Origin of the sequence: Rhizocola hellebori (genome assembly GCF_016862955.1) — a bacterium.
Taxonomy (GTDB): Bacteria; Actinomycetota; Actinomycetes; order Mycobacteriales; family Micromonosporaceae; genus Rhizocola; species Rhizocola hellebori.
Map to the genome: position 1 here is coordinate 1 of NZ_BONY01000073.1, position 47,315 is coordinate 47,315.

Genomic DNA, 47,315 nt, shown 5'->3' on the forward strand with positions numbered 1-47,315 from the left:
CCCGCCGCAGGGCGGCGGATACGGCGGCCCGCCGCAATCCGGCGGCGGCTACGGCCAGCCCGGTTATGGTCAGCCCGGTTACGACCAAGGCGGATATGGCGGCCCGCCGCAGTCCGGTGGCGGCTACGGCCAGCCTGGTTACGGCGGCGGACAGTACGACGAGACGACCCACTACGCGGGGCCGACGTCGGGCTCGGGTGGCTACGGTCAGCAGGCGGCCTATGGCCAGTCCAGCTATGGGCAGGGCGGCGGCTACGACCAGAACGGCTACGCGCCACCCCAGGGCGGCTACGCCCAGGCAGACGGCTACGGCGATGCCTACGGCGGCCAGCAGGGCTACGGTCAAGATCCATATGGCGGCCAGCCGCAGCAACCGGGCTATGACGACCGGCGCAATCGTGGCGATCGAAGGCTGGACTGGCTGGACGACTGACCAGACAATGGTCGAGTGACCACCATAGAGGGCATGAGGGGGATTTCCCACATGCCCTCTTACGTTGTCATGCAGCCGACGACACTGTGCAATCTGGACTGTCGCTACTGCTACCTCCCATTTCGGGCTGAAGATCGGCGGATGCCGGTCGAGGTGGCGCAGGCCGTGGCCGCCGATGTGAACCGCTGGGCCGCGCTGGGCCGCTTCTCCGTGGTGTGGCATGGGGGCGAGCCGATGGCGGCCGGCCGCGAGCATCTGGGCGCGCTTATGGCGCCCTTCTCGGCCGACGTGGAGCACCATGTTCAGACCAACGCCACGCTCATCGACGACCGATGGTGCGACTTCTTCGCCGAGCGTCAGATCCGCGTGAGCGTGAGCGTCGACGGGCCACCGGAGCGCAACGGCGACCGGGTCGACCGGGCCGGGCGGGCTGGGTACCCGAAAATAATGAAGGGGATCTCAGCGCTGAAACGGCACGGGTTGCCTTTCGCCGCGCTGTGCGTGGTGACAGATCCCAAGGCGGGACAGGCCGCCGGCCTCTACCACTTCTTCGTCGACCTGGGCTGCGACGTGCTCGGCATCAACATCGAGGAGAAGGAGGGGGTCAACGACCGGGAAAACAGCTATCGCTCGGCCGATGTGCGCGCCTTCTGGCAGGAGCTGACCGAGGTGTGGCGGAAAGCGCCGCAGATTCACCTTCGCGAGATCGAGTGGACCCTGCGCTACGTGCAGGCGGTCCTCGACGGGCAGGAGGGCGAGCTGCTGCCGCGACAGCTCGATCCGATCCCGACGGTGGGACATGACGGATCGGTGCTGCTGCTCTCGCCCGAGCTGGCCGGCTTCACCGCCCCCGGCTACGGCGACTTCAGCAGCGGCAATGTCCTGCACGCGCCGCTGTCGCGGCTCCTGACCGACCCGCTGGGCACGCCCTGGGTGGCCGAGTTCGTGCAAGGCGTGGAGGCGTGCCGATCCCGCTGTCCCTACTTCGGGTTCTGTGGGGGTGGGCACGCCGCCAACCGCTTCTTTGAGCACGGCCGGTTCGACGGGACAGAGACGGAGCACTGCCGCAACAGCAAAATAAGCCTATTGGAGGGAGTGCTCGACCATGCCCGAAGAGCTTGACCGTGTGACCGTGCGCATTCGCAGCGCACGCGTAGAACTCACCGCTCTCCTTGACGAAGCCCGCACAGCGCGAGCAGGACGAGCCGAAGCGCCAAGCGCAGACAACACAGCCGTCTGCGCCTGGAACCACTTCGAGAACATCCCGACGTTCTTCAACTGGAACAACCGGCCCCGGTAAGAGGTCGGCTGTCGTTGCCCAGCGCCGAATTACTTGCGCTGCGCCCAGGAAGCGTCGTCGTCGTCATCATCGGAGGAGTAGCTCGCGTACTTGTCGTACACCTCGTCGATCTCCTCATCGGGAGTCACCGAGTTGCCACTGCCTCCAAGCTCTCGCTGCAAGGCATCAAGGTCGGTGTTCGGGGAGTGGTACTTCAACTCCCGGGCAACCTTCGTCTGCTTGGCCTTAGCTCGGCCGCGCCCCATGGCCGACCCCCTCGCACATGAATGACGGGGCTGCCCGAAGGCGGGCCCCGATTGACTCAGACATCTCTCGTGGGTCATACGGTACATGCCCCAGGGCCGGTTCGGCATCCCGGGTTACCGGGTGTGGCGAGCGACTGTCGGATTTGCGGCAGTAAGGGTTGGATGCCAGACGCGGTCGTGACCGATTCCGCACCCAACCTCGCACCGTTCACAACCGGATCGTGCGGAGCCTTCCCACCTCGGACATGCGCTGCTCGGCTAGCCTGTCTGCCGCCGTGGCAGGGGAAATGCCCTCGGCATCGGCAAGCTCAAGAATACGCTTCGTGGTGTCGTAGATCTTGGTCGCGCGCAACTTGGCCCGATCGAAGTTGAAGCCCTCGATTTCGTCGGCCACCTGGATGACCCCGCCGGAGTTCACGCAGTAGTCGGGGGCGTAGAGGATCCCCCGGTCCATCAGCAGTTTCTCCACCCCGGGATGGGCCAGCTGGTTGTTCGCCGCGCCGGCGATGACCTGAGCCTTGAGCGCGGGAACGGTTTCGTCGTTGAGCGCGAAACCCAGCGCACACGGCGCGTAAATGTCGATGTCGCTTGTTATTAGGGCAGCATTGTCCGGTACCAAGGAAACCTGGGGGTAGGTCTTGGCGGCCCACTGCAGCGCCTTGGGACTTACGTCACTGGCGACCACCTCGGCACCGTCTTCGATCAGGTGGCCGGTGAGATATTTCCCAACCTTGCCCAGACCCGAGATGCCGACTCGGCGTCCGCTCAGCGACGGCGTGCCCCAGCGGTGCTCGGCGGCGGCGCGCATGCCCTGGAAGACGCCCCAGGCGGTCAGAATCGACGAGTCGCCGGCGCCGCCATGCTCGACGCTGCGGCCGGTCACAAAACGCGTCTCGCGGGCTACGAAGTCCATGTCCCAGGTGTAGGTGCCCACATCGCAGGCGGTGTAGTAACGGCCGTTGAGGGACTGCACGAAGCGACCGTAGGCGCGCAGCAGCTGCTCGCTCTTGATCTGCTCCGGGTCACCCCAGATGACCGCCTTGCCGCCGCCCAGGTCCAGCCCGGCCAGCGCGTTCTTGTAGGCCATCCCGCGGGACAGCTCCAGAACATCGTGCAGAGCCTCCTCTTCGGAGGCGTAGGGGTAGAAACGCGTGCCGCCCAGTGCGGGCCCCAGTGCGGTCGAGTAGATCCCGATGATCGCTTTTAGGCCGCTGGCCCTGTCTTGGCAGAAGACGATTTGCTCGTGGCTGCCTTCACTGAATACGCCCACTTTGTGGCTCCAACTTCGTTGTCGGCCCTTGTGGGGCCATTCTCCCAGTCCTGGACGCGAGACGCACCGCGGTGGCGGGCGGCTCCCGTATAGAGGGTAATCGGGACTTCGTGCTCATTAACCACGCCGCCTTGGACGTGGTGCCGGTGTTACGGTCGGCCTAATCGTGCGAGGATCGCGAAGTGCCGACACAGTTCGCCGCTTATCTTCGCGTGTACGAGCCGCTGACCGCGTTTGCGCCGGAGCGGCAGCGATTCTGGCGAAAGTACGTGGCGGAGGGGCGTGCCATCGGTTCCTACGACGGGCCGGGGCGGCAGCGCACAGTGGTGCTGGAAGCGCTCGGCCCCGCCTGGTCGAAGCTGCCCGATCTGCCCGATGAGGCCTACGTGCTGGGTGTCGAGGAGGCGGTCCTCGTGTGTCCCTGGAACCTGCGTAAACGGGTCGCGGAGGCGGCGCTGCAGGCCCGCGACGGGGTTCCCCAGGTGCTCGCGGACGCGTTCGTCCCGCCGACCCTGGTCGGCCTGGCGCAAACGGTGGTGGACGAGACCCGGGGCGAGGAACGCGTACACGAACAGGTGGCCACGTGGGGGGTGCCCCTTCGCTGGTTCGTGCTCTTCGCGGCCGCCGATCGCCAGCTCGAGCTCGACGCACGGCGTGTGCTGATGTTCCGTACCGAGATCGGCAAGGCTCGCCAACGCGCCCACAAGGGGCTTCGCGTCCTGAGGCGCGCGCTCGGGGATGTGCCAATCACCGAATCGCTTCGGGAAACAGCCCGATGGCTGGAGCTTTTTCATCCCGGTTCGGTGGTTGAGTTGGACTACGGCGGTCTCACGGCGTTGTTGTCGGATGAAGCACTCAAGGACGATGACTCAGTGGAGTTGGTCGCCGAAGGGCTACTGGGACTGTCGCAAGACGATGGAGCCGGCGCAACCGCTGCTTATGAGCGTTTGGTTCAGCGTTGGCGCGAAATTCAGCTGCTGGAACGTAGTAACTAGCTAACTACGTTGGGTAACCTGAAGTCGGCAAAAGGCATGGTGTAAAGCCAAAAAAGCGACATGTCGTTCTTTCGTCATCCGTCCATCCACGGACCTCCACCCGTTCGGCCCATGTCGGACATCGGGGACTAGCCGGACTATGGGTAACGCGTCGGCCGGCGGGACCCCGGCCTTCGTTTGTAAGGTACTTGTGGAGGAGTGACCATGGCGTCGCGTACGCACGAACCAGAGCCGCTGCTCACCCCGGCAGAGGTCGCGTCGATGTTCCGCGTCGACCCGAAGACTGTCACTCGGTGGGCAAAGGCGGGAAAACTCAGCGCCATTCGGACGCTGGGCGGCCACCGTCGCTACCGGGAGTCGGAGGTGCGTGCTCTGCTTCAGGGTCAGATCCCGCACCAACGCCAGGGCGACTAATAGCAGCAAGCATCAAAGAGGAGGCCTCCCCCCAGAGGCCTCCTCTTTGTATGCAGATATTTATATGATGTAATTTTGGCGAATTCCCTTATGGCTCAACGAGGGCGCCGTCGCGCAGGACCAGGACTCGGTCGGCGAGGTCGATCAGGGCGGCGTCGTGGGTGGCGACCAGGGCGGTCATGCCTCGGGCGTGCACGATGGCGCGCAACAGATCCATGATGGAGCGGCCGGTCTCGGAGTCGAGTTGGCCGGTGGGCTCGTCGGCGATCAGCAGCTTCGGGTCGTTGGCCAAGGCGCGGGCCACCGCGACCCGCTGCTGCTGCCCGCCGGAAAGCTCGTAGGGGCGCTGCTTGGCGTGGGCCCCTAGGCCGACCAGCTCCAACAGGACAGCGACCTGCTGCTCGCGTTCGGCCGCGCCGACTTTGGCCAAGCGAAGTGGGACGCCGACGTTCTCGGCGGCCGACAGGATCGGGACCAGGCCGAAGGACTGGAACACGAAACCGATCGAGCGCCGGCGCAAAGTCACCAGCTCCGACTCGCCCGCGTGACTGACATCGACTCCATCGACGAAAACCTTGCCCGAGGTGGGTTTGTCCAGACCGCCGACGATGTTGAGCAGGGTGGTCTTGCCCGCGCCCGAGCGGCCCCGTACGGCGACAAGCTCACCCTGGCTGGCCATGAAGGAGACGTCCCGCACGGCGTGAACCACGTTCGTGCCCTTGCCGAAGTCGCGCGAGACGTGCTCCACGCGGATGAGCTCACCCACGGCGTACCTCCACATGATCTGGTTCCAGGTTGAGCTTGACGCGGTCCTTGAGCTCCAGCGCCTCCACAAACGGGGCGGGCAGCTGCATCCGGCCGGAGCGGTCGAGCACCGCGTACTCCTCGGCCACCAGCTCGGTGCCGCCGTCGAGGGTCTGCCGTGCGGTGCGCCGCACCTCGGTGGCCAGGCGTCCATCGCGCATGGCGACCGTCCGGCGCACCTGTCCGGAGACGTTGTGGTCGTGGGTCACCACGACCACGGTCACGCCGAGCTCCGCGTTGATGGTGCGCAGCGCCCCGAAGACCTCGGTCGCCGTGGACTCGTCCAGCTCGCCGGTGGGCTCGTCGGCGAAGAGCACCTCGGGGTCGTTGGCGACGGCGAGCGCGACAGCGCACCGCTGCTGCTCGCCACCGGACATCTGGTCGGGCCGGCGGCCGGCGCAGTAGCCGACCCCGACCATGTCGAGCAGCTCGCGCGCGCGACGTCTGGCGGCGCGGCCGGAACGGGTCCCGGCCAGGCGCATCGGGATGGCGACATTTTCCTGAGCGGTCAGATAGGGCAACAGGTTGCGGCCGGTCTGCTGCCACACGAAGCCCACCATGTGGCGGCGGTACTTGAGCCGCCTGCGGGCCGACATGGTCAGCAGGTCGTAGTCGCCGACGCGGGCGATGCCGGCGGTCGGGACGTCGAGCCCGGAGAGAATATTGAGCAACGTCGACTTGCCGGAGCCGGAGGCGCCGACGATGGCGAGCAGCTCACCGCGGTCCACCACCAGGTCCAGGCCTTGCAGGGCCACCACTTCGACGCCTTCGGTTTTGTAGATGCGAACCAGGCCATCGCAGACCAGATGCCCGCGCAACCTATCCGCACCACCGGCCCGATCGGCGGCGCGCTGTGCCGCCCGAGCCTGCAACGTGGCGAGGTCCGGTGGGTTCAATTCCACTGTGGACATTCCCCGCACTCCTATTCCGCGGATCCGAGCCGCAGCACCTCACCGAGGCGCAGTCGACGATTGAAGATGGTCTCAACCAGTAGCGCCGTCCCCAGTCCCGCGATGATCAGGCCGAGTGAACCGCCGATCACCGCCGGGTCCAGCTGCAGGCCGGCGTCGTAGCCATCGGTGAAGCTGGTGAGGTTCAGGGCCGGGGCGATCAAGCGGGGCAACGCCAGCCCGACCACACCCCCGGTGAGCACGGCGACGGTGACCACCGGGCCCAGCTCGAGGATGAGCAGCCGCCGGCCCTGTCTTCGGGTCAGGCCCATAGTGCGCAGCCGGGAGAGGATCTTGCCGCGGGTACGGGCCCCGGCCAGGACGGCGAAGCCGACCGCGAGCAGAGCCATGAGCACGCCGCCGATGGCGCCGATGCTGAAAGCGAAGGTGAGCACGCTGTTGACCCCGGTGCTTTCCAGCTGCGCGCGCCGATCCGCCCAGGCGACCACCTTGGTGGTGGGCTTGTAGCCGGGCCGTGGATCCGCGATGGAGGAGATCCAGCGCAGCTGACCGGCGTCACCGGCGGCCTGGAGCTGGGCGGAGTCGGCGTCACCGGCGACAAGGAACCCGGTCGGATGGATGGCGCCACCGACCCCGCTCACCAGCGGCAGCGCCTGCCACGGCAGGACCACGAACTGGTTCGCCGTGCGGGCGATGACCGGGTAGGTGTCCACCACCCCGGCCACCTGGAAGCTGAAGGTGCGGCCCTGCAGGTCGAGTGCGGCGCTTTGCTTGCCCCCCAAGCGTTCCGCCAGCCCGGACGAGATCAGCGCGGGAGGGGTCTCGGAGCGCTGCGCGTTGACGATGGTGTCGCTCAGGTCGGCCACCCGGCCGGAAGCGCGGGCCACCTCGGCGAAGCGCGGGCCATCGACGAGCAGGAGGAAGACCTGGCCCACGTCCTTGGCGTCCAGGTCCGCGGAGGTGCGCACATGCGTCGTGGGAAGGCCCGCGAAGCGGGCGACCGCGGTGACCCCGGGCACGCGGCTCAGCTCGTCGGCGGTGTCGTCGGCGAAGAAGTAGCCCTGCACCACCGTGTCCGCGGGCAGGTCGTGGTCGGCGGCCCGGTCGCGCCCGGCGTCGACGGTGCCCGCGATGGCGAGGCTGAAAACGGTGGTACAGACAGCCACCACGAGTACGGCGATCGGCCCGACCGTGGCCGGTGCGGATCGCCCGGCCCGCGCGAAGCCGAGGAAGCCGACCGCGCCGCGCGCCCGCGAAGCGAGGCGGCTGACCCAGCCCAGCGGTGCCGGAACCACGCGCAGGGTAAGGATTGCGGCACCGGTGGCCAGCAGCACAGGAACAGTGATCAGGTAGAAGTCGATGCCCGCGGACAACCCTCGCCGCCGCAACAGCACGACACCAAGCGCCGCCACCGCCAGCAGGCTCAGCTCGGCGGTGCGCCGCTTGAGCCCGATCCGGGCACTGGCGAGGTCGTCGCGCTCCTCGCTGAAGGACATGGTGCGCAGGGTGCCCATCGCCATCACCGGCAGGGCGAGCAGCGCGACAAACGCGAACCCGGCCAGGATCAGCTCGGTCGCGGCGGGCCGGCCCGGTGCCATCCGGCCCAGGTAGTAGCCGGCGACTATCGCGAACGGCACCACACACAGGGTTTCGGCGATGGTCTGACCGCCGATCGCGCGTAGGGAAGCCCCGCGCGCCCGCAACAGCACGAATTCGGGCCGGCGGCGGATGGCGCCCAGCCGGGAGGCGAGCAGCACCAGACCACCAAGCGTGGCAAGGGTTCCCGCCTGCACCACGGCGAACAGCGCCTGCGCCGATCGGGCCCCGTCGGCGAACCGGGCCAGCGCCGTGTCCAGGCCGGTGACCGCCGATGTTCCGCCCACTCCGAGCTTGCGGGACTCCAGGACGGCCTTGATGACGTCCGGCGCGGTCACCATGTCCAAAGTGGACAGGCCGAGATGGTATCGCCACGCGTAGTCGACCCGGATGTTGTGCTGCGCCACGAGATCCATGCCCGCCACGTCGGTCAGCATCACGTTGAGGTAGGACTCGTTGTCGTCCTGGGGTATGTAGCTGTTGAGCAGATATGGCTCGGTGTCCCAGATCGCGTCCTGTGGATCCTGCGCCGCGAAAATGCCGACGACCCGCATCTTCAGCGGGGGCAGCGGGCGTTCGGAACTGGTGATGGCGTAATCGGTACCCACCTTGAAATTAAGGATTTGGGCACTCAGCTCGGAGACGACCACTTCGATGCGGGGCAGGCCGGGCCCGTTCTGTGGCCATCGGCCGTCGACGAGCCGGGTCCGCTGCTGGTACTCGTTGCCGGTGCGCACCCCGAACCGGGCCCGCCCGGTCAGGCCGTGGTCCAGGGCGAGGGTGGTCTGCGCGGGCGCGGTCACCGTGTAAAGAGAGCTGTCTATCCGGCTGGTGAGGGCGGGCCCGAGCCTATCCCGTTGCTGGCGCAGCCGATCGGCGGCGTGATGGGGCAGGAAGCCGCCGGCCAGGTTGTCTGCCGAATAGGTGAGATCCTTCACTTGGTACGGAAGGCTTTCGATCCGCTGACGCAATGCCTGATCGGTTAGGTCGTTGGCCACCCGCGGAGCGCCGGTCAGCAGCACCCCGGCCACGACCGTCAGCGCGGCGAGCAATGCCAGCTGTCCGGCCGAAGCCCTCAGCCGGGCCAGCAGAGAACGTGTCATCGGTCCATGCCTATCCGGAGCTGGGCCGCGGCAAGGCGTTGCCGCATCGTCAGGGCCACCACGGCCGCCATGGCCATGGCGAGAAAGAGCAACAGCAATGCGGTGCCGACCACCGGCGTCCACTGCAAATGCAGGATCGGCTCCGGGATCGGCCGGGCGGCGGTGGGAGTGAGGATCACCAGCGGCGCCATGGTGGCGGCGACGCCTATCCCGACCGCGAGACCCACCAGCACCCCGAGACCGGCGAGGAATCCCTGCTCGATCACGAGCGCGCGGGCGAGCAGCCGCGGCGATGCGCCCAGCGTGTGCAACACGGCGAACTCGCCGGTGCGCCTGCGGGCGGTGGCCCGGACGTCGACCGCGATGCCCACCAACGCCAGCGCTATCGCGCCCAGCGCGGCGATGAACAGCGCCAGCCGGGCCCCGATTCCGTAGGGATCGTTGCCCGCCCGGTTCGCCAGCTCATAGCGGTCGTGCACCTCGACGTTGGGCAATACGTTGACCGCTGCGGCAACCGCATCGTGCTGAGCGGGATCGATCGCGATCCACCATTCCTGAACGCTCTGCACCTGGCTGTGACGGTGCAGGTAGACGTTGCTCAACGAGGGCAGATCGAGCAGCAGCGCGGCTTCGCCATCGGTGCCCGGAAGCGTTGGGGCGCTTCCCACGAACAGCACCGGGACGTCGGCTGCGCCCAGTCCCAGGCGGGCGGTGTCGCCCACCGACTTGTGCAACGCCTCGAGCGCCTTGGCGCTGGCGATCACCGGAACCGGTGCGGTGGCGTCGATCGGACGTCCCACCGCGAACTGGAAGCGCGGCGCGTCGCCGCGGAAGAACGCCCCGCGGTCCGGGGATTGGCGGTAGAGCGCCACCAGCCCGCCGCCGACGGCCTGGGGGTCGCGTTGCTCGTCGTCGCCACCGGTGACCGTGCGCCACTCGGTGTTCAGCGCGACCGGCTGCTCCCCGGCCGGCGACACCGCGGTGAGCTTGAGCAACTCCCAGGTGATCTGCTCGGTGGGGAAAGCGGCCCCGTCCACCACGAATCCGGCAAGCGACAGGTTAGCCGGCAGCATGTCCAGCTTCACCTGGAAGTCGGACGGGTTCCCAAACGGCTGGACGTCGGAAAGCCGTTGCCTGTACTGCCCGCCGCCCGAGTCCATGAAGATGGCGTTTGTGCTCACTGAACTCATCCGCGGGTTCGCTTCATTGGCACGATGCAAGGTGACGCGGATGGTGCCGCGCAGTTCGGTCACGCCCTGCGGCAGGGCGATGCTCGGTGCGCTGACCCGCTTGGCCGCCATGTCGTTGAGCAGCCGGCCGGAGTCACCGAGGTCTGGACGCAGCTTCACCAGGTCGACCGCCTGCTGCGCGTCAAAAGCCATGACCGTGGTCCGGGTCGACCGCTCGCCCAGCGCCAGCGAGGTCCGCCAGGCCGGGAGAACCGTTTGTATCCCGGCAATCTCGGCGATCGCCTTGGCTCTGCTGTTGGGCGCGAAGCCGGAGGTCTCGGTGAGGCGGATGTCAGCGCCGGCGGCGTGGTCGGCCTGATCCACCAGCGAGCGTTCGGCCGTCCCGGCCAGCGCCCAAGCCAGGGTGCTCACGGCCACCGAGAGCGCGAGCAGCAGGACCGGCCCCGCGTGTGGCCGCCTGCCCGCCTGCCACATCCCGAGCATGGTGGCGAACCACGAACGGCGATCGATGACCTTTTCGGCGAGCCGGGTCAGCGGCGGCAGCAGGCGAAGCGCCAGAACGGATCCCGCGAGCACACCGATCGGCGCGGCCGCCGCGAGCAGCGGATCTATCCCGAGCTGGCCGCCGACCCCGGCCAGCGGCGACGAGTACTGGCGCAGCTGGAACCAGGCGAGCACCGCGAAAGCGATGAGGGCCAGGTCGACACCGGCGCGCTGAACCGCGGTGGCCCGGCTGGGCCGGGAGCGGGCGGCGAGGTCTTCCACGTAGGTCGCTCCCCCGCGCAGCGCGGGGGCGAGCATGGCCAGCACGCACCCGACTCCCGCCGCGGCCGCCACCGCCCATGTCACCGCGTCCAGCGAGCCCTGGGGGTGCAGGTTGGCGTCGGCCAGTACGGAAAGCCGGTCGCTGCGGCTGAGTAACTGGGAGACCAGAAGCGGGGCAAGGACCGCGGCGGGGACGGCGATGAGCATCGCCTCGCGCGCGGCGAGCCCGGCGAGCTGACCACGAGCCGCACCGCGGGCCCGCAGCAGGGCCGTCTCCGGGCGCCTCTGTTCGGTCAGCAGACCGGCCAGCAGCAGCAGCGCGTATCCGCCGAGCACCACGATGAGCAGCAGCGGTGTCAGCAGGGCTGAGCGGCCCACCAGATCGGCACGCTTGAGCCTGTCTGTCAGCTGGTCCAGGGAGGTCACCGCCTGCCCGCTGGAGCCCATCTGCAGCGCCTGCGAGAGCTTGGCGGGCATGGTCTTGGCGGCGGCGCCGACCGAGAGCAGCTTGGCCAGATCGCCGCCGGCCAGCTGCGGCTCGATGACCCAGCCGGCGCTCCCGTTGCTCGCCCACCCGGCGCTGAAGAAATCGGCTTGGTCGAAGACGAAGGGGCCGTAGGTCGCCCCGCCCGGGATCAGTCCCCGGCTCACCTCGGGGGTCAGCAGCCAGTACGGGTCATCGAGGCTCTGCGGGACGAAGACGCCGCTGACCACGACCTGGGCGACCTTTTCGGTTCGGCGGTCGAGGATCGGTACCACGCTGCCGCTGGCCAACCCGAGGATCTTCGAGACCGGCTCGGCGATCACGACCTGGGTGGGGCTGGCTCCCGGCGTCGCCCAAGCGCCCGAAACCAGGCGCGCCTTCTCCGGCAAGCCTTCGAGGAACATGGCGCTGGCGAAGACGAGGCCATTCGAGTCGCCGATCGCGGCACCGGTCGGCCCCACGAGCTGGCGGCCGCTGGCGTAGCCGGCGCTGGACACCTCGACCCGCGCCCCGCCCATTCCGTCGGTGAACTGCCGGCGCAGCGCCGAGTCGGCATTCTTGAAGCCGTTGACGTCGGCGGCCGGCCCCTGCATGAGCACGGCTCGTTCCTGGGGCGGGGCCGCCGCGACCGCTGACTGCCCCCCGGCCACGATCACCGAGCGGTTGTAATCGGTGAGTCCGGCCAGCAACACGGTGGCAATCAAAGCGGCGGCCGCGGCCGCCGCTAGAAGACTCCGTGCGCTATTGGCGCGCCGCCAAACGAGCATGTCCGGAAGAGCGTTTTGCCCACCCGTCTGGTTGGCATCATTTGATCACGATTTGGTGACGACGCCTGCTGGGCAACCGTAGGGCCTTGTCGATATGCCAGTAATGGCCGACTATGTCCCGCTACCGTTTCAAGCATGGTGGTCCATCGATGGTGGCGGAACCTGGCCGGCGCGTTGTCGGTGCTGGGCGCCCTGTTGATCGTCGTGTTTGGACTGCCCGCGCTCGATCGGGCGGTCCCGGTCAACCCTGACGCGGCGGCCGCGCAACGGCGCGAGGTCGCGGGCGGCGTCACCGTGGTGCCGCCCTCCGGCGCGCTCATCGCGAAGACGTCGAGATCCGGACCGCGTGAGGGGTCGATCCTGTTCCTGATCGGCCCGGCGCGCTTTGTCATGGCGGTGGCGCCCTTCAAGGGCGATCTGCCCACCGCTTACAGCGGGTTGAAGACCAAGATTCAAAGCATGCGGGGGTACCAGGTGACCGCCGACGAGGCGCGGATCGTCACCAAGAGCGGCCTGCACGGGCTGACCGCAAGCTTCACCGCTCCGGGGCGCACCGGCCGCTTCGCCGTGTTTCTCGCCCCCGGCCTGGCCATCGAGGTGACCGTGACCGGTTCGGAAGCCGATCTCGCGCAGGCGCTGCTGCGGATCGATGAAAGCATCGCGACCATCGCCTACGGGAATTAGCCGTGACCACCTCAGCTCCGGCCGGGGGCCGGCCATGGCGCTTTTCCGTGCGGCCCACACCACGGGCCACCCGGGCGCTCAGCTCTCTTCAGCTGCCCGCCTTCTGGATCCTTGCCGGGATCCTCTTCTTCAGCGGCATGCGCCTGCTTGACTTGCTCAGCTCGCCGTTTGCCCGCTTTCCCGCGGCCACCACCACGGCGATCATCCTGTTCGCGCTCTACGCCGTGCCGTTCTGGTTGTTCATCGCCTCGATGGACTTCCTGGAACGCGAGCCGCCCCTGCTGATGGCCACCGCCTTCGCCTGGGGCGCGCTGGTGGCCACCACGACCGCGATGCCCGGCAACCGGGCCATGCTGGCGCTGTTGGCCAAGACGGTGTCACCGGACTATGCCGTGGCCTGGGGGCCGGCCGTGGTCAGCCCGATCATCGAGGAGCTGCTCAAGGCGCTCGGCCTGGTGATGATCGTCCTGGTGGCCCGCAAACAGATCAACAGCGTGCTCGACGGCATGGTCTACGGCGCCCTGATCGGCCTCGGCTTCCAGGTGGTGGAGAACGTCTTCTACGCGCTCAACGCGGTGGAGATGGCCAACTCCGGCGACAAGGTCGGCCCGGTGGTCGCCACCTTCTTCCTGCGCGGCTTCCTGGCCGGGCTCTGGAGCCACACCCTGTTCAGCGCCGTCGCCGGGGCCGGCATCGCCTGGTTCATCGTGCGGACGGAAAAGTCCTTGCTGATCCGATCACTCGGGCTCGCGGTCGGGCTCTTCCTCGCCTGGGCGGTCCACTTCATCTGGAACTCGCCCCTGCTCGCGGACGGGCTGGGCCGGGGCGGCTGGGGTGTGCTGACCGGTCTGCTGCTCAAGGGGATCCCGGCGCTGGCCATGGTGATGGCCCTGCTCTGGGTGGCCCGCCACCGCGAGGCGAATTACTACATTTCCTATCTGGTACAGCTGCGAGATCCGAAGGTCGCCACCGAGCGCGAGCTGCACACACTCGGCCACGGCCACCTGCGCGCCGACGCGCGCCGGTACGCCAAGGACAGGGCGGGCAAACCCGGCAAGAAGGCTGTCCGCGGCCTGCAGATGGCCCAGGCCCACCTGGCCGTCGAGCTAAGCCGGGCCCCGTTTGGGCTGACCGCAGGTGACGCCGTGCTCCTACACGCCCGAGACGATGTGCTGATCCGGCGCTCACGGATGCTCAAACTCGGCCTCACCGAGGCCATCGCCTCACCGCTACGCCCAGCCGTGCCACGAGTGGTAGTGCTGGGAATCGGCGCCGCCCTTTTCCTATGCGGCCTCATCTGGTTCGGCATCTCATCGATGAACGCAGCTTGAACAAGTTACAGCCGCCCCGCCTGGGGGCGGAGCGGCTGTGGTGGGACAAGGGTTTTCAGTTGGGGGCGTGGCCGCCGTCGCCGCTGACGACCTCGTCGGGGTTGCCGTCCTGGTCGAGGTCGACCATGGTCACGTCAACCTTGCCGTCGCCGTCGGTGTCGAACTGGAACAGGTCGGCTTTGCCGTCCCCGTCCGTGTCGGAAACCCAGAGGTCGGCTTTGCCGTCGCGGTTGGTGTCGCCCACGATCAGGTCGGTGCGCTCGTCACCGCGGGTCTCCACGTTCTCGCCCATCGCGTCTCCTTGGTTAGTGTCGGATCTGTAGTTGCCCCGCTGCCAGAGCCTTAATCATCTCGGCAGACTCGGAGGTGCCGACGATCAGGACCCCGTCCGGCTTGTTGGCCACCACCTGCGTGGCGATCGTGGACAGCTGGTTGGGATCTTTCACCTTGTCGCCCTCGATGTCGAACTTCACCGTCGTGATCGAGGCGGCGTTCATGCCCGCGGCCAGCAGCTCCTTCTGGACGCCTTCGACGAGGCCAGTGCCGTAGGCGTCGTTCTTGCCGATCAACGTTACCTTGCGCACCCCGTCCCGCATGATCATGTCGGCAAGGGCTCTGGCTTGTAGAACGTCGGACGGGGCCGTCCGGAAATAGAGGCCCTTGTCGTCGATGGTGCTCAGCGAGGCCGCCGTGGCAGATGGGGAGATCATGACCATTCCTGCGTTGATCACGTCACCCATCACGGCCGTGCTCACCCCGGAGCCACTCGTGCCGATCAGCACGTGAACGCCCTGAGATTTGTGGGTGGCGATCTGCGCCTTCGCAGTTGCCGCCGCCGCGCCGTCGGAGCCTTCGAACCACTTCACCGGCTGGCCGAGCACGCCGCCGGCCAGGGAGTTGATGTCCTTGAACGCGAGCCGGGCCCCGGCGAAGCGGGCCTGGCTGGTGACCGAGGTGGCGGTCGGGGCAGTCATGAGCAGACCGAAGACCAGGGGCGCGCCCGTCTTTGAGCCAGGAGTCCCCCTAGCCGGCTCCTGGGTGGCGACATTGGACTCGCTGCCCGCGCGAAGGTACTCGGTCTTGCCCTGATCGAGCTGATTGGTCGGTCCGAAGTGGACCGTGCCGTAGCTCGTCGTCGACGGCTCACCGGCCTGGGTGAATCCAGACCGGACGGTGATCCCGCGGTAGGCCACGTCCTGGCCGGTTCGGGCCTTGTCCATGCAGGCGGCGATGCTGGTGCACGGGTCGTTGCCGATGGTGACGCCCACCATCTGGGCGGCGATCGATTTTGGATCGGTTGTCCCGGCGACCTGCGCCGCGAGTGCCGCAATCATGACAGCGTCATACGCCTCACCGGCGTAGTTGAAGTCGGGCATCTGCCTGCCCTCGCTGGCTTGCAGCTTCGCTTTGAAGTCGTCGCTGATCGGGGTCATCGGGCGAGTGCCCTTCATCCCAGCCAGCAGCCCAGGTTGCTTTTCGAACAAGGCCCCGAAGGGGTTGCTCATGTTTCCGTCGGCGCCATAGAGATAAGCGCCGGGATAGTTACCTTGAGATTCATCTGTAGTGGGTTCACCACATCCAGTGACTGCCGTGAGTAGAAAGACGCAGCTTACGAGCGCGACAGCGCGCGAAATTCGCATAGGGGTGCCTCCGTGGCCAGGCGTGCAAGAGGCACCTTAGCGCCGAAGGGCGGATTGAGGGAATTGTTGTGCGCGCCGGATAGGCTCCGAACGTGGCATCAGAACCCGACCAGGCATTCGAAGACGCGGCGCTAGTGCTAGATCAAGCACTCGCCGGTGACAGTGCTGCGGTCGCGCACACCCTCGACTCTGTCGTGAAACGTGCAGGTGGCGAGGGTGCCTACCAGGTTGCCATCTGCTTGGCCGGGGCCATGGCGGGCGACGGTCTCCCGGTTGGCGGATGGAGCCTCGACTTTCCGGACATCGACGAAGCGGGTTATGACACGCGCTGGGTGGCTCGATTCGTCAGTGCTTATGTCAACCACGATGAACCGACCGGTGAAGCGCTTTTCGGCGCGGCGATCGCCGACGGGAAGCTCCCCGAGTGCCTGATGACACTCGCTGGTTCCACCGCGGCCACGCTGCGTCACCGCGACCGCTAGGTCTGCTTACTCATTGTCCAAAAAGCTGTCGGCCATCTCGCGCGCCCACTTCGACACCTCGCGCAGCTTCGCGTCATCGCTCGCGTCGAGCTCGTCGAGGATGACCCGGGCGCGGTCGGTGTCCAGCGACATCACGTCGATGATCGTGGACTGCAGGGTGTCCTGGTCATCGCCGAGGTCGTAGGTGGAGACCTTCAGCAGGGCCGGCAGCGCCTCGATGCCCTGAACGGCGGCCAGCGCGTCGGCCAGGATGTCACGACCGTAGAAGTTCTGAGTCTTGAGAAAGTTCCACAGCGCCATCTTGAGCTCGGGCACCAGCGCCTGGTCGGCTTCGCTCAGCTCGGCCACCAGGTCGTAGGCGGGCGTGCTGTCATCTTCCGGATCGCCGATCTGGGCAAGCAGTGCTTCGACTTTGGTCACCGACGCAGAATAGTGGAGGAGGACGGGGCCACGTCCTCCTCCACTGGTAGATCTACTGATACACGCGGACGTAGTCGATCATCATTCGTTGCGGCAGAACGGTGCTGCCGTTCGGGGCGCCCGGCCAGTCACCGCCGACCGCGTTGTTGAGAATGATGAAGAACGGGTGGTCGTAGACCCATGGTCCACGCGTGGTCTCGATGGTGGCCTTGTTCTGGGTCAGGAAGACGTTGCCGTCCACCGAGAACGCGATGCGGTCGGAGTTCCAGTCGATGGCGAACACGTGGAAGTCGTTCATGAAATCGCCGGCGATGGTGTAGGGACCGCCCGCTCCGCCGCCACCGAAGTAGGCCGGCGCGTGCAGGGTGCCGTAGGTGTTCTGGGGCTCCTTGCCGACGTGCTCCATGATGTCGATCTCGCCGCAGGACGGCCAGCCGATCGACGGGAAATCCGCTCCCAGCAGCCAGAAAGCGGGCCACAGCCCCTGGGTACCAGAAACCTTGATCCTTGCTTCGACATGTCCGTAGGTGAAGGTGTAGGTCGCGGCGGTATTGAGCCGGCCGGAGGTGTACTGGCACGGCCCGCCCGGGCAAGCCGATCCGGGTGTGACCTCGCGACGCGCCTCGATCACCAGGTTGCCCGCGCCGTCCATGTTCGCGTTGTTGTTGTTCGTGTAGTACTGCAGCTCGTTGTTCTGGCCGGAGCCGGTCTCCGGCCGCCACTTGGCCGCGTCGGGCTTGGTACCCGCAGCAGTGTTGAACTCATCGCTGAACACCAGCCGTCCCGGCACGGCCGGGTTCGGCGGAAGCGGTGGTGGCGCAGTAGGTGCCCCACCCGTGCCGTATACCTGGAACTCCCAAAGCGAGTAGCCGTAGCCGTTGGAGCGGGCCGTGCCGTACATCCGCACGTAGCGGCCGGTCCCGTTGACGACCAGATTTTCCCGGAAGCCGCGCCCGGTGGTGGTCGAGTAGATGGTTGTCCACGTGCTGGCATTGGCCGACACCTGGATCTGATAGGCGGTGGCGAAGGCTGGATCCCATTGCAGGACAACGCGATGGATGTTCGCGGTGGCGCCGAGGTCGACGTAGATCCAACCCGGATCGACCCATCCGTTGACGCTGCTGGTCGCCCAGCGGGTCGCCGGATGCATGTCGAATGCCTTGGCCGCGGTGCAGCCGACGCACGCACCCTCGTTCTGGAACGTCGACGCGACACCGGGCTTGTTGTAGGACAACAGAACATCGCCGGGCGGGTTGCTTGGCGTGGGCGACGGGGTCGGCGACGCCGTGGGTGAGGCGGTCGGCGACGTGGTCGGGGGCGGGGTCGGCCCGAATCCGGTGCGCACCACGAACTCGAAGAGCGAGTAGCCGTACTGGGTGGCCCGCTGGGTCGCGTAAAGCCGGACGTAGCGGCCGGTGGCCGTCACGTTGATGGTCTGGGTGCCACCTGTCCCGGTTGTTGTCGAGTAGACGGTGGTCCAGACCGTGGTGTTGGTGGAGACCTGGATCTGGAACGCGGTCGCGTAGGCGGGCTCCCACGTGATGACGATCTGGCAGATCTGTTGCGTTGAGCCGAGATCCACCATCCACCACTGCGGGTCGGAGAACGCGCTCGACCAGCGGGTGTTGGCGTTGCCGTCGTTACCGGCCGATGCTGGGGTGCCGGCGTTCTCGACCGAGGAGGCGCTGGCCGGTCTGCCGAGCGCGGCATTGCTTGTGCCGCAGCCGCTGCCGGTGCCGATGGTGCCGATCACCTGGAACTCCCACAGCGAGTAGCCGTATCCGGTGGCCCGGATCGTGCCGTAGACGCGCACGTAGCGCCCGCTTCCGGTGACGTTGAGGGTCTGCACCCCACCGGTTCCAGTGGTGGTCGAGTAGATGTTGGTCCACGTGGTCGCGTTGCTGGAGACCTGTACCTGGAAGGAGCGTGCGAAGGCGCCCTCCCACTGGAGCACCACCTGGGTGATCGCGGCGGTGTCGCCGAGGTCCACCTGAATCCACTGTGGATCGCTGAAGGCGCTGGACCATCTGGTACCGGCGTTTCCATCGACGGCGGCGGACGCCGGTGTCCCCGCGTTTTCGGTGGATGAGGCGGTCGCCGGTTTGCCCTGGCTGAGCAGGACCGGGTCGGCGCTGGCCGGGTGGGCCAGGCTGATGATGGCCGCGGCCGCCAGGGTGGCGAGCGCTGAGACGGCTGCGGCGAGCTTTGCCCTAGGGACGGATCTGGACATGAGTCCTGCTTCCTCACGGTTAAGCGGACATAGGGATACCTGTTGCTGCCGCCGAGGAGAGACTCTTGGGAGAGCGCTCTCCAATAGAGGGTGGTCTCTGCGCGCGCCGCTGTCAAGAGAGCGCTCTCGGGCATGGGGGCCTTGCTGCGCGATCCGGGGCGGTGCGGGAGAATCGTCAGGCGAAGCCAGAATCTGCGGAAATGCCACCTTTGTGGAATGGAGAGTCCTGATGGACGTGATCATTGCCGGGGGCGGGCCGACAGGCTTGATGCTGGCCAGCGAGTTGCGGCTGCATGGCGTGCAGGTGCTCGTGCTGGAGCGCGAGCTGGCGCCAACGTCATACGTCCGCTCGCTCGGCCTGCACGTGCGCAGCATCGAGGTGATGGACCAGCGCGGTCTGCTCGACCGGTTCCTCGCGCACGGCCAAAAGCACCCGCTCGGCAGTTTCTTCGCCGGGATCATCAAGCCCGCGCCCGACCGGCTGGACACCGCCCACCCCTACGTTCTGGGCATCCCGCAGACCGTCACCGATCGCCTGCTGGCCGAACGCGCCCTGGAGCTGGGCGCTGAGATCCGGCGCGGCTGCGAGCTGGTCGGGCTGAGCCAGGACGAGCAGGGGGTGACCGTGGAGCTGGCCGACGGCGAGCAGCTCCACTCCCGCTACCTCGTCGGCTGCGACGGCGGCCGCAGCACCGTGCGCAGGCTGCTCGGCGTCGGCTTCCCCGGTGAGCCGTCCCAGGCCGACACGCTGCTGGGCGAAATGGAGGTGACCGCGTCACCGGAGACGGTGGCCGCCGTGGTGGCGAAGGTCCGCGAGACCCAGAAGCGGTTCGGCCTGGGAAAGCTTGGTGGGGAAGAGGTGTACCGCGTGGTCGTGCCCGCGCAAGGGGTGGCCGAGGACCGTTCGGCCCCACCCACCCTCGCCGAGTTCAAGCAACAGCTGCAGGCGGTCGCCGGCACGGATTTCGGGGTGCACTCGCCCCGCTGGCTGTCCCGCTTCGGCGACGCCACCCGGCTGGCCGACCGCTATCGGGTGGGCCGGGTGCTGCTGGCCGGCGATGCGGCGCACATCCATCCGCCGATGGGCGGGCAGGGGCTCAACCTCGGCGTACAGGACGCGTTCAACCTCGGCTGGAAACTTGCCGCCGAGATCGCCGGCTGGGCACCGGAAGGGCTGCTGGACACCTACTTCACCGAACGCCACCCGGTGGCCGCCGACGTGCTCAACAACACTCGCGCTGCGGCCGAGCTGGTGTCCACCGAGCCCGGCCCGCAGGCGGTGCGGCGGCTGATGACCGAACTGCTGGACATCGAGGAGGTGAACCGGTACCTGATAGAAAAGATCACTGCGATCAGCATTCGCTACAACTTCGGCGAAGGACACGACCTGCTCGGCCGGCGCCTGCGGGATGTCGAGCTGAAGCGGGGCCGCCTCTACAGCCTGATGCACACCGGCCGCGGGCTGCTGCTCGACCAGACCGGGCGGCTTTCGGTCGCGGGCTGGGCGGATCGGGTCGACCACGTCCAGGACATCAGTGAGGAACTGGATGTGCCCGCCGTGCTACTGCGCCCGGACGGCTATGTGACTTGGGTCGATGACGATCAGCAGGATCTGCTTGAAGCGCTGTCCAAGTGGTTCGGGCATAGCGGCTAGGCGACGAACTGATTGTGCAGAAACGCCACGAGCAGGACGGACTGCACAGCCACGGCGGTGATCACGAACAGGCGATCGAAGTTGGCGTTGCGCCCCATCTTCGCCAGCACCAGGAATACCGGCACGTACTCGATCACGAACCGGAGCATGGAGCCCAGCGGATAGGTGGTCTGCAGCGGAACGAGCAACGGCACAAGAGCGCTCGGGAATGCGTAGACGACCAGGTAGGCGTTCTCCTTGCCGAGCTTCCATGGCCCGACCAGCGCGAGCACCAGGACAGTTATCGTGCCGAGCGCGGCCGCGAGGTTCATGATGCCGTGCACGCTGTCATGGGTGAAGATCGTGCTCTGCCGGATAAGAAGGTCGCCTGCGTTCGCCAAGGTTTCCCAGGGCGGCACCGTTTCCGTGCGGTGCCAGTTTTCCTGCGCGGACAGGAAGATGAGCGGGTCGCCGAACCTGTGCCAGCAGTAGCCGGCGTAGGCGAGGATCCCCAGCGGGACAAGGAGAATGGCCGCCGCGTCCCACCGTAGCCGCCGGGGCTGCCACCGCCGCAGGTACTCGTAGGCGAAAGCGGCTGCCAGCAGTACGCCCGTCGACCGGGTCGCGGAGGCGAGCGCAGCGAGCCCTCCCGCGGCCCACCAATGTCCACGCCGCATGCCGTAGAGCGACGCCGTCGCCAGCGCGATGAACATCGACTCGTTGTAGGCCGCCATGAGGAAGAAGCCGGCCGGAAACGCCAGGACGTAGAAGGCGGCACGGCGCGCGCCCGCCTCATCGCCGAGCACGTCGAGGGCGAGCCGGTGCAGCAGCACCAGCGCGGCGTAGGCGCACACCCCCGAGACGACGAGCCCGGCGACCAGAGCCCCACCGGGAAGCACCAGGTTGGCGGCCCGGACGCTGGCGGGATAGAGCGGAAAGAACGCCGTCGTATGCGCGGCGTCGTAGCCGTAGCCCCTGGTCGCGATGATCGTGTACCAGTTGGTGTCCCAGCGTTGCCAGAGGCTGAGCACCTCGGTGAAGCTGCCGGGCCTCGGCCCAGCCTTGCTTTCGATCTTGTAGAACGGAATCCAGACGAGGTAGGTCACCGCAGCGTAGGCAACCAATCCGGCAAGCCAGGTCCACAGTCCGGCGAGCAGGGACGGCGACCAGCCCGACAGCTTTCGCGGAGCTTCGGTGGCGGGGGGTAAATCCTCAAGCTTCGCGAGCTGGAGCACGGCGGGGAGTGTATCCAACCAGGGATCAAGAAAATGCCCCGCACCAACGTTTCGGTTGGTCGGGGCGACAGCCCCGGCGAAGAGGCTTTGTGGCCACGGGCGGGGTCGAACCGCCGACCTTCCGATTTTCAGTCACCAGCATTTCCACAGGTGGTCGCTCAGCAACCCACCGTCGTGCGACATCTCGTGCGTCAAGCCGACTCAAGCGATATTGAGATGAACATTGCCAATGCGCGCAACGATGTCGAGGTGCCCGCCGAGTCCGGCGATGTAGGCGCGCAGCGTATCCAAGCTCGTGGCATTGCCATTCTCGATCTGGCTGATGCGGGCTTGAGTCAGGCCAGCAGCCTCGGCGAGTTCAACTTGGGTCAGGCCGAGCTGCTTTCGGATTTCGGCCAGCTGAGCGCCGCTGATAGAGGCCAGCATTTCCTCACGCATCCGCGCACGACGCTCCGTGCGTTCTTGAGTGTCCCAGGACGGATCTAGAGTGCGAGCCTGGGCTTTTACATCGCGCCAGCTAGAAGGCTTGTTGCTGCTCATTACTGTTCCTCCTTCAGGCTCGTGAGGTGGTCTTCAAAGCGTTGGTCAGCGATCGGGATTGATTTCTCGTACCAGGTCTTCCACTGGCCGGACTTGTCTCCCGCGATCAGAAGGATGGCCTCCCGTTGTGGGTCGAACGCGAACAGCATCCTGACCTCGGTCGCGCCGGACGAACCGGGTCTCAACTCCTTCATGTGGTGAAATTTGCTCGCGTGCACTCGGTCCACAAGCGGCCTTCCCAAGGCTGGTCCTTGTTCGGCTAGCAGGTCGACGGCCTCAGCTATAAGGTCGGCGCTGGTCGGGTCTGTGCGACACGATTTAGCTCCGACCGGCCCTCAAGACCGCCTGTGTCGGGAAAGGGGGAGAGGGGGAGATAGAAAATGCCCCGCACCAACGTTTCGGTTGGTCGGGGCGACAGCCCCGGCGAAGAGGCTTTGTGGCCACGGGCGGGGTCGAACCGCCGACCTTCCGATTTTCAGTCGGACGCTCGTACCAACTGAGCTACATGGCCTAAGCGGTCCTGACGGGACTTGAACCCGCGACCTCCGCCTTGACAGGGCGGCGAGCACTCCAACTGCTCCACAGGACCTTGCTCTTTGCTCGGATCCAGACTCTATCAGCCTGGCTCCGCCGTGCCCCCAACGGGATTCGAACCCGTGCTACCGCCTTGAAAGGGCGGCGTCCTAGGCCGCTAGACGATGAGGGCGGCTGGACCATCATTGCATACCCATTGCGGCCGCTTTGATGGTTGTGCTCCCATCCGGCCCCGCCGGAGGCTCGGAAAGCATATGTGACCACCGGCCGTAATCCAAATCTGATTTGCAGCGCCGCGCCGGTGTCTGGACTGAGCGATCATGAAGCCGCTCTCCTTGGCTTCATGATCCCGAGGGAAGACATCGGCTTTCCAGCGGCGCTGCCGCGCGTTGCTTTGCACGCGCCGGAGTTACAGCGTGCCGCCTAATGCGAGGTCGGTCACACCGGCGAGCCAGGGTGCGAAGTCGTCGGGCTTGCGGCGCATCTCGCGCAGCAGCTCGGTGGGCGGGACCCAGCGCAGCGCGGCGACCTCGCTCGGGTCGGGGCGGGCCGGGTCGTGGTCGGTGTCGAGGATGCCGAGCAGCACGTGGTCGTACTCGTCTTCTACCCGGCCGCTGGCTGGATCCGAGGCGCGGTAGGCGTAGACGCCGACCTCGGTGAGGTCTACCGACTTGAGGCCGATCTCCTCGGCCAGGCGGCGGCGCGCCGCCTCCACGACCGGCTCGCCGGGCGCGGGGTGGCCGCAGGTGGCGTTGGCCCAGCGCAGCGCGAACCGGGTTTTGGCGGCGGCGCGCTGTTGCAGCAGCATCCGTCCGCGCGCGTCGATCAGGAGGACGGAGAAGGCTCGGTGGCGTATCCCGGGGGCGCTGTGGGCGTCGGCGACGGTGGCCTGCCCGCAGGCGACTCCTTCCGCATCGACCAGCTCCACCAGCTGGGACTCCCGCGTCGATGTCATAGTGCGACCACTTTTTCTGCGGCAGTCCTGCCCGCGCTCAATCCGGACCCTGCGATCACTACGTTCGACAGGGATGGATGTATCCTAGTCGCGCGCCCGGACGGGCTGCGCGGGATCCCATATGGCAAGCCCTGTTTGGCCCAATCGCCGGGGGTGACCACATAGGACGTGGTGAGCCCGACCCCGAGGTCGAGATAGCCGCGCGCTTCCAGGGTGGCGACGATCTCGCCGGCGTAGGTGCGGGTCGCCGGGCCTTGCCAGTCAAGGGGGGCGCTGCGCAGGTTGGGCACCGGGACGACGACACGGTAGTGGCCCTGCCCGGCCGAGCCGTCGGTGACGCCCGGCGCGCTGACCAGGACGGTCGGGTCGGACATCAGCTCGCCACGCCGGGAGATCTCGTGTTTGCTGCGCTGCCAGGCCTTGCCGAAGTGCACGTTGTGGTGCGCGATGCGGGTGTAGCTGGCGCTGGTGCCGAGGTGGATGACCAGATGCGAGGGGCCGTTGGCCTTGGGCGTGCCCTCGGGCGGGAAGACGAACGCGTCGGCGGTGAGCCGCTCATCCTCGTTGGTGTGCAGGGCAACGGCCCGGCCAGAGTTGATCTCCCATCGCCGCATGGCCGTGTTCATGCGGATGTTGACGCCCAGCTTCTCGGCCAGCGAGCCGAGCGCGCGCGGGATCGCCTCCGTTCCACCGCGCGGATGCCAGCCCATGCCGAGCACGTTAAACCCGAAAAATGACGAACTGCCAAACAAACGCTGGGTTCGTGCGTTGTTAAAGAAGACTTCGCCGGGTACCCGCAAAGGCCTCGCCTTTAGATAACGCATGAAGGCGCGCGCCTCGGATCCGCCGCACAGCGCGCGGATGGCAGCCGCGGTGCGATGGTGGTCGGTGGACACGTCGAGCGTGGTGCCGTCGGGATAGTGGGCGCGGCAGACCGTGTCGAGCGGCAATAGCTCAAGCCAGTCCTGGAGGCGTTCGCCGGCGGCGTGGAAGGGGGCGGCGATCTGAGCGGGCGACAGGGGCGTGACCGGGCCGGTGTCGAACCGGTATCCGTCTATATCAAGCGCGCTGTGCCGTCCGCCGACGGAGGTGCGCCTATCAAGCAGGGTCACTTCGCGCCCGCTGGCGGTCAGATAGATCGCGCAGGCAAGACCACTCAAACCCGCGCCCACCACAATGACATGATTTGTCCGACTTCCCACCCCTCCAGGGTGGCATGGGAGCCACCCCGGAAGGGCCCGGCACGGCCGATTCCAACTGTCAGCTTTCAGCTGTAATGCCGGCGCTGCGATTTACAGGGGGGTGCAGGTTATTGCGGGGATGGGGTTGGAGGTGCCGTTCCAGGAGCCGTTGAAGCCCCAGGCGGTGGAGGCGTTCGGTGCGAGGTTGCCGTTGTAGGAGACGTTGGTGGCCACGACCGCGCTTCCGGTCTGGGTGACCGTGGCACTCCAGCGCTCACCGATGACCTGGCCTGCACCGAAGGTCCAGTTCAGGCGCCAGCCGGTGATCGCTGTGGTGCCGGTGTTGGTTACGCGGACCTCGGCCCCGTAGCCGCCGGGCCACTGGTTGAGGATCGTGTAGGTCGCCGAACACGACCGCGGCCCGCCGGGTGAAGGCGAAACCGAGGGCGAGGGAGACGGCGACGGAGAGACCGACGGAGAAGGAGAAGGTGACGGCGACGCCGAGTTCGACGGGCTGGGCGATGGCGAGCCGGTCGGCGGGGTCGTGGTGGAGTCGCCGACGATGATGCCGCGGCCGTTGGTACCCAGATAAACCCGGCCATAGACGCGAGGGTCACCGGTGAGCGCTTCACCGGCGTTGCCGTACTGGTGCTGGTTGTCGTTGATGCGCACCCAGGAGCCGCCCGCGTTGTTCGACCGGTAGAGGCCGTCGACGCCGTCGATCACGCCGGTCATGTAGAGCGCCATGTAGTTGGAGTTGGGTGCGGCGCGGCCGAAGCCGATGTTGCGGCCCGACGTCACCGTGGAGATCTTGGTGAAGGACGTGCCCGAGTTGGTCGAGTGGTAGAGGCCGGTCGATCCGGAGACCCAGATATCGCCCTCTATCCCGAGCATCGGCTTGAACCGGCCATCGGTCGGCAGCCCGGACGCGGCCGTGGCGGTGAACGACTGGCCGCCGTTGGTGCTCACGTAGAAGGTGCCGTTGTAGTAACCGTAGAACTTGTTGGAGTTCACCCGGTCGGACTCGACCTTCGCGGTCGCCGGAAGGCCGGACGCCTGGGCGAAGCTGCCGCCGAACGAGGTGGCGAACCAGACTCCGGTGGACTCGGTGCTCCACACGATCCGCTGGTTGTTGGGGGACAACGCAACCGTGCCACCAGCCGCGGCGGCCGGAACGTTAGCCTGGAACCAGTTCGCTCCACCGTCGGTGGAAAGGCCCAATGTGGTCGCGCCGGTGCGGTCGGTGCGCCCGACCCGGACCATCCACATCGGGTTGGCTTCCGCGTAGTCGATGCTGGTGACAGCGCCGTGGTAGGGCTGGTTGTACATCAGGGGCGGAACCGCGTCGAGGTTGGTGTGCCGGAAGCCGCCGAGGTCGAGCATGCCGGAGAACAGGTTCGCGCCACCGCTGGGCGGGCTCACCAGGTCAAGGATGGCGGTCTCCTCCAGCCCCTTCACCATGGGACTCAACGTGACCGTGCCGCCGGTGTCGAGTGCGGTGAGGTTGGTGGTGCCGAAGAGGGTCGCGCCGGTGCCGAACATCATCCGGTTCGGGTTGAAGGGGTCGATCTCCAAGGCCTCGGTCATCCAGCCGAGTTTCGGGGTCTGTTCGGGAAGTGACTTCTGATCGGCGAAGGTCAGCCAGGGCACCGAGCTGATGTTCAGGGTGTATTTGTTGGTGCGGTTGGGCCAGGCGTAGTCGTAGAAGGAGCGCCAGGTCGTGCCACCGTCGGTGCTCCGCCAGATGAAGGTGTCCGGGTACCAGGAGCTGTAACCGGTGACCATGATCGTGTTGCCGACCACCGACAGACCCGCGTAACCGAAGTAGTTGTTGTTGGTGTCGGAGGAGGGGACCGGGCTGATCTGGGTCCAGGCGCCGGTGGAGATCTGGTACTTCCACACGTCACCGTGGCCGCCGTCGTAGGGGCCGCCCTTGTCGGAGGTGGTGATGTAGAGGACGCCGTTGGAGATCTGGCCCTGGTGGGCCATGAACCCGGTCGGCTGGCCGGCTATCCGCTCCCAGCTGGTCCCGTTGTTCAGGCTGCGGTAGACGGTGTTCTGCAGGTCGGCGACGCCGACGTAGATCGCGCCGCTGACGGCCTTGTCGAAGGAGACCCAGACGACGCCCTGGTTGTGGCTCAGGTAGCCGTTGGCGTCGGCGGGATCCTGTACGTAGTTACCTACGTTCGGGAAGTTGGTGACCTTGGCCCAGGTCTGGCCGAAGTTGGTGCTGCGCCACAGGCCGTTGCCGTCCTCGGCTCCAAAGTAGACGTTCGCGTTGTTGTTCGGGTCTACCGCGAGCCGCTCCCCCATGCCGCGGCCGGGGAAGTTGCCGCCGACCTTGAACGGCAGCGTGGTCGACGTCCAGGTGGCCCCCTTGTCCGTGGAGCGCTGGATAGCCCCGTTGTTGGGGTCCCAGCTGTTGAGGTACATCCCGGTCGCGGCGTAGACCCGGTTGGTCTGCACCGGGTCGGTGGCCATGCTCAGGACGCCGTTCCAGCCCCAGTTGTTCCAACCGACCCAGTCCATCAGCGGTGTCCAGGAGCTTGTGGACTGGTTCCAGCGATAGGCGCCACCTATGTCGGTACGGGCGTAAATGAGGTTTTGCTCTGTCGGGTTGAAGATAATGCCGGAGACGAAGCCGCCACCATCGATACGGGCGTTGCGGAAGTTGTAAGGCTCGGAGGGGGCCGCGCTGGCGACCTGAGTGCTAAGCACAGCAAGCGTTCCAGCGGTTAGCGCCGCTGCGATCGCGCCTGCGAGGGTCTTGCGCATGACGGGTCCTTTCACGACGGATGTGAAGAATCACGTCGTGTGCCCCACGGCTGCCCTGCGAAAAGGCTGCCATTAGTTTAGCGTCCAGCGCAAGTCCGGGGCGTGCTAGTGTGCGCCACCATGAGTGAGGAGTACGTTCCCCGGGTCAATATGATCAGCCGGATGGGCGCCGGCGTCGTCGGCGGGGTCGCGGGTGGACTGCTGCTGGGCATCCTGCTCACGGCGCTGGGGTTCTTCGACGACAGGAAATACGTAGAGCTCTACGGCCAGCTGGTCGGGGATGCCACGCTGTCCACCGCCTGGGTCATGCTGCTTGTCGTGGCCGGAGCGGTCGGTGCCATCTTCGGCAGCTTCGTCGGGCGGTTCATCACCGGTCAGATCATCCCGGCGGTCGGCGTGGGCCTGGTCTTCGGCATGGCCTGCTGGGTCGTGCTGGCCATGCTCGTGCTGCCGATCCGCGGCGACGGTGGTCTGCTGAGCATCAAGGACAGCGGCGGCATCTTCGCCCTTGGCATCTACACCCTCTTCGGGGTGGCGACCGCGGTGGTCTACGCGCTGGCCGGACCCCGCCGCAAGTACTACGGCCGCCGCTACACCACGGGCCTGGTCATGGCGATGCCGCGGGCGCGTCGCCGCCGCAAGGGCGACGACTGACCGTCCCCACTACCCCTTTGATGATCCGCGCGAGTTCCCGCGCGGATCTTCGTCATTGGGCGGCGGAGAAAGCGGGCACAGTGGCGGATTCGCGCTTTCGCATGAGCAGGCCCGCTGCCACGATGACCGCGCCGGAGGCGATGAACGCCCAGGCTGGGCTGGTGCGTGCGGCCACCGCGGCGAAGGCGAGCGCGCCGAACGCTCCGCTGATCTGCAGGGAAAGCGACTGCATCGAGATCACGGTGGCGCGCTGCCCGGACTCGGTGCGCTGGTGTTGCAACGTCGCCATCTGTGGGGTCGCGGCGCCGAGCCCGACGAAGATGACGAAATAGGCCACCGCGGCGGCGATCACCGCGATCAGTCCACTCGCGACGGTGGTCGCGGCCAGCCCGAGCAGAGCCGTGGCCATCACCAGCAGCCCGGCCATGGTGGCCCGCCCCGGGCTGCCGGTCAGCCGGGCCACCCGCATGCTGAGCGCCGAGCCCAGGCTGCTGGCCGCGAAACCGAGCGCGGCGACCACCGCATAGGCGACGCTCGCGGTCTCAAAGGTGCCGGTCACCGTTGCCAGCCAGGCCGGGGTGAGCAGCTCCACGGTGGCAAGGGCCACCCCGATTCCACCCCAGACCAGCAGCAGCCGGGCGATCAAGCCGTCGCGACGGCCGAGCTTCAAACCTTCACCCACATTTTTGGGTACCCCTTTGAGCACCTCGATCAACGCAGGCCGAGCATGCCGCGGCTCGGGCAGGGCCACCACGGTCAGCACCAGCCGCACGCCCTCGACCCCGGCCGCGAGCAGGATTGGCACCGCGAGCGGAAACGCCACCCGATCGGCGAGGGCGAGCGGGAGGAGCCCGCCGGCCAGGGTGCCGACGGTCAGCGCGATCGAGCTCGCCACGGAGCCGCGGGCCAGGCCGGGGCCAAGCTCCGCGTCCGGGCCGTCGGTGGCGTGCACGGTGTCGACATACCAAGCCTCGGCCGGGCCGGTGCCCAGCGCGCGGGCCGCGCCCCGCAGCAGCGCGGCGATCACGAACACCCACGCGGTGGTGGCGAAGCCGAGGATCACCAGGCTGATCAGGCTGGTGAGGGCGGCCGTGATCAGGATCGGGCGGCGGCCGATCACATCGGCCAGCCCGCCGGTGGGCAGCTCGAGGGTGGCCACGCAGATCGAGTACACGGTGCTGATGGCGGCGATCATCGGAAGCGACAGACCGCGATCGAGCATCAGCAGCACCGAGGCCGGGATGTAGAGCCCGGTCGGCAGCCAGGTCAGAAAGCTCACCGCGACATAGCGCGGCAACGGTTTCATCGGGGCAACCCGGAGACGAAGATGGCGATCGGGCGGGCCTCAGCGCTGTCGCTGTCCTGTTTGGACAATCGGTCGAGGTCGGCGTAGAAGTTGTCCCACAGCGCGTTGAGCGACTCGTGGGTGAGCGAGGTGATCAGGTCGCCGTTGCCGAAGGCCTCCACCCAGGGCTCAGGCAGCTCCGCCATAGAAGAATGGAAACGCTCCAGATTTTCGGTGAGCGTCTGTACCTGGCGCCGGTGGATGAAGCCGACCACCTCGCGCCCCTCGGCCGTCGCGGCGAGCTGGGTGTTGCTCCACGAGGTGGTCTTGTGGGCGGCCTGCCAGCGCCGGGCCCGATGGTGCCCGGAGGGATCGGCGATCTCCTCCACAAAGCCGAATTGGGCGAGCTTGCGAAGGTGGTAGCTGGTCGAGCCGGTGTCGGTCTGGAAGCGCTTGGCCAGCTCGGTGGCGGTGGCTGGACCGTGCTCGCGCAGCGAGCCGAGCAGGCGTACGCGCAGCGGATGGGCGACCGCCTTCATCTCCTCCACGCCGCTTACCTGTTTGGTTTCCTCCATGCCGGTCAGGCTAGCTTATGCAGAAGAAGTTATGCAAAACTTATTCTGTATAGCGCTCGTCACGCAGTGCATGGCACTATCCACCCCATGTCGTCCGCACTCGCCGTGCTAGCGCTGGTCTGCGGCTTGGTTGCCGCGGTCTTCGCCGTGCTGCGACTGCGTGGACGCCGTGGCATCGCCACGCCGGTGCAACGGGCCACCTACGACGTGCTTCACACAGCTGGATTGGCCACCGAGCCGCTGCGGGCCGGGCTCGACCCGGCCACCGCGGCCAAGGCCGTCCGGCACCTGCGCACCCTGGTCGGCGCGAGCGGGCTGGCCCTGCTGACCGGCAACGAGGTGCTCGCCTTGGACGGCGACGGCCACCACCATCAGGAACAGCTGATCGCGGCCGCCCGCAAATCGTTGCAGTCCAAGCGTTCTCTGGTGCTCGGGCTGGCCGAGCTGCCGTGCGATCGGGTCGATTGTGTGATCAGGGGAGCGGTCATCGAGCCGCTGAACGGCGCCGACGCCGCGCTGGCCGCGATCTCCGACTCCCCGCCCGCGCCCGGGTTGGTGCAGGCGACGCTGGAAACGGCGCGCTGGGTGAGCACTCAGCTCGCGTGGCACGAGCTGGACTCCTCCCGGGCCCGCCTCGCCCAGGCGGAGCTGAGGGCATTGCGCGCCCAGATCAGCCCGCACTTCATCTACAACGCGCTGGGCGCCATCGCCTCGTTCGTGCGCACCGACCCGGAACGAGCCCGCGAGCTCATCATGGAGTTCGCCGAGTTCACCCGGTACTCGTTCCGCTCCCACGGCGAGTTCACCACGCTGGCCGAGGAGCTGCGCTCGATCGACCGCTATCTCACCCTGGAACGGGCCCGCTTCGGCGAACGGCTCAAGGTCAGGCTGCGGATAGCGCCGGAGGTGCTGCCGGTGGTGCTCCCCTTCCTGAGCGTGCAACCGCTGGTGGAAAACGCGGTGCGGCACGGCCTGTCCCGCAAGCCGGGGGTGGGCATGGTCAGCATCGAGGCCAGCGACGCCGGGGCGGAATGCCACATCACGGTCGAGGATGACGGGGTGGGCATGGATCCCATCGTCCTGGAGGACTCGCACCACGCCGAGGACGGTCAGCACGTCGGGCTATCCAATGTGGACGATCGGCTGCGAGCCGTGTTTGGTGATGGGTTTGGACTCGTGGTAGAGACGGGCATAGGCGCGGGAACACGGGTAAGCATGCGAGTCCCCAAATTTCATCCGAAAGCGCGTGCCTCATGAAGATCCTGGCGGTCGACGACGAAGCACCAGCTCTCGACGAGCTGGCCTTTCTGCTGCGCGCCGACCCGCGGGTGAACAAGGTCTTCACGGCCGGCGACGCGACCGAAGCCCTGCGCGCGCTGCGCGATCTCGACGTGGACGTGGTCTTCCTCGACATCCGCATGCCCGGCCTGGACGGGATGGAACTCGCGCGGGTGCTGCGCCGCTTCGCCAAGCCGCCCGCGATCGTCTTCGTCACCGCTTACGACAACGCCGCCGCGGATGCCTTCGACCTGGGGGCGGTGGACTATGTGCGCAAACCGATCCAGCCGTCGCGGCTGGCGGAGGCGCTGCGGCGGCTGGCCGCCGCGCTCGCGGTACCGGCAGAGGCGCGACACGAGGAGGAGGATCACGCTATCCCTGTCGAGCTTGCCGGCACCACCAGAATGCTCCCAAGATCGGCTGTACGGTGGGTGGAGGCGCAGGGGGATTACGCTCGACTGCACACCGCGGACGGGTCGCACCTGGTTCGAGTCCCGCTCGCGACGCTCGCCGAGCGCTGGTCCGACTCCGGCTTCGTCCGGATCCACCGCTCCTATCTTGTCCAACTGCGACTGATCGACGAGCTGCGCATGGCGAACTCCGGTTACGTTGTGGTGCTTGGGGAAACCGAGCTTCCCGTGTCGCGGCGGCACACCCGCGACCTTAAGGACCGCCTCGTACGCGCCGCCAAGCAGGACTGGACCCGATGACCGCGCCGCCCCCGCCAAAGCCGCGGACCCGGGTCGTGCTGGGCGAGCTGGCCCGGCAGCGCTCGGTCACCCAGCACCTCACCGAGCAGACCCAGGTCGGCGATGCCCTGCTCAAAGGGCTGATGCGGGCCCAGCTCGCGCTCGCGCTGCGGCTGGCCGTGGTGGTGCTCATCGGCCTGGGCGGGCTGCCGCTGCTGTTCCACTTCGCTCCGCCGATCGGCCACACCACGCTCTGGGGTGTGAACCTGCCCTGGCTCCTGCTCGGCGTGGCCGCCTATCCGTTCCTCTTCCTGGTCGGCTACGCGTATGTGCGCCTGGCCGAGCAGAACGAAAGGGACTTCACCGCTTTGATGAAGCGGGATCGTTGATGACCAGCCCGTTCACCGTGCCGGCCATCATCGCGGTCACCCTGGCCACCGTAATCATCGGCGCCTACGGGCTACGGCTGGCGCGCACCACTTCGGACTTTCTCGTCGCCTCGCGCACCGTGAGCCCGCGCTGGAACGCGGCCGCGATCGGGGGCGAATACCTTTCCGCTGCCTCGTTTTTGGGCGTGGCCGGGCTGGTGCTCAAATACGGCGCGGATGTTTTGTGGTATCCGGTCGGTTTTGCCGCTGGGTACCTGGCCCTGCTGCTGTTCGTCGCGGCGCCGCTGCGCCGGTCGGGTGCTTTCACTCTGCCCGACTTTTGCGAGCTTCGGCTGCGGTCTCGGCGGCTGCGCAAGCTCGCGACCGCGTTTGTGGTCTTTATCGGGTGGCTTTATCTGGTACCACAGATGCAAGGCGCCGGATTGACACTGCGCACCGTCACCGGGGGTTCCTACGCGCTGGGCGTGCTATTGATCGGTGTCGTGGTCACGCTCAGCGTGGCGCTCGGCGGGATGCGATCGATCACCTTCGTGCAGGCCTTTCAGTACTGGCTGAAGCTGACCGCGCTCGCCGTGCCCATCCTGTTCCTCGCCCTGCACTGGCAGGCCGACGGCCGTAAACCCATCACGCCCGCGGAGGGGCTGACCTTCCCTCAGCGCACCACCGTGGTCATGGAGGACCCGGCGGTGCTGGTCTTCGGCGACGGCTCGAAAAGCGCGGTCGCCGCGGGGACGCAGCTGACCTTCGAGGCCGGGCAGCCGGTGCCACGGCTGGAGGCCGGCCGGGCCAACGACGGGCTTGACTGGCTTCTGCCCGGCGATCAGGGCCTGTTTGCCACCTATTCCCTAATCCTGGCAACGTTTCTGGGCACCATGGGGCTGCCGCATGTGCTGGTTCGCTTCTACACCAACCCCGATGGCTCCGCCGCTCGGCGCACCACGCTGGTGGTGCTCGCCTTGGTGGGCATGTTCTATCTGTTCCCGACTCTCTACGGGGTGCTCGGAAGGGTTTACACGCCACAGCTGCTGACGACGGGCCGCACGGATGCCGTGGTCCTCCTCCTGCCCGGGGCGGCCCTGGGCGGGGGCCTGCTCGGCCAGCTCCTCGGTGCCCTCGTCGCCGCCGGCGCCTTCGCCGCCTTCCTGTCCTCCTCCTCGGGCCTGCTCACGAGTGTCGCCGGGGTGCTGTCCACCGACGTTCTCGGACGCGGCTCGGTGCGCGACTTCCGCATCTCGGCCATGGTCGCCGGGGCGGTGCCGATGGTGCTGGCGTTCAACGTGTCCGGGCTCGATGTCTCCCAGGTGGTCGGGCTCGCCTTCGCCGTGGCGGCCTCCAGCTTCTGCCCGCTGCTTGTGCTCGGCATCTGGTGGCGGGGCCTCACCGACATCGGCGCGGCCGCCGGGATCGTCGCCGGTGGCGGGGCCGCGATCTGCGCCGTCCTGGTCACCGTGCTCGGCCCACCGCTGACCGGCTGGATGTCGGTCCTGGTGGGACAGCCGGCCGCGTGGACTGTCCCACTGGCGTTCGCCGTGATGATCGCCGTCTCGCTGGCCACCCGCCACCGCCTTCCGGCCACCCTCGGCTCCACCATGCTCCGCCTGCACGCCCCCGACGCTCTGCGCCTCTAACCCCTCAGGCACCTCCCTTTCTGCGCCGCTACGTCGCCCCCGACGCTCTGCTCCTCTAGCCCCTCGGGCGCCTTCCTTTCTGCGCCGCTACGTCGTGGTCCCTCGCCTTATCTCCCGGCGGCAACGCCACCTCCGTGCTTGGCCGCCCGACGGCTGCGCCGCCGACCCCGCCAGCGCTAGATCACCCCCAAGCTCTCCCAGGCACGACCCCTCTTCGCGAGTACCTCCATCTCTGCACCCGGCAGGTGATGCAGAGATGGAGGTGCTCGCCAACACCATGCCGCCCCTCGGCGGCGATCTGATCGCTTACCGAAAACAACCACCCTTGACATGGGGTGATCATCGCCGGGGGCGAGGCCTCGCGTGAGGGGTGGGTCGGCGGCGGAGCCGCCGGGGGTGAGTGGGCACGGACGTGGCGTTGCCGCCGGGAGATACGGCGCTAAACCACAATGAAGCGGCGCAATAAAGCTTTTAGTAAATAGTGGACTACGAACGGTGAGCGGTGTGAGGTATGCCACTGAGCGCAGGGGGAGAGCCATTCAGCGCAGGGTGCGCAGGAGGTCTTTCTCGGCCACGTTGCTCCTGCTTAACGTGCGCGCAACATCCCTATGCAAGGTGGTGATCAAGATGACGACTGATCAGGGTAGTCGCGACCGGACCGGCTCGGACGAGACCTTCCTGGAGGTTCAGCGGTCTCCCGAGTTCCAGGCGCTGCGCAAAGCATTGCGCGGCTTCGTGTTTCCCATGACCGCGGCGTTCTTCCTCTGGTACCTGCTCTACGTGGTGCTGTCGGCCTACGCCCGAGACTTCATGGACGTCAAGGTGTTCGGCAACATCAACGTGGCGCTGATCTTCGGGCTGCTGCAGTTTGTCACCACGTTCCTCATCGCGTGGTGGTACTCGCGCTTTGCGGGCAAGACGCTCGATCCGCAGGGCGAAGCGCTTAAGGCCCGTGTCGAGAATGGAGGCCCGCGATGAACAGCAGAACTTTGACCATCACGCTGTTCCTGCTCTTCGTGATCGCCACGCTCGCGATCACGGTGTGGGCGAGCCGGCAGACCCGCAGCGCGGCGGATTTCTACGCCGGAGGCAGGAAGTTCTCCGCTTTCCAGAACGGAATGGCGATCGGCGGCGACTACATGTCGGCGGCGAGCTTCCTCGGAATCGCAGGCATCATCGCGCTCAACGGCTACGACGGCTTCCTCTATTCGATCGGGTTCCTGGTCGCCTGGTTGGTAGCACTTCTGTTGGTAGCCGAGCTTTTGCGAAATGCGGGCCGCTACACGATGGCGGATGTGCTGGCGTTCCGGATGCGGCAGGTTCCGGTGCGCACGGCGGCCGCGGTCTCGACGGTCACGGTTTCGATTTTCTATCTGCTCGCGCAGATGGTGGGTGCTGGCGCGCTTGTGGCCCTGCTGCTGGGAATCAAGCCTGGCGCCACGTTCCTCGGCATGGACGCCGACACCGCGAAGGTCGTGACGATCATTATGATCGGCGCCCTGATGATCACCTATGTGGTGGTCGGCGGCATGAAGGGCACCACCTACGTGCAGATCGTCAAGGCCTTCATGCTGATGGTCGGCGCGGCCATCATGACGATCCTCGTGTTCGCCGCCTTCCACTTCAACCTTTCCGAGCTGCTCGGCGACGCCGCGACGAAGAGCGGGAAGGGTGAGGCGTTCCTCAACCCCGGCTCGGTCTACGGCAAGGAAGTCGCGGGCAATGCCCTGCAGACCTTCTACAACAAGATGGATCTGATTTCCCTCGGCATCGCCTTGGTACTGGGCACCGCCGGCCTCCCGCACATCCTGATCCGGTTCTACACCGTGCCAACGGCGAAGACGGCTCGCAAGAGTGTGCTCTGGGCCATCGGCATCATCGGCTCCTTCTACCTGATGACCCTCGCGCTCGGCTTCGGCGCGGCGGCACTCGTTGGCGGCGCGGCGATCCGGGCCCAGAACCCGGGCGGCAACACGGCTGCGCCACAGCTGGCACAGGCACTCGGAGACAGGTTCTTCGGCGGCGAATTCGGCGGGACAGCGTTCCTGGCCGTGATCGCGGCGGTCGCCTTCGCGACCATCCTCGCCGTGGTCGCCGGTCTCACCCTGGCCTCGTCTTCCTCGCTGGCGCACGACTTCTACGCCAACGTGGTGAAGAAGGGCCAAGCCACCGAGCGCCAGGAGGTGGTCGTGGCGAGGATTTCCGCTCTCGTCATCGGTGCCATCTCGATCGTGCTCGGCATCCTCGCCAAGGACCTCAACGTCGCCTTCCTGGTGGCGCTGGCGTTCGCGGTGGCCGCGTCGGGCAACCTGCCCGCGATCCTCTACAGCCTGTTCTGGAAGCGCTTCACGACCCGGGGTGCGACCTGGGCGATCTATGGCGGTCTCGGAACCGCGGTGGTGCTGGTGTTCTTCTCGCCGGTGGTGTCAGGCACCGCAACCGCGATTTTCAAGTTGCCGCATGACTGGGCGTGGTTCCCGCTTTCCAACCCGGGCATCATCTCAATCCCGGCGGGCTTCTTCTTCGGCTGGCTCGGCACGATGCTGTCGCGCGACAAGGCCGATGAGGCCAAGTACGCCGAGATGGAGGTCCGTGCACTGACTGGCGCAGGCGCGCACTGAACCTCCACTGAATGGGGAGAAGCGGTGGGGGCGAGCATGCGAGCCCCCACCGCTTAGCTATTGGCAGACCCAGCGCACGGCCACGTTGTCACCCGAGCGGATGGCCAGCTCGCCTGCCGCCGACCGGCCGTCGTCGCCGAATACGTAAACCGCTTCGTAATTCCCGTCTTCGCTGACGTTCGGGATGTTGGTGGGAAGCGGGATCTGCTCGCCCTTGTCGGTGCGGATGACCGGGCGCGGCTGCGCGGCTGCCAGCCACCCGTGCTCGTTGACAACGACGGATCCACCCAGCTCTGGAAACGCATCGCTCTTGCCGGTGCGCAGATTCCACCGCAGCGTCACGTGTTTGCCGTTCAGAAACGCCCCACCGGCGACCCAGTCGCCGCGAATACGGGTGGCTGCCCACTCGACGTAGTCGGCGGTGAGCGGTGGCTGGGCCAGTTCGATATGGGTGCCGTCCGGGTAGTAGACGAAGGCGCGGTTGGGGCCGCGCGACCGGCTGGCGGATTCTGCCGTGACGACGACCAGGCCTTCTTCGCTTATCTCGACGTGCGCGGCACTGAAGTACTTCTCGGGCAGGGACAGCAACTCGGGCTGGGACTCGGGCGTCCGCCAGATCACCGGCAGGTTCCCCGTCGTGCCGACGATGACGTTCTGCTCGTTGATGGCGGTCGGTTCGGCGTACCCGCCTGGCAGCCGCACGAACTTGCCATCCCGGTACAGCCACGGGATCGTGGCGCTGTTCTGGTCAAGCGAATAGCCGACCGCAACCCCGGCCGAGTTGATGTCCGTGAGCTGGGAGTCGTCGATGCCTTCGAGGGTCGGGGTGGCGACGAGCTTCCCGTTGTCCCAGATGTAGATGTTGGTGTCGTTCGAGCTACCAAGCAGGAACCGGCCGGTGGGGTCGCCGCCGGAGAGATGGCTCGCAGGCCCGTGCCCTTTGGGAAGCGGCAATTGCTCTACGCGGCATGAGGTGGGCGCGAGCGGTGCGGGCTTGGCCGGGGCGACGATCCGGCTGGGGCTCGGTGAGGGATCGACTGATACGGAAGGATTGGGGCTCGCCGGAGGCATCGGCTGCCCGCCGGCCCGGCCCAGCAACTGGAACCCGGTGACCACGATGACGACCGCGAGGAAAGCGGCGGCCGCGGTGACTATGCTCCGCCGGAGCCGGCGTCGGTCGGCCCTGACCCGCAACTCAGGAGCCGGCGGCGGGCTGGCCGCGCGGCGCACCTCATCGCCGAGCTCGGCAGCCAGGGTGTGGCGGCCCCGGTGCAGCCACCCTTTGACCGTCCCGTCGGAAACCCCCAGCTCGGCGGCGACTTCGGCTATCGGCAGGTCGACAAGGTAATGCAGCACCAAGGCTTTGCGTTGCGCGACGGGCAGCAGGCGCAACGCCGCCATCAGGTCGACATGGTCGGGGGTGAGCTCAGGCAGGTCTGCCTGGTGCTGGCGAGCCAGGTACGCCGAGGCCACCCGCAGCTTGCGCCAGCGTGACAACGCCAGATTGGTGGCGACCCGGCGCACCCAGCTCGCCGGTTGCTCATAGCGGGAGATCACCTTCCAGCGTTGCCAAGCCCGGCAGAAGGCCTCCTGAGCGATGTCCTGGGACTCGGCGAGGTCGGCGGTGAAGCCGTAAGTCATCGCGACGGTGGCACCGTAATGCCGTTGATAGAAGCCGTCAAAGTCCGTCGCGTGTGCGGTCATGCTAGCCATGTCACGACACACGCCGTCCCTGGCGCAATGGTTACAACTATTTGCAGACCCAGCGCACGGCCACCATCTCGGCGCTCGCGCCCTTGCCGACCAGCATCTCTCCGCCGACGATCCGGCCGTCATCGCTGACGAGGCGCGCCGACGCGATCCCGTTGTCACTGGAGGCCCCGGGCAGGGAGGGAAGGGTGATGTCCTGACCGTCGCGGGTGCGCACGCCAATCTTGTCCCCGTTGCGGTAGCCGACCCAGCCGTGTTCGTTGAGCGATTCGACCGCTTCCATTCCCGGCAACACCTCGACCTTGCCGGTGCGCAGGTTCCACCGCAGCGCGGTGATACTGCCGCCCACATAGAGGTTGCCGATCGCCCATTCCCCCCGGACCTGGATGACGCCGCCTTCACGCGGCTGGATGTCGTACGGGTACTCCAGCTGGGCGTAGGTCCCGTCCGGATACCAGAGGTAGCTTTCGGTGCGGGAGACGCCGCGCGAGACGTATTTGGTCGCGACACCCACGATCAGACCTTCCTCGCTGAGGTCTTGCAGGCGGACCTCGTCCATGTCCGGCGGCACGTTCAGCAGTTCCGGCGGGGAGGTGGGTGTGCGCCAGATGGCCGGGCGGTCGTTCATCGCACCAATGATCACGTTGCTTTCGTTGATGGCTCTAGGGATCGCGCCCTCTTCCATGCGGACCAGCTCGCCGTTGCGGTAGACGTAACCCTCTATGGCGGTCTGGGTCAAGACGACGCCGATCGCGGTGCCCGAGCTGTTGATGTCGTGCAGCGCCGAGTCGTCGAGACCGCCGAGTACCAGCCGCTTGTCGAGGTTTCCATCGCGCCAGAGGTAGGCGTTGACATCGTTGGAGCTGCCCAGCAGGAGGTGTCCGGTCGGATCGCCACCGGCGAAGTAGCTCGCCATACCGTCGCCGGACGGATGGGGAAGCTTTTCCACCGTGCAGGAGGCCGGTGCGGCGGGCGCGGGCTTGGCCGGAGCCAGCTTTGGCGACGGGCTGACGACCGCGGAAGGGTCCGGGCTGGCCGGCACCAGCGGCGGGCTGCCCTTGGCGTGGCTCAGCAGCTGTGCGCCGGTCACCAGAAGGAGAACGGCGACAAAGGCCGCCACCACGGAGACCGTCGCGCGGCGGGCGACTCGGCGCTTGTCGCTGCTGAGCCGCAGCTCAGTAGGCGCCGGTGGGCTCACCGTCCTTCTCACCTCGTCGCCGAGCTCGGCCGCGAGCGCATGGCGGCCCCGATGCAGCCACGACTTGACGGTGCCGTCGGAGACGCCGAGCTCCTCGGCGATCTGGCCCACCGGCAGGTCCACGAGGTAATGCAGCACAACGGCTTTGCGTTGCACCGGGGGCAGCGTGCGCAACGCAACGACCAGGTCAACGTGATCGGGGCTCAGGTCGGGCAGGTCCTCGGCGCGCTGCCGCATGAGATAGGCCGACGCCAATTTCAGCTTGCGCCAACGGGAGTGGGCGAGGTTCGTGGCGACTCGCCTTACCCAGCTGACCGGCTGCTCATAGTGGGATATCACCTTCCATCGCTGCCAGGCTCGCGAGAACGCCTCCTGGGCGATGTCCTGCGACTCGGCGAGGTCGGCGGTGAAGCCGTAGGCCATGGCTACCGTCTCGCCGTAGTGAGCTAGGTAGAAGCCGTCGAAATCGATCGCCGTTGTGGTCGCACCCGCCATGTCACGACACACGCGATCCGCCGGGCATTGGTTGCACTACTCTTGCGCAATGTCAGATCTCGTTTACCCGCCGGTCGTCGCGCTGGCCAAGACCGTTTTCCGCCTCCTCGACCTGCGGATCACGGTGCACGGTGGGGAGCACATCCCGCGCGAGGGGGGCGCGGTGCTCGCGAGCAATCACGTTAGCTATCTCGACTTCATCTTTGCGGGATTCGCTGCCGTACCCGCCAAGCGGCTTGTTCGTTTCATGGCCAAGCAGGAAATCTTCGCAAATCGCTTAGCCGGGCCGTTGATGCGAGGAATGCACCACATTCCGGTCGACCGTGACGCCGGTCTCGGCTCCTACAAGGCGGCGCTGGCCGCGTTGAAGTCCGGCGAGGTGGTCGGCATCTTCCCGGAGGCGACCATCAGCCAGTCGTTCACCGTCAAGGACATCAAGAGCGGGGCGGAGCGGATGGCGAGCGCGGCCAAGGTCCCGCTGATTCCCATGGCGCTATGGGGAACCCAACGCCTCTGGACCAAAGGCAGGCCCCGCAACCTCTTCCAGCGCCATCTGCCCGTATCGATCTATGTGGGCGAGCCGATGCCGCCGAAGAAAGGCGACAACGCGGCCGAACTCCGGCGAAGGATGTCTGAGCTGCTGGATCGCGCACAGCAGGAGTACCCGGACAAACCTTCCGAGCCCGAGGACCTGTGGTGGCTGCCGGCCCATCTCGGTGGCACAGCTCCCACCCCCGGACAGTAGCTACGGGACCGTAGGTTACGGTACCGTCGGTTTGTGACCTCATTGCTGTACGACCTCGAACCCGTGGTGGAGACCAACCTCAACCGCCATATCGCGACGGCCAAGGAATGGTTCCCGCACGAGTACGTGCCGTGGAGCCAGGGCCGCGACTTCGACGGAATCCTGGGCGGTGAAGCGTGGGCGCCCGATCAGTCGAAGCTTTCCGACGTCGCCCGCACCTCGCTGATCGTCAATCTGCTCACCGAGGACAATCTGCCCAGCTACCACCACGAAATCGCCCACATGTTCGGCCGGGACGGGGCCTGGGGCACCTGGGTGCACCGCTGGACGGCCGAAGAGGGCCGGCACGGCGTCGCCATCCGCGACTACCTGCTGGCGACCCGCGCCGTCGACCCGATCGCGCTGGAGCGGGCCCGCATGTTGCACATGGGTGGCGGATACATCAGCCACCACACCGGCAACGTGGTGAATTCCATCGCCTATGTCTCGTTCCAGGAGCTCGCCACCCGGGTGTCGCACCGCAACACCGGCCGCATCAGCGGCGACCCGATCTGCGACCAGCTGCTGGCCAAGATCGCGGCCGATGAGAACCTGCACATGCTCTTCTACCGCAACCTGCTCGGCGCGGCCTTCGACATGGCCCCCGATATGGCGATGCAGGCGGTCCGCGAGGTCATCACCGACTTCCAGATGCCGGGCCACACCATCGAGAACTTCGGCCGCAAGTCGGTGCAGATGGCCATGGCCGGTGTCTACGATCTGCGCATCCACCACGACGAGGTGGTCACGCCGATCCTGCGTCAGCTCAACGTGATGACGCGTACAGACCTTGGCCCCGAAGGGGAAGCCGATCGGGAGAAGCTGGCCGCATTTATGTCTGAATTGGACAGAAACGCCTCCCGCTTCGAGGAGAAGCGCGAAGCTTCTCGCGCTCGGGCGGCCGCCCGGCTGTAGGGCGCTAAGCTCTCGCGCATGACCGATGTTCGCGTTGCGGCTATAACCGGTGCGGCTCAAGGAATCGGCGAGCGTATCGCCGAGGTGCTCCGCGAGGAGGGCTTCGAGCTCGCGCTCTTCGATCGCCAGCCCATGAAAGAGCAGGAGGGGCTCACCTTCACCGGTGATGTCACCAGCGAGACCGACGTCGCCGCGTTCGCCGGCGCCATCTCCGAGAGATATGGGCGCATCGACGTTCTGGTGAACAACGCCGGCATCGCGTGCATCAGCCCGGCCGAGGAGACTCCGCTCACCCTGTGGCGACAGGTCATCGACGTCAACCTGACCGGGCCGTTCCTGCTGAGCCAGGCGCTGGGAAGGCAGATGCTCGCGGCAGGCCAGGGCTCGATCGTGAACATCGCCTCGGTGGCCGGGCTGTTCGGCGTCGCCGACCGCGCGGCCTACAACGCCAGCAAGCATGGACTGATCGGGCTGACCCGAACCCTGGCCGCCGAATGGGGTGGCCGCGGCGTGCGGGTCAACGCGGTCTGTCCCGGCTGGGTGAAGACGCCGATGGACGATGCCTCGCAGGACGAGGGCGCTTACGGCGATGACGACATCACCGATCACGTACCGCTGGGCCGGTTCGCGGCGCCCGATGATGTGGCCCAAGCTGTGGCATTCTTGGCCGATGCCAGGCGGAGCGGCTTCGTCAACGGGACGGCCCTTTCGGTCGACGGTGGCTGGGCCGCCGACGGTTCCTGGCAGTCCTTGCGCCTGGGAGCCAGGCACCGGATCTGAGAGGCCGTAATGTCTGCAGCTGCGCTCGCCACGTCGACCCCCGATGAGATCACCGCCCACGCCGACGAGGTGATCGCCAAGACCCGCGCCGATCTGGTGCTGCTGCGCGAAGCCGAGGGTGAAGCCGCCCTTGACCTGTATGACGAGGTGATCGCCCGACTTGACGACGCCCGGCGGCTGTCGAAGGTCATCACCCAGATGCATCCGCAGGCGCCGATGCGGCTGTCCGCGACTGCGGCCGAGCAGGCGCTCGACAAGGTGATGACCGAGCTTTCCCTCGACGAGAGCATCTACCGCAAGCTCACCTCGGTGGACGTGTCGGCGATGGACAGCGCGACCCAGCACTGGGTCGGCAAGGTGCTGAGCGAGTTCCGCCGTGCCGGTGTCGACCGGTCTTTCGAGGTGCGGTCCAGGGCTCAGGAGCTTCGCGATGAGCTGGTCGGCATCGCCCAGGAGTTCATGCGCAACATCAACTCGGACACCCGCTCGATCGCGGTGCCGCCGAGCGCGCTTGAGGGGTTGCCCGCCGATTACGTCGCCGCGCACCCGGCCGGTGAGGACGGCCTGGTCCGGATCACCACCGACTACTCCGACTATCTCCCCTTCATGTCCTACTCGCGCAGCACCGACGCGCGTGAGCAACTGTGGCGCAGCTTCCTTCAGCGCGCCTATCCGTCCAACATGGACACTCTGCGGCGCATGCTGGAGCGCCGTTTTGAGCTGGCGACCCTGCTGGGGTTCGAGTCGTGGGCGCATCTGGCGACCGACGACAAGATGATCGGCAACCCGCGCAACGCCGCCGACTTCATCGCGAAGATTTCGGCCGCCGCCCAGAACAGGATGCATGCCGACTACGCCACGCTGCTGGAGCGCAAGCAGCGCGATGAGCCGGAAGCGACCGAGGTGCGGCCGTGGGAGCTGACCTATCTTCTGGAGCGCGTGCAGACCGAGCAGTTCGCCTTCGACTCGCTCGCGATGCGCCCCTATTTCGAGTACTCCCGGGTCAAGGCCGGGCTGATGGATGTCGCCGCGAAGCTGTTCGGCGTCTCGTTCTCGCCGCGGCCCGACGTGCCGGTGTGGCATGACGAGGTCGACGTCTTCGACGTGCTCCAGGACGGCGAGCCGCTTGGGCAGATCTTCCTCGACATGCATCCGCGGGCGGACAAGTTCAGCCACGCCGCCATGTTCAGCCTGCAGCAGGGCAAGGGCGGCCGGCGGTTGCCGCAGTGCGTGCTGCTGTGCAACTTCCCGCGCGCCGGAGGGCTGATGCAGACCGGCGAGGTGACCACGTTCTTCCACGAATTCGGTCACCTGCTGCACCACGTCTTCGCCGGTGCCCAGCGCTGGACGGGCATAGCGGGGGTCAAGACCGAGTGGGACTTCGCCGAGGCGCCGTCGCAGCTGCTCGAGGAGTGGACCCGCGACGCGGCGACGCTGGCCCGGTTCGCGGTGCATCACGAGACCGGCGAGGTGCTGCCGGCCGAGATGGTGGCGCGGATGCGGGCGGCCGACGAATTCGGCAAGGGCATCTTCGTGCGCCAGCAGATGGCCTATGCCGACCTGAGCCTGTCGCTCTACAGCCGGGACCCGGCCGAGGTCGACCCGCTTGCGCTGGAGCGGGAGACCCGGGCGCGGCATCTGCCTTACTCCAATGTGGACGGTGTGTACATGCACCTGTCCTTTGGGCACCTCGAGGGGTACTCGGCGATCTACTACACCTACATGTGGTCGCTGGTCATCGCCAAGGACCTCTTCACCGCTTTCGATCAAGCTGACCTGCTTGCCGGGGAGGCTTCTTCCCGGTACCGGAAAAAGGTGCTGGAAGCGGGCGGATCTGCTCCAGCGGCCCAGCTCGTGCGCGACTTCCTGGGCCGGGAGAGCACCTTCGACGCCTACCAGATCTGGCTCGACAGCTAGATCTTTTACAACGGGCACTGTCAATCGCCATTTTGGACACACGTAGTTAACCCGGCTGCTGTTAGTATCAACCGGCGTCTCTGCGTAGTCGCCACAAGACTTGCTGTGTAAGTTCTTAGGCGCACTACCAGGGGAGGTAGCAAGGTGACTTCGGCAGCCACGCGTGCCAGCGCGGACCGTGACAACTATGTTCTCGGATCGCCTGTCTATCGGATGGCCAGGGTGCTCGTCGTCGGGCTCGGGATCGCATATGCCCTGAGCACGATCGTTCCGTTCGCGGAGAGACCGGCACTGCTCGACACCTGGTTCTATTCGGCGGTGCTCGTCGTCACGTGCATGCTCGCGCTAGCACGGCCGATCCTGGTCCGGCGCAACCGGCTCGCCTGGTCGTTCGTCGCGCTGGCGGTGACGTCGTGGTGTGTGGGTGACATCTACTGGTCGGCGGTGTTCTCCGACGCCGAGGAGATCCCTGTCCCCTCGCTGGCAGACGTCTTCTACGTGGGCATGTACCCGCTGGCCTACGCCGGGTTCATTCTGCTCGCCCGCGCGGCGGCCAAGCAGCTCCCGGCCTCGGTCTGGCTGGACGGCATCGTCACCTCACTGGCCGCGGGCGCGGTCTTCTCCGCATTGGCGCTGACCGATGTGCTCGCGGCGGCCGGCGGCGACGCCTTCGCCGAGACCATGACCAACCTCAGCTATCCCATCGGTGACCTGGTCCTGATGGTGGTCAGCGTCGCTGTGCTGGCGATGGTGCGGTGGCGTTCCGATCCGGTCTGGTGGCTGCTGGGCCTGGGTGCGGCGGTGTTCGCCGCCGCCGACACCGCCTACCTTTTCGGGCTGGCCAACGAGACCTATGTCGACGGTTCCTGGATCGACGGGCTGTGGATGCTCGGCTTGACCTTCATGGCCTCGGCCGGTTCGATCAGCCGTCGCCAGCCCGCCGAGGACGTACGTGGTTTCGTGGCGCTGCTGGTGCCGATCCTGTTCTCGCTCGCCGCCCTGGTCGTGCTCATCGTCGGCACCTTCGTCGAGATGCATCCGATCACGATCATCATGGCGAGTGGATGTCTGGTGGCGGCCGGTGTGCGCACGGGCCTGACCTTCGAGCAAACCCGAGAGCTGGCACGAACACAGGTGCAGGCCAAGACCGATGACCTGAGCGGTCTGGGCAACCGGCGTCTGCTCGACGAGAACCTGCCGAACATGCTGGGCAGCCTCGGCATCGGACAACAGCTGATCATCACGATCGTGTCGGTGGACCACGTGTCCGAGATCAACAGCGTGCTCGGCTACAGCGCCGGCGACACCGTCGTGCACACCGTCGGCAAGCGACTGCTGGAGGCGCTTCCCCCCGAGGCCGTGGCCGCGCGGCTGGGCGGGGTCGAGATCGCCATTCTGCAGATGGTTCGCGGGGCCGATCCCAAGGCGGTCGACCGCGACACCCGTGCGCTGCTTGGCATCCTGGCGGCCCCGGTGCCGATGGCCGAGACCGTGATCCAGATCGAGCTCAGCGCGGGTGTGGCCGTCGCGCCGGTGCACGCCACCATGCCGTCCGACCTGATCCGCTGCGCGTCGGATGCCTTGCAGCTGGCCAAGACGAACCGGTCCGAAGTGGAGATCTACGACCCGAACCAGCACGCGGGCAGCCAGGTCGATCTGCGGCTTGCGCCGGACCTGCTGCGGGCGGAATCCAGGGGCGAGTTCGTCACCTGCTACCAGCCCAAGTTCGACATCGCCAGCGGGAGGCCGGTGGCGCTGGAAGGAATTCTGCGCTGGCACCACCCGGTGCGCGGCGTCATCGAGGCCGATTCGGTGCACCCGCTTGCCGCGCGGATGGGCATGACCCGCCAGCTGACCCGTGGCCTGCTCGACTCGGCCTTGCACAGGTGCGCGGCCTGGTACTCCCAGGGGGTCGCGCTCGGGGTGGCGGTGGACGTGGCCGCCTCGGACATTCTCGACGCCCAGCTGCCTTACGACCTGGCGAAGCTGATCAACAAGGTCGGGCTGCCGCCCAGCGCAGTGACGCTAGAGATCGCCGAGGACGTGCTGCAGATCGATCCCCGGCGCACGGCGGCCGCGCTCAACCAGTTCCGTCACTTCGGAATCCGCCTGGCGCTGGACCACTACGGCCGGTCGGCCCCGTCGCTGACCCGCCTGCGCTCGATGCCGGTCGACGAGCTCAAGCTCGACCCGAGCTTTGCCCGGGCCATGCTCAACAGCCCGCAGGACGCGGCCGTGCTGCGTTCAACCGTGGAATTGGCGCGGTCGCTCAACATCGTCACCGTCGTCGACGGAGTGGACTCGCTCGAGCTCTACAACGCCGTCGCCGCAACGGGTTGCACCGGCGCCCAGGGTCCGGCCCTGGGCGAGCCGATGAGCGTCGACATCCTGCGCCAATGGGTCGAACCCCTAGCCACCCGCCCCGCCCAGGAGCCCTTGGGCCGTCGGAGATAAGAGAATCGCAGCGCCGCGCCGGTGTC

39 protein-coding genes, 3 tRNA genes and 2 pseudogenes are annotated in these 47,315 nt (G+C 67.0%); 21 read left to right on the forward strand and 23 right to left on the reverse strand.

What is annotated here, in order from left to right; all coding sequences use genetic code 11:
- The 3 genes and pseudogenes from Rhe02_RS38255 to amcA form a co-directional block, all read left to right on the forward strand.
- Positions 1-433: pseudogene (locus Rhe02_RS38255) on the forward strand (carboxypeptidase regulatory-like domain-containing protein); the annotation flags it as partial.
- Between the two features lie 33 nt (positions 434-466).
- Complete coding sequence (gene amcB, locus Rhe02_RS38260) at positions 467-1,555, forward strand: cyclophane-forming radical SAM peptide maturase AmcB (protein WP_203913377.1); 1,089 nt, start codon at positions 467-469, stop codon at positions 1,553-1,555.
- Positions 1,539-1,733: a multiple cyclophane-containing RiPP AmcA gene (gene amcA / locus Rhe02_RS38265; RefSeq protein ID WP_203913378.1), complete on the forward strand. Its 195-nt coding sequence runs from the start codon at positions 1,539-1,541 to the stop codon at positions 1,731-1,733. The genes amcB and amcA overlap by 17 nt, the downstream gene beginning before the upstream one ends.
- Positions 1,734-1,762: 29 nt before the next feature.
- Here the strand turns inward: amcA and Rhe02_RS38270 are convergent, their stop codons facing one another.
- The gene (locus Rhe02_RS38270) at positions 1,763-1,978 is read right to left on the reverse strand and encodes a DUF3073 domain-containing protein (RefSeq protein WP_203913379.1); all 216 of its coding nucleotides are present in this window, start codon (positions 1,976-1,978) and stop codon (positions 1,763-1,765) included.
- Positions 1,979-2,186: 208 nt separating this feature from the next.
- On the reverse strand, positions 2,187-3,248 hold the full coding sequence (locus tag Rhe02_RS38275) for a Glu/Leu/Phe/Val family dehydrogenase (RefSeq protein WP_203913380.1): 1,062 nt from the start codon (positions 3,246-3,248) through the stop codon (positions 2,187-2,189).
- A gap of 182 nt (positions 3,249-3,430) precedes the next feature.
- On the opposite strand from Rhe02_RS38275, the gene Rhe02_RS38280 reads away from it, so the two are divergent.
- Positions 3,431-4,243, forward strand: a complete 813-nt coding sequence (locus Rhe02_RS38280; protein ID WP_203913381.1) for a DUF8083 family protein — start codon at positions 3,431-3,433, stop codon at positions 4,241-4,243.
- A 204-nt stretch (positions 4,244-4,447) separates the two neighbouring features.
- Positions 4,448-4,657 (forward strand): BldC family transcriptional regulator, encoded by a 210-nt coding sequence (locus Rhe02_RS38285; RefSeq protein WP_020522548.1) that lies wholly within the window; start codon positions 4,448-4,450, stop codon positions 4,655-4,657.
- 88 nt (positions 4,658-4,745) lie between these two features.
- Here the strand turns inward: Rhe02_RS38285 and Rhe02_RS38290 are convergent, their stop codons facing one another.
- Genes Rhe02_RS38290 through Rhe02_RS38305 form a run of 4 tightly spaced genes read right to left on the reverse strand, consistent with a single transcriptional unit; the run spans position 4,746 to position 12,202 of the window.
- Positions 4,746-5,438 carry an ABC transporter ATP-binding protein gene (locus Rhe02_RS38290; protein WP_203913382.1) on the reverse strand — a complete coding sequence of 231 codons (693 nt, stop codon included), beginning with the start codon at positions 5,436-5,438 and terminating at the stop codon, positions 4,746-4,748.
- Positions 5,416-6,372, reverse strand: coding sequence for an ABC transporter ATP-binding protein (locus Rhe02_RS38295; RefSeq protein ID WP_203913383.1), 957 nt, complete (start codon positions 6,370-6,372; stop codon positions 5,416-5,418). Before Rhe02_RS38295 ends, Rhe02_RS38290 begins: the two co-directional genes overlap by 23 nt.
- Positions 6,373-6,383: 11 nt before the next feature.
- A complete protein-coding gene (locus Rhe02_RS38300; RefSeq protein WP_203913384.1) occupies positions 6,384-9,071 on the reverse strand; it encodes an FtsX-like permease family protein in 2,688 nt (895 codons plus the stop codon).
- Complete coding sequence (locus Rhe02_RS38305) at positions 9,068-12,202, reverse strand: FtsX-like permease family protein (protein WP_239124326.1); 3,135 nt, start codon at positions 12,200-12,202, stop codon at positions 9,068-9,070. The genes Rhe02_RS38300 and Rhe02_RS38305 overlap by 4 nt, the downstream gene beginning before the upstream one ends.
- Positions 12,203-12,412: 210 nt before the next feature.
- On the opposite strand from Rhe02_RS38305, the gene Rhe02_RS38310 reads away from it, so the two are divergent.
- Together Rhe02_RS38310 and Rhe02_RS38315 are read left to right on the forward strand one after the other, a co-directional pair.
- Positions 12,413-12,961 carry a hypothetical protein gene (locus Rhe02_RS38310; RefSeq protein WP_203913386.1) on the forward strand — a complete coding sequence of 183 codons (549 nt, stop codon included), beginning with the start codon at positions 12,413-12,415 and terminating at the stop codon, positions 12,959-12,961.
- A gap of 2 nt (positions 12,962-12,963) precedes the next feature.
- Positions 12,964-14,292: a PrsW family intramembrane metalloprotease gene (locus Rhe02_RS38315; protein ID WP_203913387.1), complete on the forward strand. Its 1,329-nt coding sequence runs from the start codon at positions 12,964-12,966 to the stop codon at positions 14,290-14,292.
- A 55-nt stretch (positions 14,293-14,347) separates the two neighbouring features.
- Here Rhe02_RS38315 and Rhe02_RS38320 read toward each other — a convergent pair whose 3' ends face one another.
- Positions 14,348-14,584, reverse strand: a complete 237-nt coding sequence (locus Rhe02_RS38320) for a hypothetical protein (protein ID WP_203913388.1) — start codon at positions 14,582-14,584, stop codon at positions 14,348-14,350.
- 13 nt (positions 14,585-14,597) lie between these two features.
- Entirely contained in the window at positions 14,598-15,797 is a 1,200-nt protein-coding gene (locus Rhe02_RS38325) for an ABC transporter substrate-binding protein (protein ID WP_203913389.1), read from the reverse strand.
- A gap of 227 nt (positions 15,798-16,024) precedes the next feature.
- On the opposite strand from Rhe02_RS38325, the gene Rhe02_RS38330 reads away from it, so the two are divergent.
- Positions 16,025-16,414: a hypothetical protein gene (locus tag Rhe02_RS38330; protein ID WP_203913390.1), complete on the forward strand. Its 390-nt coding sequence runs from the start codon at positions 16,025-16,027 to the stop codon at positions 16,412-16,414.
- A gap of 6 nt (positions 16,415-16,420) precedes the next feature.
- Here Rhe02_RS38330 and Rhe02_RS38335 read toward each other — a convergent pair whose 3' ends face one another.
- Together Rhe02_RS38335 and Rhe02_RS38340 are read right to left on the reverse strand one after the other, a co-directional pair.
- Entirely contained in the window at positions 16,421-16,834 is a 414-nt protein-coding gene (locus Rhe02_RS38335) for a hypothetical protein (protein ID WP_203913391.1), read from the reverse strand.
- A gap of 52 nt (positions 16,835-16,886) precedes the next feature.
- Positions 16,887-19,064, reverse strand: coding sequence for a discoidin domain-containing protein (locus Rhe02_RS38340; protein ID WP_203913392.1), 2,178 nt, complete (start codon positions 19,062-19,064; stop codon positions 16,887-16,889).
- Positions 19,065-19,290: 226 nt separating this feature from the next.
- Here Rhe02_RS38340 and rox point away from each other — a divergent pair, with 226 nt between their 5' ends.
- A complete protein-coding gene (rox, locus tag Rhe02_RS38345; protein ID WP_203913414.1) occupies positions 19,291-20,718 on the forward strand; it encodes a rifampin monooxygenase in 1,428 nt (475 codons plus the stop codon).
- Here rox and Rhe02_RS38350 read toward each other — a convergent pair.
- The 9 genes and pseudogenes from Rhe02_RS38350 to Rhe02_RS38390 all read right to left on the reverse strand — a co-directional run bounded on the left by Rhe02_RS38350 (position 20,715) and on the right by Rhe02_RS38390 (position 27,917).
- Complete coding sequence (locus Rhe02_RS38350; protein WP_203913393.1) at positions 20,715-21,932, reverse strand: mannosyltransferase family protein; 1,218 nt, start codon at positions 21,930-21,932, stop codon at positions 20,715-20,717. The two genes, rox and Rhe02_RS38350, sit on opposite strands and share 4 nt — an antisense overlap.
- A gap of 201 nt (positions 21,933-22,133) precedes the next feature.
- Complete coding sequence (locus tag Rhe02_RS38355) at positions 22,134-22,472, reverse strand: helix-turn-helix domain-containing protein (RefSeq protein WP_203913394.1); 339 nt, start codon at positions 22,470-22,472, stop codon at positions 22,134-22,136.
- Positions 22,472-22,759, reverse strand: a pseudogene (locus tag Rhe02_RS38360) (type II toxin-antitoxin system RelE/ParE family toxin); the annotation flags it as partial. The pseudogene Rhe02_RS38360 and the gene Rhe02_RS38355, both read right to left, overlap by 1 nt.
- Before the next feature lie 150 nt (positions 22,760-22,909).
- Positions 22,910-22,983 (reverse strand) — tRNA-Phe (locus Rhe02_RS38365).
- Positions 22,984-22,987: 4 nt separating this feature from the next.
- Positions 22,988-23,061: transfer RNA gene (locus Rhe02_RS38370), tRNA-Asp, on the reverse strand.
- A 44-nt stretch (positions 23,062-23,105) separates the two neighbouring features.
- A tRNA-Glu gene (locus Rhe02_RS38375) sits at positions 23,106-23,178 on the reverse strand.
- 237 nt (positions 23,179-23,415) lie between these two features.
- Complete coding sequence (gene idi, locus Rhe02_RS38380) at positions 23,416-23,961, reverse strand: isopentenyl-diphosphate Delta-isomerase (protein WP_203913395.1); 546 nt, start codon at positions 23,959-23,961, stop codon at positions 23,416-23,418.
- A complete protein-coding gene (locus tag Rhe02_RS38385) occupies positions 23,958-25,163 on the reverse strand; it encodes a phytoene desaturase family protein (protein WP_203913396.1) in 1,206 nt (401 codons plus the stop codon). Before Rhe02_RS38385 ends, idi begins: the two co-directional genes overlap by 4 nt.
- A 90-nt stretch (positions 25,164-25,253) precedes the next feature.
- Positions 25,254-27,917, reverse strand: a complete 2,664-nt coding sequence (locus Rhe02_RS38390) for a cellulose-binding domain-containing protein (protein ID WP_203913397.1) — start codon at positions 27,915-27,917, stop codon at positions 25,254-25,256.
- A gap of 120 nt (positions 27,918-28,037) precedes the next feature.
- Here Rhe02_RS38390 and Rhe02_RS38395 point away from each other — a divergent pair, with 120 nt between their 5' ends.
- Positions 28,038-28,571 carry a hypothetical protein gene (locus tag Rhe02_RS38395; RefSeq protein ID WP_203913398.1) on the forward strand — a complete coding sequence of 178 codons (534 nt, stop codon included), beginning with the start codon at positions 28,038-28,040 and terminating at the stop codon, positions 28,569-28,571.
- Positions 28,572-28,623: 52 nt separating this feature from the next.
- On the opposite strand, the gene Rhe02_RS38400 is transcribed toward Rhe02_RS38395, so the two are convergent.
- Positions 28,624-29,877, reverse strand: a complete 1,254-nt coding sequence (locus Rhe02_RS38400) for an MFS transporter (RefSeq protein WP_203913399.1) — start codon at positions 29,875-29,877, stop codon at positions 28,624-28,626.
- Positions 29,874-30,431, reverse strand: coding sequence for a helix-turn-helix domain-containing protein (locus tag Rhe02_RS38405; protein ID WP_203913400.1), 558 nt, complete (start codon positions 30,429-30,431; stop codon positions 29,874-29,876). Before Rhe02_RS38405 ends, Rhe02_RS38400 begins: the two co-directional genes overlap by 4 nt.
- 87 nt (positions 30,432-30,518) lie before the next feature.
- On the opposite strand from Rhe02_RS38405, the gene Rhe02_RS38410 reads away from it, so the two are divergent.
- From Rhe02_RS38410 to Rhe02_RS38435, 6 genes are all read left to right on the forward strand, one after another.
- Positions 30,519-31,688 carry a sensor histidine kinase gene (locus Rhe02_RS38410; protein WP_203913401.1) on the forward strand — a complete coding sequence of 390 codons (1,170 nt, stop codon included), beginning with the start codon at positions 30,519-30,521 and terminating at the stop codon, positions 31,686-31,688.
- Positions 31,685-32,419, forward strand: a complete 735-nt coding sequence (locus Rhe02_RS38415) for a LytR/AlgR family response regulator transcription factor (protein ID WP_203913402.1) — start codon at positions 31,685-31,687, stop codon at positions 32,417-32,419. The genes Rhe02_RS38410 and Rhe02_RS38415 overlap by 4 nt, the downstream gene beginning before the upstream one ends.
- A complete protein-coding gene (locus Rhe02_RS38420; protein WP_203913403.1) occupies positions 32,416-32,787 on the forward strand; it encodes a hypothetical protein in 372 nt (123 codons plus the stop codon). The genes Rhe02_RS38415 and Rhe02_RS38420 overlap by 4 nt, the downstream gene beginning before the upstream one ends.
- Positions 32,787-34,415 (forward strand): sodium/solute symporter, encoded by a 1,629-nt coding sequence (locus Rhe02_RS38425; protein WP_203913404.1) that lies wholly within the window; start codon positions 32,787-32,789, stop codon positions 34,413-34,415. The genes Rhe02_RS38420 and Rhe02_RS38425 overlap by 1 nt, the downstream gene beginning before the upstream one ends.
- A gap of 627 nt (positions 34,416-35,042) precedes the next feature.
- Positions 35,043-35,393 carry a DUF485 domain-containing protein gene (locus Rhe02_RS38430; protein WP_203913405.1) on the forward strand — a complete coding sequence of 117 codons (351 nt, stop codon included), beginning with the start codon at positions 35,043-35,045 and terminating at the stop codon, positions 35,391-35,393.
- Positions 35,390-37,036, forward strand: coding sequence for a monocarboxylic acid transporter (locus Rhe02_RS38435; RefSeq protein WP_203913406.1), 1,647 nt, complete (start codon positions 35,390-35,392; stop codon positions 37,034-37,036). Before Rhe02_RS38430 ends, Rhe02_RS38435 begins: the two co-directional genes overlap by 4 nt.
- Positions 37,037-37,093: 57 nt before the next feature.
- Here the strand turns inward: Rhe02_RS38435 and Rhe02_RS38440 are convergent, their stop codons facing one another.
- Positions 37,094-38,740, reverse strand: a complete 1,647-nt coding sequence (locus Rhe02_RS38440) for a SigE family RNA polymerase sigma factor (RefSeq protein ID WP_239124327.1) — start codon at positions 38,738-38,740, stop codon at positions 37,094-37,096.
- Positions 38,741-38,786: 46 nt separating this feature from the next.
- Positions 38,787-40,439, reverse strand: coding sequence for a SigE family RNA polymerase sigma factor (locus Rhe02_RS38445; RefSeq protein WP_203913408.1), 1,653 nt, complete (start codon positions 40,437-40,439; stop codon positions 38,787-38,789).
- Positions 40,440-40,488: 49 nt separating this feature from the next.
- Between Rhe02_RS38445 and Rhe02_RS38450 the strand changes: the two genes are divergently transcribed.
- The 5 genes from Rhe02_RS38450 to Rhe02_RS38470 all read left to right on the forward strand — a co-directional run bounded on the left by Rhe02_RS38450 (position 40,489) and on the right by Rhe02_RS38470 (position 47,289).
- Positions 40,489-41,184: a lysophospholipid acyltransferase family protein gene (locus Rhe02_RS38450; RefSeq protein ID WP_203913409.1), complete on the forward strand. Its 696-nt coding sequence runs from the start codon at positions 40,489-40,491 to the stop codon at positions 41,182-41,184.
- Positions 41,185-41,217: 33 nt separating this feature from the next.
- Positions 41,218-42,138, forward strand: coding sequence for an acyl-ACP desaturase (locus Rhe02_RS38455; RefSeq protein ID WP_203913410.1), 921 nt, complete (start codon positions 41,218-41,220; stop codon positions 42,136-42,138).
- Positions 42,139-42,156: 18 nt separating this feature from the next.
- A complete protein-coding gene (locus tag Rhe02_RS38460) occupies positions 42,157-42,918 on the forward strand; it encodes an SDR family NAD(P)-dependent oxidoreductase (protein WP_203913411.1) in 762 nt (253 codons plus the stop codon).
- A 9-nt stretch (positions 42,919-42,927) separates the two neighbouring features.
- Positions 42,928-44,835 (forward strand): M3 family metallopeptidase, encoded by a 1,908-nt coding sequence (locus tag Rhe02_RS38465; RefSeq protein WP_203913412.1) that lies wholly within the window; start codon positions 42,928-42,930, stop codon positions 44,833-44,835.
- Positions 44,836-44,979: 144 nt separating this feature from the next.
- Positions 44,980-47,289 (forward strand): GGDEF domain-containing phosphodiesterase, encoded by a 2,310-nt coding sequence (locus Rhe02_RS38470; RefSeq protein WP_203913413.1) that lies wholly within the window; start codon positions 44,980-44,982, stop codon positions 47,287-47,289.
- Positions 47,290-47,315: the final 26 nt, after the last annotated feature.

Bases quoted from the DNA above. Each gene is read 5' to 3' on its own strand.
- amcB (WP_203913377.1), top strand. From the start codon at position 467: ATGAGGGGGATTTCCCACATGCCCTCTTACGTTGTCATGCAGCCGACG.
- amcA (WP_203913378.1), top strand. From the start codon at position 1,539: ATGCCCGAAGAGCTTGACCGTGTGACCGTGCGCATTCGCAGCGCACGC.
- Rhe02_RS38270 (WP_203913379.1), bottom strand. From the start codon at position 1,978: ATGGGGCGCGGCCGAGCTAAGGCCAAGCAGACGAAGGTTGCCCGGGAG.
- Rhe02_RS38285 (WP_020522548.1), top strand. From the start codon at position 4,448: ATGGCGTCGCGTACGCACGAACCAGAGCCGCTGCTCACCCCGGCAGAG.
- Rhe02_RS38290 (WP_203913382.1), bottom strand. From the start codon at position 5,438: ATGTGGAGGTACGCCGTGGGTGAGCTCATCCGCGTGGAGCACGTCTCG.
- Rhe02_RS38295 (WP_203913383.1), bottom strand. From the start codon at position 6,372: ATGTCCACAGTGGAATTGAACCCACCGGACCTCGCCACGTTGCAGGCT.
- Rhe02_RS38300 (WP_203913384.1), bottom strand. From the start codon at position 9,071: ATGACACGTTCTCTGCTGGCCCGGCTGAGGGCTTCGGCCGGACAGCTG.
- Rhe02_RS38310 (WP_203913386.1), top strand. From the start codon at position 12,413: ATGGTGGTCCATCGATGGTGGCGGAACCTGGCCGGCGCGTTGTCGGTG.
- Rhe02_RS38320 (WP_203913388.1), bottom strand. From the start codon at position 14,584: ATGGGCGAGAACGTGGAGACCCGCGGTGACGAGCGCACCGACCTGATC.
- Rhe02_RS38325 (WP_203913389.1), bottom strand. From the start codon at position 15,797: ATGAGCAACCCCTTCGGGGCCTTGTTCGAAAAGCAACCTGGGCTGCTG.
- Rhe02_RS38340 (WP_203913392.1), bottom strand. From the start codon at position 19,064: ATGTCCAGATCCGTCCCTAGGGCAAAGCTCGCCGCAGCCGTCTCAGCG.
- Rhe02_RS38355 (WP_203913394.1), bottom strand. From the start codon at position 22,472: ATGAGCAGCAACAAGCCTTCTAGCTGGCGCGATGTAAAAGCCCAGGCT.
- idi (WP_203913395.1), bottom strand. From the start codon at position 23,961: ATGACATCGACGCGGGAGTCCCAGCTGGTGGAGCTGGTCGATGCGGAA.
- Rhe02_RS38390 (WP_203913397.1), bottom strand. From the start codon at position 27,917: ATGCGCAAGACCCTCGCAGGCGCGATCGCAGCGGCGCTAACCGCTGGA.
- Rhe02_RS38395 (WP_203913398.1), top strand. From the start codon at position 28,038: ATGAGTGAGGAGTACGTTCCCCGGGTCAATATGATCAGCCGGATGGGC.
- Rhe02_RS38400 (WP_203913399.1), bottom strand. From the start codon at position 29,877: ATGAAACCGTTGCCGCGCTATGTCGCGGTGAGCTTTCTGACCTGGCTG.
- Rhe02_RS38405 (WP_203913400.1), bottom strand. From the start codon at position 30,431: ATGGAGGAAACCAAACAGGTAAGCGGCGTGGAGGAGATGAAGGCGGTC.
- Rhe02_RS38410 (WP_203913401.1), top strand. From the start codon at position 30,519: ATGTCGTCCGCACTCGCCGTGCTAGCGCTGGTCTGCGGCTTGGTTGCC.
- Rhe02_RS38415 (WP_203913402.1), top strand. From the start codon at position 31,685: ATGAAGATCCTGGCGGTCGACGACGAAGCACCAGCTCTCGACGAGCTG.
- Rhe02_RS38420 (WP_203913403.1), top strand. From the start codon at position 32,416: ATGACCGCGCCGCCCCCGCCAAAGCCGCGGACCCGGGTCGTGCTGGGC.
- Rhe02_RS38425 (WP_203913404.1), top strand. From the start codon at position 32,787: ATGACCAGCCCGTTCACCGTGCCGGCCATCATCGCGGTCACCCTGGCC.
- Rhe02_RS38430 (WP_203913405.1), top strand. From the start codon at position 35,043: ATGACGACTGATCAGGGTAGTCGCGACCGGACCGGCTCGGACGAGACC.
- Rhe02_RS38435 (WP_203913406.1), top strand. From the start codon at position 35,390: ATGAACAGCAGAACTTTGACCATCACGCTGTTCCTGCTCTTCGTGATC.
- Rhe02_RS38440 (WP_239124327.1), bottom strand. From the start codon at position 38,740: ATGACCGCACACGCGACGGACTTTGACGGCTTCTATCAACGGCATTAC.
- Rhe02_RS38445 (WP_203913408.1), bottom strand. From the start codon at position 40,439: ATGGCGGGTGCGACCACAACGGCGATCGATTTCGACGGCTTCTACCTA.
- Rhe02_RS38450 (WP_203913409.1), top strand. From the start codon at position 40,489: ATGTCAGATCTCGTTTACCCGCCGGTCGTCGCGCTGGCCAAGACCGTT.
- Rhe02_RS38460 (WP_203913411.1), top strand. From the start codon at position 42,157: ATGACCGATGTTCGCGTTGCGGCTATAACCGGTGCGGCTCAAGGAATC.
- Rhe02_RS38465 (WP_203913412.1), top strand. From the start codon at position 42,928: ATGTCTGCAGCTGCGCTCGCCACGTCGACCCCCGATGAGATCACCGCC.